The 42,707-nt window shown below is 68.9% G+C and carries 46 protein-coding genes; 13 read left to right on the top strand and 33 right to left on the bottom strand.

Going from position 1 to position 42,707, the window contains the following annotated elements; genetic code table 11:
- From QSG27_RS09120 to QSG27_RS09105, 4 genes are all read left to right on the top strand, one after another.
- The coding region (locus QSG27_RS09120) for an efflux RND transporter periplasmic adaptor subunit (RefSeq protein ID WP_306705333.1) at positions 1-1,171 on the top strand (1,171 nt) is incomplete at its 5' end.
- On the top strand, positions 1,168-3,105 hold the full coding sequence (locus QSG27_RS09115; protein WP_306705331.1) for a MacB family efflux pump subunit: 1,938 nt from the start codon (positions 1,168-1,170) through the stop codon (positions 3,103-3,105). The genes QSG27_RS09120 and QSG27_RS09115, both read left to right, overlap by 4 nt.
- A 318-nt stretch (positions 3,106-3,423) precedes the next feature.
- Entirely contained in the window at positions 3,424-3,684 is a 261-nt protein-coding gene (locus QSG27_RS09110; protein ID WP_306705330.1) for a type II toxin-antitoxin system VapB family antitoxin, read from the top strand.
- A 27-nt stretch (positions 3,685-3,711) separates the two neighbouring features.
- Complete coding sequence (locus QSG27_RS09105; RefSeq protein WP_306705329.1) at positions 3,712-4,107, top strand: type II toxin-antitoxin system VapC family toxin; 396 nt, start codon at positions 3,712-3,714, stop codon at positions 4,105-4,107.
- Between the two features lie 43 nt (positions 4,108-4,150).
- Here the strand turns inward: QSG27_RS09105 and QSG27_RS09100 are convergent, their stop codons facing one another.
- From QSG27_RS09100 to QSG27_RS09065, 8 genes are read right to left on the bottom strand one after another with little or no spacing between them, the layout of a single operon-like run.
- Positions 4,151-5,014: a metal ABC transporter substrate-binding protein gene (locus tag QSG27_RS09100; RefSeq protein ID WP_306705327.1), complete on the bottom strand. Its 864-nt coding sequence runs from the start codon at positions 5,012-5,014 to the stop codon at positions 4,151-4,153.
- Positions 5,011-5,901 (bottom strand): metal ABC transporter permease, encoded by an 891-nt coding sequence (locus QSG27_RS09095; protein WP_306705325.1) that lies wholly within the window; start codon positions 5,899-5,901, stop codon positions 5,011-5,013. The genes QSG27_RS09100 and QSG27_RS09095 overlap by 4 nt, the downstream gene beginning before the upstream one ends.
- Positions 5,898-6,641 (bottom strand): metal ABC transporter ATP-binding protein, encoded by a 744-nt coding sequence (locus tag QSG27_RS09090; RefSeq protein ID WP_306705324.1) that lies wholly within the window; start codon positions 6,639-6,641, stop codon positions 5,898-5,900. Before QSG27_RS09090 ends, QSG27_RS09095 begins: the two co-directional genes overlap by 4 nt.
- Entirely contained in the window at positions 6,638-7,570 is a 933-nt protein-coding gene (locus QSG27_RS09085) for a metal ABC transporter solute-binding protein, Zn/Mn family (protein ID WP_306705323.1), read from the bottom strand. Before QSG27_RS09085 ends, QSG27_RS09090 begins: the two co-directional genes overlap by 4 nt.
- Positions 7,567-8,118, bottom strand: coding sequence for a DUF6162 family protein (locus QSG27_RS09080; RefSeq protein ID WP_306705322.1), 552 nt, complete (start codon positions 8,116-8,118; stop codon positions 7,567-7,569). Before QSG27_RS09080 ends, QSG27_RS09085 begins: the two co-directional genes overlap by 4 nt.
- A 10-nt stretch (positions 8,119-8,128) precedes the next feature.
- Positions 8,129-8,446 carry a hypothetical protein gene (locus QSG27_RS09075; protein WP_306705321.1) on the bottom strand — a complete coding sequence of 106 codons (318 nt, stop codon included), beginning with the start codon at positions 8,444-8,446 and terminating at the stop codon, positions 8,129-8,131.
- Positions 8,443-8,901, bottom strand: a complete 459-nt coding sequence (locus tag QSG27_RS09070) for a hypothetical protein (protein ID WP_306705320.1) — start codon at positions 8,899-8,901, stop codon at positions 8,443-8,445. Before QSG27_RS09070 ends, QSG27_RS09075 begins: the two co-directional genes overlap by 4 nt.
- On the bottom strand, positions 8,894-10,045 hold the full coding sequence (locus tag QSG27_RS09065) for a PepSY-associated TM helix domain-containing protein (protein WP_306705319.1): 1,152 nt from the start codon (positions 10,043-10,045) through the stop codon (positions 8,894-8,896). The genes QSG27_RS09070 and QSG27_RS09065 overlap by 8 nt, the downstream gene beginning before the upstream one ends.
- A gap of 257 nt (positions 10,046-10,302) precedes the next feature.
- On the opposite strand from QSG27_RS09065, the gene QSG27_RS09060 reads away from it, so the two are divergent.
- On the top strand, positions 10,303-10,506 hold the full coding sequence (locus tag QSG27_RS09060; protein ID WP_306705317.1) for a hypothetical protein: 204 nt from the start codon (positions 10,303-10,305) through the stop codon (positions 10,504-10,506).
- Positions 10,507-10,511: 5 nt separating this feature from the next.
- On the opposite strand, the gene maiA is transcribed toward QSG27_RS09060, so the two are convergent.
- The 9 genes from maiA to QSG27_RS09015 all read right to left on the bottom strand — a co-directional run bounded on the left by maiA (position 10,512) and on the right by QSG27_RS09015 (position 18,296).
- Entirely contained in the window at positions 10,512-11,150 is a 639-nt protein-coding gene (gene maiA, locus QSG27_RS09055) for a maleylacetoacetate isomerase (protein WP_306705315.1), read from the bottom strand.
- Between the two features lie 56 nt (positions 11,151-11,206).
- Positions 11,207-12,157 carry an MBL fold metallo-hydrolase gene (locus tag QSG27_RS09050; protein WP_306705313.1) on the bottom strand — a complete coding sequence of 317 codons (951 nt, stop codon included), beginning with the start codon at positions 12,155-12,157 and terminating at the stop codon, positions 11,207-11,209.
- 27 nt (positions 12,158-12,184) lie between these two features.
- The gene (locus tag QSG27_RS09045) at positions 12,185-12,886 is read right to left on the bottom strand and encodes an ABC transporter ATP-binding protein (RefSeq protein ID WP_306705311.1); all 702 of its coding nucleotides are present in this window, start codon (positions 12,884-12,886) and stop codon (positions 12,185-12,187) included.
- Between the two features lie 12 nt (positions 12,887-12,898).
- The gene (locus tag QSG27_RS09040) at positions 12,899-13,729 is read right to left on the bottom strand and encodes an ABC transporter ATP-binding protein (protein WP_306705310.1); all 831 of its coding nucleotides are present in this window, start codon (positions 13,727-13,729) and stop codon (positions 12,899-12,901) included.
- Positions 13,726-14,703, bottom strand: a complete 978-nt coding sequence (locus tag QSG27_RS09035; protein ID WP_306705308.1) for a branched-chain amino acid ABC transporter permease — start codon at positions 14,701-14,703, stop codon at positions 13,726-13,728. The genes QSG27_RS09040 and QSG27_RS09035 overlap by 4 nt, the downstream gene beginning before the upstream one ends.
- A 16-nt stretch (positions 14,704-14,719) precedes the next feature.
- Positions 14,720-15,595, bottom strand: a complete 876-nt coding sequence (locus tag QSG27_RS09030; RefSeq protein WP_306705306.1) for a branched-chain amino acid ABC transporter permease — start codon at positions 15,593-15,595, stop codon at positions 14,720-14,722.
- 68 nt (positions 15,596-15,663) lie between these two features.
- A complete protein-coding gene (locus QSG27_RS09025) occupies positions 15,664-16,845 on the bottom strand; it encodes an ABC transporter substrate-binding protein (RefSeq protein ID WP_407653193.1) in 1,182 nt (393 codons plus the stop codon).
- Between the two features lie 136 nt (positions 16,846-16,981).
- Positions 16,982-17,392 (bottom strand): hypothetical protein, encoded by a 411-nt coding sequence (locus QSG27_RS09020; RefSeq protein ID WP_306705304.1) that lies wholly within the window; start codon positions 17,390-17,392, stop codon positions 16,982-16,984.
- Positions 17,393-17,477: 85 nt separating this feature from the next.
- On the bottom strand, positions 17,478-18,296 hold the full coding sequence (locus QSG27_RS09015) for a Phenylacetic acid catabolic protein (RefSeq protein WP_306705302.1): 819 nt from the start codon (positions 18,294-18,296) through the stop codon (positions 17,478-17,480).
- A gap of 323 nt (positions 18,297-18,619) precedes the next feature.
- Between QSG27_RS09015 and paaX the strand changes: the two genes are divergently transcribed.
- From paaX to QSG27_RS09000, 3 genes are all read left to right on the top strand, one after another.
- Entirely contained in the window at positions 18,620-19,600 is a 981-nt protein-coding gene (gene paaX / locus QSG27_RS09010; RefSeq protein WP_306705300.1) for a phenylacetic acid degradation operon negative regulatory protein PaaX, read from the top strand.
- A 272-nt stretch (positions 19,601-19,872) separates the two neighbouring features.
- The gene (locus tag QSG27_RS09005; RefSeq protein WP_306705298.1) at positions 19,873-20,901 is read left to right on the top strand and encodes a hypothetical protein; all 1,029 of its coding nucleotides are present in this window, start codon (positions 19,873-19,875) and stop codon (positions 20,899-20,901) included.
- 108 nt (positions 20,902-21,009) lie between these two features.
- On the top strand, positions 21,010-22,074 hold the full coding sequence (locus tag QSG27_RS09000) for a 2Fe-2S iron-sulfur cluster-binding protein (protein ID WP_306705296.1): 1,065 nt from the start codon (positions 21,010-21,012) through the stop codon (positions 22,072-22,074).
- Between the two features lie 96 nt (positions 22,075-22,170).
- Here QSG27_RS09000 and QSG27_RS08995 read toward each other — a convergent pair whose 3' ends face one another.
- From QSG27_RS08995 to QSG27_RS08985, 3 genes are all read right to left on the bottom strand, one after another.
- Entirely contained in the window at positions 22,171-22,749 is a 579-nt protein-coding gene (locus QSG27_RS08995; RefSeq protein WP_306705294.1) for a hemerythrin domain-containing protein, read from the bottom strand.
- Entirely contained in the window at positions 22,749-23,768 is a 1,020-nt protein-coding gene (locus QSG27_RS08990; RefSeq protein WP_306705291.1) for a fumarylacetoacetate hydrolase family protein, read from the bottom strand. Before QSG27_RS08990 ends, QSG27_RS08995 begins: the two co-directional genes overlap by 1 nt.
- 70 nt (positions 23,769-23,838) lie before the next feature.
- The gene (locus QSG27_RS08985) at positions 23,839-24,963 is read right to left on the bottom strand and encodes a homogentisate 1,2-dioxygenase (RefSeq protein WP_306705289.1); all 1,125 of its coding nucleotides are present in this window, start codon (positions 24,961-24,963) and stop codon (positions 23,839-23,841) included.
- Positions 24,964-25,103: 140 nt separating this feature from the next.
- On the opposite strand from QSG27_RS08985, the gene QSG27_RS08980 reads away from it, so the two are divergent.
- Positions 25,104-25,616, top strand: coding sequence for a MarR family winged helix-turn-helix transcriptional regulator (locus QSG27_RS08980; RefSeq protein ID WP_306705288.1), 513 nt, complete (start codon positions 25,104-25,106; stop codon positions 25,614-25,616).
- Between the two features lie 11 nt (positions 25,617-25,627).
- Here QSG27_RS08980 and QSG27_RS08975 read toward each other — a convergent pair whose 3' ends face one another.
- From QSG27_RS08975 to paaG, 7 genes are all read right to left on the bottom strand, one after another.
- On the bottom strand, positions 25,628-25,822 hold the full coding sequence (locus tag QSG27_RS08975; RefSeq protein WP_306705285.1) for a DUF2783 domain-containing protein: 195 nt from the start codon (positions 25,820-25,822) through the stop codon (positions 25,628-25,630).
- A gap of 35 nt (positions 25,823-25,857) precedes the next feature.
- Entirely contained in the window at positions 25,858-27,516 is a 1,659-nt protein-coding gene (locus QSG27_RS08970) for an FAD-dependent oxidoreductase (protein ID WP_306705283.1), read from the bottom strand.
- Between the two features lie 143 nt (positions 27,517-27,659).
- Complete coding sequence (paaK, locus tag QSG27_RS08965) at positions 27,660-28,970, bottom strand: phenylacetate--CoA ligase PaaK (RefSeq protein WP_306705282.1); 1,311 nt, start codon at positions 28,968-28,970, stop codon at positions 27,660-27,662.
- Positions 28,971-29,045: 75 nt separating this feature from the next.
- Entirely contained in the window at positions 29,046-30,254 is a 1,209-nt protein-coding gene (gene pcaF, locus QSG27_RS08960; protein ID WP_306705280.1) for a 3-oxoadipyl-CoA thiolase, read from the bottom strand.
- A gap of 78 nt (positions 30,255-30,332) precedes the next feature.
- Positions 30,333-30,770 carry a hydroxyphenylacetyl-CoA thioesterase PaaI gene (paaI, locus tag QSG27_RS08955; protein WP_306705278.1) on the bottom strand — a complete coding sequence of 146 codons (438 nt, stop codon included), beginning with the start codon at positions 30,768-30,770 and terminating at the stop codon, positions 30,333-30,335.
- The gene (gene paaH / locus QSG27_RS08950; RefSeq protein WP_306705276.1) at positions 30,763-32,313 is read right to left on the bottom strand and encodes a 3-hydroxyacyl-CoA dehydrogenase PaaH; all 1,551 of its coding nucleotides are present in this window, start codon (positions 32,311-32,313) and stop codon (positions 30,763-30,765) included. The genes paaI and paaH overlap by 8 nt, the downstream gene beginning before the upstream one ends.
- Positions 32,313-33,104, bottom strand: coding sequence for a 2-(1,2-epoxy-1,2-dihydrophenyl)acetyl-CoA isomerase PaaG (gene paaG / locus QSG27_RS08945; RefSeq protein ID WP_306705274.1), 792 nt, complete (start codon positions 33,102-33,104; stop codon positions 32,313-32,315). The genes paaH and paaG overlap by 1 nt, the downstream gene beginning before the upstream one ends.
- Before the next feature lie 263 nt (positions 33,105-33,367).
- Between paaG and QSG27_RS08940 the strand changes: the two genes are divergently transcribed.
- The 3 genes from QSG27_RS08940 to QSG27_RS08930 are packed head-to-tail and all read left to right on the top strand — an operon-like array spanning position 33,368 to position 36,167.
- A complete protein-coding gene (locus QSG27_RS08940; RefSeq protein WP_306705272.1) occupies positions 33,368-33,883 on the top strand; it encodes a flavodoxin domain-containing protein in 516 nt (171 codons plus the stop codon).
- On the top strand, positions 33,880-35,556 hold the full coding sequence (paaN, locus tag QSG27_RS08935) for a phenylacetic acid degradation protein PaaN (protein WP_306705270.1): 1,677 nt from the start codon (positions 33,880-33,882) through the stop codon (positions 35,554-35,556). The genes QSG27_RS08940 and paaN overlap by 4 nt, the downstream gene beginning before the upstream one ends.
- Positions 35,553-36,167: a phenylacetic acid degradation protein PaaY gene (locus QSG27_RS08930; RefSeq protein ID WP_306705268.1), complete on the top strand. Its 615-nt coding sequence runs from the start codon at positions 35,553-35,555 to the stop codon at positions 36,165-36,167. Before paaN ends, QSG27_RS08930 begins: the two co-directional genes overlap by 4 nt.
- A gap of 109 nt (positions 36,168-36,276) precedes the next feature.
- Here QSG27_RS08930 and QSG27_RS08925 read toward each other — a convergent pair whose 3' ends face one another.
- The 5 genes from QSG27_RS08925 to QSG27_RS08905 all read right to left on the bottom strand — a co-directional run bounded on the left by QSG27_RS08925 (position 36,277) and on the right by QSG27_RS08905 (position 41,186).
- Complete coding sequence (locus tag QSG27_RS08925; RefSeq protein ID WP_306705266.1) at positions 36,277-37,290, bottom strand: proline racemase family protein; 1,014 nt, start codon at positions 37,288-37,290, stop codon at positions 36,277-36,279.
- A 71-nt stretch (positions 37,291-37,361) separates the two neighbouring features.
- A complete protein-coding gene (locus tag QSG27_RS08920; protein WP_306705265.1) occupies positions 37,362-38,150 on the bottom strand; it encodes an ABC transporter permease in 789 nt (262 codons plus the stop codon).
- A complete protein-coding gene (locus QSG27_RS08915) occupies positions 38,147-38,998 on the bottom strand; it encodes an ABC transporter permease (RefSeq protein ID WP_306705263.1) in 852 nt (283 codons plus the stop codon). The genes QSG27_RS08920 and QSG27_RS08915 overlap by 4 nt, the downstream gene beginning before the upstream one ends.
- An 8-nt stretch (positions 38,999-39,006) precedes the next feature.
- Positions 39,007-40,089: an ABC transporter ATP-binding protein gene (locus tag QSG27_RS08910; RefSeq protein WP_306705262.1), complete on the bottom strand. Its 1,083-nt coding sequence runs from the start codon at positions 40,087-40,089 to the stop codon at positions 39,007-39,009.
- Between the two features lie 26 nt (positions 40,090-40,115).
- Positions 40,116-41,186, bottom strand: coding sequence for an ABC transporter substrate-binding protein (locus tag QSG27_RS08905; RefSeq protein WP_306705260.1), 1,071 nt, complete (start codon positions 41,184-41,186; stop codon positions 40,116-40,118).
- 119 nt (positions 41,187-41,305) lie between these two features.
- Between QSG27_RS08905 and QSG27_RS08900 the strand changes: the two genes are divergently transcribed.
- The gene (locus QSG27_RS08900) at positions 41,306-42,373 is read left to right on the top strand and encodes a GlxA family transcriptional regulator (RefSeq protein ID WP_306705258.1); all 1,068 of its coding nucleotides are present in this window, start codon (positions 41,306-41,308) and stop codon (positions 42,371-42,373) included.
- A gap of 30 nt (positions 42,374-42,403) precedes the next feature.
- Here the strand turns inward: QSG27_RS08900 and QSG27_RS08895 are convergent.
- A partial coding sequence (locus QSG27_RS08895) for a TonB family protein (RefSeq protein WP_306705256.1) occupies positions 42,404-42,707 on the bottom strand: 304 nt, incomplete at its 5' end.

Below are 42,707 nucleotides of genomic sequence, written 5' to 3'. Positions count from 1 at the left end.
CGCCGCCGCGGTGGTGCTGGCCGGGCTGGGCTCCGCCGCCCTGCTGCGGCCGAACGATCCCGCCGCCTCGGCGGAGGTGGCGGTGGTCGGGCGCGGCACGGTCGAGGACACGGTGACCGCGCTCGGCAGAATCCAGCCGCGCGCCTATGTCGATGTCGGCGCCCAGGTGTCCGGCCAGTTGACGCGGCTGCACGTGACGGTCGGGCAGATGGTCCGCGAGGGCGACCTGCTGGCCGAGATCGACCCCGCGCTGCAACAGGCCAAGGTCGAGGCCGGGCGTGCCGAGCGCGCCCGCCTGACCGCCCTGCTGACCGAGCAAAGGGCCCGCGCCGACTTCGCCGAGGCCCAGCTGTCCCGTCAGGCCGCGCTGCGGCGGACCGGCGCGGGCCGTGGCGAAGCCCACGATCAGGCCCGCATGGAGGCGCGCATCGCCGCCGCCCAGGTGGAGGCCACGCTGGCCCAGATCCGCCAGACGGAATCGACCCTCCAGGCCGACGAGGCGCAGCTCGGCTACACCCGCATCTACGCCCCGATGAGCGGCACGCTGATCGCCGTGGACGCCCGCCAGGGCCAGACCATCAATTCGGCCTACGAGGCGCCCGTCCTGATGCGGATCGCCGACCTGTCGGCCATGACCGTGTGGACCCAGGTGTCGGAGGCCGACGTGACGCGCCTGAAGGACGGCATGCCGCTCTACTTCACCACGCTCGGCCATCCCGGACGGCGCTGGACGGCGCGGTTGCAGCAGATCCTGCCCGCCCCGCCGAAACCGCCGGCGTCCGGGAGCGGCGGCGGATCGTCCCCGTCCGGCGGCGGCGGTTTCGGCGGGGCGGGCAACAGCGTCGTCCTCTACACGGCCCTGTTCGAGGTCGCCAACGACCGGGGGGAACTGCGCCCCGACATGACCGCCCAGGTCTTCTTCGTGGCCGCCGCGGCGCAGGACGCCGTCACCGTTCCGGTCGCCGCCCTGACTCCCGTCGACGAACCGGCGGGGCTGCACAGCGTCGCGCTGATCGGCGTCGGCGGGACGGTGGAGACGCGCGAAATCCGCGTCGGGGTGCGCGACCGCTTCAACGCCGAGGTGCGGCACGGGCTGGCCGGGGGCGAGCGGATCGTGGTGGGCTGGCGGACCGCCGACGGACGCCCGCCCAAGATCGGATTCCGGCTGTGAGCGGGCCGCTTCTGGTCCTGGAGGGCATCCGCAAGACCTACACCAGCGGCGGCGGCGTGGCCGTGGAGGTGTTGCGCGGCGTTTCCCTGACCGTCGCGGCGGGGGAGTTCGTCGCCATCGTCGGCAGTTCCGGGTCCGGCAAATCGACGCTGATGAACATCCTCGGCGGGCTCGACCGCCCGACCTCCGGGCGCTACCGCGTCGGCGGGCGGGACGTGACGGCGCTGGAGGGCGACGAGCGGGCGGCGCTGCGGCGGGACGGCTTCGGCTTCGTCTTCCAGCACTACCACCTGATCCCCGGCACGACGGCGCAGGAGAATGTCGAGATGCCGGGCCGCTACGCCGGCCTGCCCGCCGCGCTGCGCGAAAGCCGCGCCGCGGAGTTGCTGGGCCGCCTGGGGCTGGAGGAGCGGCGCCATCACCGCCCCAACCAGCTTTCGGGCGGCCAGCAGCAACGGGTGTCCATCGCGCGGGCGCTGATGAACGACGCCCCGGTGATCCTGGCCGACGAACCGACCGGCGCGCTGGACAGCGCCAGCGGGGCCGAAGTGGTGGCTCTGCTGCGCGAACTGTCCGCCGCCGGGCGCACGGTGATCCTCATCACCCACGACCGGACGGTCGCCGAGGCCGCCGACCGGGTGGTCGAGATGCGCGACGGACGGATCGTCGCCGACGATGGCCGCCCCGCCCCGCCGCCGGGACTCCCGCCCGCCGCCCTTCGGGAGACGGTTGCCCCCGGCGCCTCGCTGGTGACCGGCGCGGGGGAGGCGCTGTCGGCGGCGCTGCGGTCGCTGGGGGCCAACGGCTTCCGGACGGCGCTGACCCTGCTCGGCATCGTCATCGGCGTGGCCTCGGTCATCGCCCTGCTCGCCATCGGCGAGGGCGCCAAGCAGGCGGTCATGGCGCGGGTCGGCGCGCTGGGGGTGAATCTGGTCTTCGTGCTGGCCGGCAGCGGTGACCCCCGCCTGCCCGTCACGCCGCTGACCGAGGCGGACGGCGAGGCCATCCTGCAATTGCCCAACGTCGAGAGCGTGATGCCCTACCTCGACACGCCGGTGATGGTCCGCCACGGCAACATCGACCACCGGACCAGCGGGCTGGCGACCTCCGCGTCGCTGCCGCTGACCCACCGCTGGCCGGTCGCCCGCGGCTCCTTCTTCACCCGCGCCGACGAGCAGGCCGGGGCGGCGGTCGCCGTCCTCGGGCACGGCGTCGCCGAACGGCTGTTCCCGCGCGGTGAATCGCCGCTGGGCAAGCATGTGCTGGTGAACAACATCCCCTTTCTGGTCACCGGCGTGATGGCGAAGAAGGGGGACCTGACCGGCAACCAGAACACCGACGACTGGGTGTTCGTGCCGCTGTCCACCGGCGTGCAGCGCCTGATCGGCAAGCCGGACCTGCAACTGATCCTGGTCTCGGTGCACGATGTGGGACGGATCAAGCAGACCCGCGACGCGATCCACGCCCTGCTCTCCGAACGCCATGGCCAGGAGGATTTCCAGATCCGCGACGTGACCGCGCGCATCCAGGCGGCGGCGGAGACCCAGGACACCATGACGCTGCTGCTCGGCTGCGCCGCGGTCATCACCCTGCTGGTCGGCGGCATCGGGGTCATGAACATCATGCTGGTCAGCGTGACCGAGCGGACCCGCGAGATCGGCATCCGCATGGCCGTCGGCGCCCGCGCCGCCGACATCGAGCGGCAATTCCTGATGGAAGCGGCCCTGGTGGCGGGGCTGGGCGGTCTGGTGGGGGTGGCGCTCGGGCTGCTGGGCGGGGCGGTGATCGGGCTGCTCGCCCTGCCGGTGGTGTTCACGGCGACCGCCATGGGCGGGGCGGTGACGTCCGCGGTGGTCACCGGCATGGTCTTCGGCCTGCTCCCCGCCCGCCGGGCGGCGCGGCTCGATCCGGTGGCGGCGCTGTCGAGTGAATGAGGGGCGATCCCGGCTCACCGGCCATTGGATCTTCTCCCGGGGCCGTTGCCCATGGGCTGAGGCTGGACGACGGGTGTTTCGCCGATCCGCAATCGCCCTTGGCACGCCACCGCGACCATCCGGGGGCCGGCCTGCGCGGTGCCGGTCAGCTGCCTCTACACCGAACGAGACGTGCGGTCGCTGATCCGCCTGGAGCGACCGCGCCGGTCTCGCCTTCCGGGCCGGAGGCGTGCCGTTCGGCAGGGCTGTTCTTGCCATCGGGAGCAGGACCGCCTAGAATATGCAGAAACGCCTTCCTTTTTCTGCAGGATCCGGCCCGTGTCGATCAACATCAAGAACCGCGAGGCCGACGCCCTGCTGGCCGAGCTGAAGGCGGCCACCGGCAAGGGCGCCTCGCAGCTCGTCCTGGAGCTGCTGCGCCGCGAGGCGCAGCGCCTGCGCGCCCGCCGGGTGCGCAGCGCCGACGACGCCGAGGCCCGCATGGCCCAGCTGCACCGCGAACTCGCCGCCCAACCCGTGCTCGACCCACGGTCGCCGGACGCGATCCTCGGTTACGACGACACTGGGCTGCCCCGCTGATGGCCCATTGCTGATGGCCCATTCCTGATGGTCGTCGACACCTCCGCCATCATGGCGATCCTGCTCGCCGAGCCCGACGCCGCGCGCTACGCCCGCGCCATCGGCGCCGCCGACGTCCGGCTGATCTCGGCCGCCACCGTGCTGGAATGCTCCATCGTGGCGATCGCCCGCTTCGGCAACGACGCCACCCTGGCGGCCTGGATGGCCGACCATGCCTTCGAGGTCGTGGCGGTCGATGCCACCCAGGCCGGACTCGCCCGCGACGCCTTCCTGCGCTTCGGCAAGGGGCGGCATCCCGCCGGCCTCAACTACGGCGACTGCTTCTCCTACGCCCTGGCCAAGACGACCAACGAACCCCTGCTGTTCAAAGGCAACGACTTTCCTCTGACCGATCTCACCCCGGCCCTGGGAGCGCTGCAATAGCCGGCCCTGAGGCGGGCCCGCCGCCGGCTCCAAGGAAACGCCGTCAGCGCAACCCAGCCTCCACCTGCTCCGCGATCCGCGAAAGCGCTGCGTCCATCGCCGCCGGCGGACCGCTCTCCAGGCTGTCCAGCACGACCAGACGGGCACCGCCATCGGCCACCGCCCTGGCGATCTCCGGCGCCGGCTGGCGGTGATGCAGCACCACCGGAATGTGCTCGGCCTTGAGGGCGGCGGTCAACTCGGCCAGACGCTCGGGCGTCCAGTCGCGGTCGTCGCGGGCCTGGACCATCCGCAGATCGAGCCCGAGGTCGGCGGCCAACGTGGCGAAGCGGTCGGACAGCGCCGCCGCCGATGGATCGGGCAGCGCCGCGAAGGACCGGGCGGACCGGGACGACAGCGTCAGCAGCCCGCGCTTCAGCGCGGCGAGGTTCCCGTCGATGGCGGCGGCGGAATCGGGATAGAGGCGCCGCAGGTCGGCGGCCAGGATGTCGGCCATCCGCCCGGCGTTGGCGATGCCCAGCCAGGGGAAGGCCGCGCCGTTGCCAAGCGCGATGCCCGGCAGCGCGCCGTCCACGGGCCGGGCGGCGTCGATCTCGACCAGCCGGATGTTGGCGCGCCGCGCCAGCGGGTAGAGCGGGTCCTCCCCCCAGGCGGAGCGCAGCGTCAGCACCGCGTCGGCCTTGCGGGCGGCCTCCGCCAGCTTCGCTTCGCCGCGCCCGCTCAGAAAGGCGTGCTGGCGCCCCATGGGAATGGCCGGCGGCACCACCGTTTCCACCGCCACCGGCGTGCCCTTGGTCAGAGCCTGGGCCAGCCCGGCGGTGACCGGATGCCCGGCCAGCACCGTTTCGGCGGAGGCGCCCGCCACCGTGGACAGCAGCAGGAGCGCCGCGAGCGTGACGCGCTTCATCCCTCGTCCCCCTTCATGAACAGACGCGCCAGCAGCGCCCCCAGAAACAGCAGCCCCGCCGCCAGGATGATGGCGCCGCCCGAGGGCACCGGCAGGGCGAGTTGCACGGGCAGCAGGATTCCGGCCACCGCCGCCACGCTGGCGAAGGCGACCGACAGCAGGAAGAAGCCGCGCAGCGACGAGGCGACGACCCGCGCCGCCGCCGCGGGAATGACCAGCAGCGCCCCCACCAGGATCGCGCCGATGATCTTGACCGAGGCGACGGTGACGACCGTCACCAGAACGATGAACAGATAGTCCAGCCCCTTCACCGGCACGCCGCGCACCCGCGCCAATGCCGGGTTGAAACTGGCCAGCAGCAGCCGGTTGAACAGCGGCAGCATCAGCGCGGTCACCCCGGTGGCCACCGCCAGGAGGACGGTCAGGTCGCGGTCGTCCACCGTCAGCACCGAGCCGAACAGCACGTTCTCCAGGATGTGGATGTTGACCCGGCTCGCCAGGATCAGCAGCAGGCTGGCGCCCAGCGCCAGCGACACCGACAGGAAGACGCCGATCAGCGTGTCGGCGGTCAGGTTGCTGCGGTTGCGCGTGTAATTCACCAGCAGCGCGAACAGCAGGCAGTAGCCGAACAGGCTGGCGTAGGGGCCGGTGTAGGGTTCCCCCACCAGGATGCCGATGGCGACCCCGGTCAGGGCCGCGTGGCCGACCGCTTCGGAGAAGAAGGCCAGCCGCTTGGTCACCACCAGCGTGCCCAGCCCGCCCAGAACCGGGCCGATGACCAGCCCGGACAGCAGCGCGTTGACCAGGAAGCCGTGGGTCAGGCCGGCGGGCAGCAGCCCGGCCCCGGCCCAGCCCTGGACCAGGGCGCGCAACGCCTCGAAGCTCATGACGCGATTCTCTCCGTGGCGGCGCGGCGGGGAACGGACGAAAACAGGTCGAACACCCTTTCCGGCGACAGCATTTCCAGAGGATGGCCGTCGAACAGCACATGCTTGTTCAGGCCGGTCACCCGCGTCGCCAGCCGGCGCACCTGGGCCAGATCGTGCTCCACCCACAGGACCGTGGTCCCGGCGGCGGCGAGGTCGGCCAGCAGGGAGTCGAAGATGGCGATTCCGGCCTCGTCCAGCGCGGTCATCGGCTCGTCCAGGACGATCAGGTCGGGCGCCGGGATCAGCGCCTGGGCGAGCAGGACGCGCTGCCGCTCGCCGCCCGACAGGGCGCCGAAGCGGCGGCGCTCCTTGCCGGCCATGCCGACGCGGGCCAGCGCCTCGCCATAGCCCATGCGGCGGTCCGGCCCCAGGAAGGCGGGGCGCCGCTGGCACAGGACGGCCAGGAAATCCTCGACGGTCAGCGGCAGGCCGCGGTCGAACTCGACCGATTGCGGCACATAGGCGACCGTGCCCGGCCCGTCTCCCGGCCAGTCGAGCCGGATGATGCCGCGGTGCGGCGCCTGCCCGAGCAGGGCGCGGATCAGCGAGGATTTGCCGCCGCCGTTGGGGCCGACCACCGCGTGCACCGTGCCCGCCGCGACATGCAGGGACACGCCCTCCAGGATCGCGGTGCGCCCCAGCGTCAGGTCCACCCGGTCGAACAGGATGGCCGGGCCGTGGATGCCGCGACCCGTCACGGCGCGGCCTCCGCCATGGCGAGAACCAGCGTGTCGAGGTTCCACGCCATCTCGCGCTCGAACAGGTCGGGCGCGTAGTCGCCGTGCGAAATGTGGGAGAAGGCGTAGAGCCGGATGCCGGTCTCCCGCCGGATGGTCTCGACGTAGGCGCTGGGGAAGTTCAGCTCCGAGAAGATCACCTGCACGTCGAGCTTGCGCATCGTCGCAATGGTCTCCGCAAGCTGGGCCGGGCTGGGCTCGATGCCGTGGGCCGGCTCCACGACGGCGGAGACCTCCAGCCCGAATTCCCGCAGCAGGTAGTCGTAGGCGCCGTGGATGGTGGCGACGCGCAGGCTGGCGTTCCCCGCCGTCGCCAGCTTGGCCAGCGCGTCCGCCCGCAATTGCCGCAGGCGGCGGGAATAGGCGCGGGCGTTGGCCGTGTAGGCCGCGGCATTGTCCGGGTCCAGCCGCCCCAGCTCGCGGGCGATGGTGGAGACCTGGAGCACCGAGTTGGTGATCGACAGGAAGCTGTGCGGGTTGACCACCTTTCCCGACGCCCGCGCCGCCGTCCCGGCGGCGGGCAGCAGGGGCACGTCGGTGTTGGCCTCGACCACCGGCAGGCCGGGCTTGGAGGACGCGGCGATCATCCGCCCGGCGAAGTCGTCGTGTCCGATGCCGTTCAACACGATGGCGTCCAGCCCGCCGATGCGCTGGATGTCCTCCGGTCGCGGTTCGTAGGCGTGCGGGTTGAAGCCGGCGGGAATGATCGGCACCACCTCCGCCGCATCGCCGACGATGTTGGCGACGTAGGAATAGTAGGGGTGCAGGGTGACGCCGAAGCGGCGGCGCCCGCCATTTCCTCCGGGAGGGGCCGCAAGGGCGCGGGCGGGAACGGCGGCGGCGGACAGCGCGGCGGCAAGGACCCGGCGGCGGGTCAGGAACTGCGTCATCGGGTCACCCCGGCGGTGAAGGTGGAGACGATCCGCTTCCAGCCGGCGGCGGACAGCGCCGCCTCCCCGGATGGCACGGGCGGGGCTTCGGCGGCGCGTTTCAGCCAGATTTCGGCACCATGCCCGTCCATCCGCAGAATCAGGGAGCCGGCCTGTTCCGGCGCGGCGGAGACACCGGCATAGGCGACTCCATGGCCGGTTTCGGCCAGGGTCCAGGCATGGCCGCCGCGCGCCGCGGCGCTGGGATCGGCGGCGAAGGGCGGCAGGGCCTGGGCGGCCAGCTCTTCCGGCGTCGGCGCCCGGCCCTCCGTCCTCTGCAAGGCGGCGATCTCCTCCCCCGCCGCCTTCAGGTCGGCGTAGAGCCCCTGTTCGGCGGCGGTCAGGCCGGTCCGGGAATCGATGAGGTGCGCGGCCAGCGGCGCTTCCGCCTCCGGCGCGGTGCGCAGCCCGATGGCCAGGGTGGCGGAGGCGAGAATGGCGCCCGCGGCCAGCAGGACCCATAGGGTCTCGCGCTCGGCGCCCGCGCGGCGAACGATCTGGTGGTGCATGAACCCCGCCCTACTTGATCGCCGTATGCTCGATCTCGACCGTGTGGCCGGGGCCGGCGTCGAACAGGACGTAGAAGTCCTGCGCGGGCCGCGCGAAGGACAGGGTGGAATCCGGCCCCAGCTTGCCCTTGACCAGCACCTGCTCGTCGTAGGCGATGACGTCCAGCACGACGCCGGGCGCCTTCGACCCGTCGGAGAAGCCGCCGGTGCATTGCACCGTCTCGCCATCGACCATCCGGCAGTCGCAGATCGGGTAATGGGCCTGTGCCGTGCCGGCGGCGCACAGGGCGGACAGCGCCGCCAAGGCGAACACGCGCGGGGTCTTCATCGCTTACCTCCGAAAATATCCGCCAGGGGCAGGGACGCCTGATGCACCCCGCCGCTCCAGTCCTCCACCGTCACCCACAGTTCCTCGGTTCCGGCCAGCTCGTCGGGAACGGTCACGTCGGCCTCCCGCTCATAGGGGTTGCCGAAGGCGAGCGCACCGGCGGCGCGCAGGCTGCGCGGCTTGCCGACGCGCAGGAAGACGCCGCGCACGCGGTCGATGTCGGTGGGGCGGAGGTGGACGTGATACTCCTTCATCCGCTCTCCCGTCGGCATGCGGCGGGGCGCCTGATCGTAGGTGACCAGCGTGACCGGGAAGGGGCCGGCGGCGACGTCCCGCCGGATCTCGGGCGGGACGAAGATCGGTTTCGGGCTGAAGTAGTCGGGCAGGAAGGGAAGCGGCACCAGCATCATCAGCGCGCTGAGATGGAACTTGCCGCGCTGCCAGAACTTACGCATTGGACGAGCCCTCCGCCATCCCGGCCCCGCCGCGCCTGACGCCCCGCACCGCCTCGACCGTGGCGCGGGCGGTCCGCTTCATCCAGATCAGCATGCCGCTGAACACCAGCGTGGTCATCAGCAGACCGAAGGCGAACCAGATCAGCTTGACCGGCAAGCCGCCGAAATCGCCCGTGTGCAGGGCGCGCATGATGGTGCGGGTCAGCTCGATGCCCGACGCCGCGTCCATCCCGCCTTCGATGACGATCACCTCGGCGGTGAAGGGGTTCACCCGGACATAGTCGGGAAGCAGCGGCACCTGCCCGCTGGAGCCGCTCACCGTCGCCGGGTCGTAGGCGGTGCCGGGCAGCCACAGGTAACGCAGCCGCATGTCCGGCAGGGCCGCCGTGGCGGCTCTCACGACGGCGTCGGCGTCCACCTTCGGCGCGGTCGCGGCAACCGGGATCTGGTCGCGCGCGATGAGTACCGGCAGCTTCCCGCCGCCCAGCCCCATCCCGAGATGGAACAGCATCATGTAGATCAGGAACCACAGGCTGGTGACCGCGATGACCGCGATGAACCAGATCGACCATGTGCCGGCGACGCGGTGCAGGTCGCCCCACATCACGCGCGGCGCCTGACTCCAGCGGATGCGCGGCTGGTAGAAGGACTTCCAGAATCGTTTGTAGACCACCAGTCCGGTGATCAACGACCCGACGAGCGGAATCGCCAGCAGGGTCACCGCGTACCACCCCACGGGGAAGGTCATCAGCCAGCCGTGCAGCGCGCGGAAGAAGTTGCGGAACGAATTGCCGGTGGACATGCCCTGCACCGTCCCGCTGACCGGGTTGACCCAGGCGGTGGTGGAGGTGCCGTCGGGCATCGCCATCCGGGCGCCCACCGCCATGTGGGACCCGCCCCAGCTCAGCGAACTCACCCGCCCGCCCGGCGCCGCCGCTTCGGCGGCGGCGATCAGCGCGCTGGGCGGCAGGGGCTCTCCAGCGCCGGAGGCCCGCATGGCCGGATTGACCAGCCACATGATCTCGGTGCTGACCACGGCGATGGTCCCGGTCAGGCAGACGAAAAACAGGAACGCCCAGATGGGCATCGCCAGCCAGGAATGCCACAGGAACCACAGCCGCGTGCGCGACTTGCCAACGCTCATCTCGTCCTCTCAGAAGGAACCACCGGTCCTTCTGTTCAGACGAACGGGCGGGCCCCCCGCCTCACGACGAAATGCGAAGAATTCTCATTTTCGTTCGGAAGCGCGCCGCCGAAGCCCCCCGCACGAAGCGTGCGCTTGACATCACGCTAAAACCCTATTTATCTATATTGAATATGGACTATTTGCACGGCTGCAAGCTGTGATTATCGGCGCTGCAGCCGTCCGGACCATGCTCCCTCCCGGACAGGAGACCCGCCATGAAGGCCCCGGACGATTTCCACTGGATGCTGATCGCGTCGCTCAACCCGTCCTGCGCCGTGCCCCTGCCGCTGCCGCCGGAAGCTCCGGCGGACGCACCGGACCAGGACCGCGCGTGCGATCCGCCGCTCAACCACCTGATGGTGCTGGGGGCCGGCATCGCGATGGCCGCCCTTCCGGCGCTGCTGGCGGTGCTGGCCTGATCCTTCTACGCCTCGGCATCCGGCTGGCGCTCCGGCAGCGCGTCGGCGAAAGCCGGAATGGCGAGGCAGGCTTCCTCGATCCGCCGCAGCGTCGGATAACCGCTCAGGTCGCAGTCGAAGCGCCGCGCGTTGGCCATCTGCGGCACCAGACAGATGTCGGCGAGGCCGGCGGCATCGCCGTGGCAGAAGCGCCCGGTCTGCGGATCGCCGGCCAGTTGCACCTCCAGCCCTTCCAGCCCGACCGCGATCCAGTGCCGGTACCAGTCGTCCACCTCCGCCTGCGGATGCCCCATCGCCTTCAGACGCTGGAGGACCCGCAGGTTGTTCAGCGGATGGATGTCGCAGGCCACCGCCAGCGCCAGCGAACGCACCCGCGCCCGCGCCAGCGGCTCCCTGGGCAGGAGCGGCGGTTCGGGGTGCGTCTCGTCGAGATACTCGATGATGGCGAGCGACTGGGTCAGCACCCGGCCGTCCATCTCCAGCGCCGGCACCAGCTTGTGCGGGTTCAGATCGACGAAGGGTGCGGCCTTCTGCTCCCCCTTGCGCAGGTGGACGAAGACCTGTTCGGCCTCGATGCCCTTCAGGTTCAGCGCGATGCGCACCCGGAAGGCGGCGGAGGAGCGGAAGTAGCCGTGCAGTTTCATGACGATCCCCAAAGGCCCCTCGCCAACCCTGCCGGGCGGGGGGAGGTCAAGCGCGATCAGCCCTGCAAGGCTTCCCACATCTCGCGGTCGCGGTCGGCGGTCCAGATCTTCGGATCGCGCAGGCCGCCGGCCTCGTCATAGGCGCGCGACACGTCGAAGGGCAGGCAGTGCTCGAAGATCACCCAGCCGCCAAACTGCGGCTCCAGCGCGTTGCGCGCTTCGGCGAAGGCGTCCCGGAGCGACGCACCCTTGCTCCGCGCCTGCTTCACCGTCTGGTACATCAACGCGACGAAGGCGCGGGTCTCGTTGATGGCCTTGCCGCACAGCTCCGGCGTCATCAGAGCGTCGCCGCGCCCCGGCACCAGCCGCGCCGGGTTCAGCGCCGCCAGCCGGTAGAGCGTCTGCGGCCAATCCTCCAGATAGGCATCTCCGGTGTAGGGCGTGGCGCCGTACTCCACGAGGTCGCCGGAATAGAGCACGCGGTCCTCCGGCAGCCAGACGACCGTGTCGCCCTTGGTGTGCCCGCGGCCCAGTTGCATGATCTCCACGCGCTTCCTGCCCATGAAGACGGTCAGCTTGTTCTCGAACACGATGGTCGGCCATGTCAGGCCGGGGATGCTCTCCGAGCCCTGGAACAGGCGCGGGAAGCGGCCCAGCTCGGACTCGTAGTCCTGCTGCCCGCGCTCCACGATCAGGTCGTAGGTGTCGCGGCTGGCGATGATCTGTTCGGCGTTGTAGCCGCTCGCCCCCAGCACCCGCACCGCGTGATAGTGGGTCAGCAGCACGTATTTGATCGGCTTGTCGGTGACCGTGCGGATGTGGGCGATGACGTCCTCGGCCATGCGCGGCGTGGCCTGGGCGTCGATCACCATCACGCCGTCGTCGCCGACGATGACGCCGGTGTTGGGATCGCCCTCGGCGGTGTAGGCGTAGGCGCCGGGCGCCAGTTCGGCGAAGGTGACCTTTTTCTGCTCAAGGTCGCCGGTGGACGCGAAGGCTTTCGACATGGATCGCTTCCTCTCCTCGTTCTTCTTTCAAAGGCCCAGATAGGCCTGCTTGACGCGCTCGTTCGCCAACAGGGCGGCGCCGCTGTCGTGCAGCGTGATCTCGCCGGTTTCGATGACGTAACCCCGGTCGGCGATGGCCAGCGCGGCGTAGGCGTTCTGTTCGACCAGCAGGATGGTGGTGCCCTGCTCCTTCAGCCGCTCCACCGCATTGAAGATCTCGCCGACCAGCAGCGGGGCAAGCCCCATGCTGGGCTCGTCCAGCAGCAGCACGCGGGGCTTCGCCATCAGCGCGCGGCCGATGGCGACCATCTGCTGCTGACCGCCCGACAGGGTGCCCGCCGGCTGGTTGCGCTTCACCTTCAGGACCGGGAACATCGCGTAGAGGTCCTCCAGATCCCGCTCCGGGTTGCCGCCGCGCCGGTAGGCGCCGAGCCGGAGATTGTCCTCCACCGACTGCGGCCCGAAAAGCTGCCGGCCCTCCGGCACCTGGATCAGCCCTTCCGCCACACGCTGGTGCGCGGGCATGCGGGTGATGTCGCGGCCCTCGAACTTGATGGTTCCGCTGGTCGCCGGATGCACGCCGGACAGGGTGCGCAGCAGCGTCGTCTTGCCGGCCCCGTTGGCGCCGACCAGCGCCACCAGCTCGCCCTCGCCCACGGTCAGGCTGGCCGACTTCAGGGCATGGATGCGTCCGTAATGCGCGTTGAGGCCCTCGATTTCCAGAAGCATGGCTCAGGCCCCTCAATCCATGGTGCCGAGATAGGCCGCGACCACGTCGGGGTTCGCGGCGACCTCGCCGGGCGTGCCCTCGGCCAGCTTGCGGCCGTAATTCAGCGCGGTGATCCGGTCGGAAATGCCCATGACCATCTTCATGTCGTGCTCGACCAGGATGACGGTGACGCCCGACGCCGCGACCGTCTTGATCACCTCGTCGATCTCGCGGCTTTCCGTGGCGTTCAGGCCGGCGGCGGGCTCGTCCAGCAGCAGCAGCTTCGGCTCCGACGCCAGCGCGCGGGCGATCTCCAGCCGCTTCAGCGCGCCGTAGGGCATGGAGGAGGCGTGCGCGTCCACATATTTCGCCAGACCGACCGACGTCATCAGCTCCGCCGCGCGCTCCTTCGCCTCCCGGTCCTTCCGCACCAGCGACGGCAGACGGAACAACGACGGCAGCAGCCTGCCGTTCAGGTGCAGGTGCCGCCCGACCATCACGTTCTCGATGGCCGTCATGTTGAAGAAAATCTGCAAATTCTGGAACGTGCGCGACATGCCGCGCGCCGCCAGCTTGTAGGGCGGAAGGCCGGACACCGTCGCCCCGTCGAAGAGCACCGTGCCGCGGGACGGCTTGTAGACGCCGGTGATCAGGTTGAACAGCGTGGTCTTGCCGGCCCCGTTCGGCCCGATGATCGAATGGATGTCGCCCTGCGAGACGGTGAAGCTCAGATTCTCGATGGCGAGCACGCCGCCGAACTCGCGGCTCAGATTCTCCACGCCCAACAGCGCCTTCGACGGTGCGGCCACGGGAGTCACGGCGTTCTCCCCGTGCGGGATGGGGGCGTTGGCGAGCATGGTCATGCCCGCCTCCGCTGGGCGATCAGCCCCTCGATCGTGGGCAGCAGGCCCTTGGGCATGAAGACCATGGTGAACATCAGGATCGCCCCCAGCACGATCTGCGAGTAGTCCTGGAACACGGTCAGCGCCTGCGGCAGCACCGTCAGCAGGACGGCGCCGATCACCGCCCCGAAGGTCGAGGCCATGCCGCCGAACACCACCATGGTGACCAGCTCGATGGACTTGAAGAAATCGGCCTTGGCCGGGGTGATCAACCCCGTGTAGTGGGCGAACAGGCTGCCCGCCACGCTGGCGAACACCGCCGAAACGACGAAGGCCATGACCTTGTAACGGGCGGTGTCCACCCCGACGACCTCGGCGGCCACCTCCGACCCGTGCACCGCGCGCAGCGCGCGGCCGACCGGGCTGTCGATCAGGTTCAGGCTCAGCCACACGGCGATGAACAGCACCACGCCAACGACCCAGTACCAGGTCTTCTCGCCGTACAGTTCCAGCCCGAAGATCTTGAAGCTGTCCACCATCATGCCGTCCGGCCCGCCGGTCAGGCCGGTCTCGGTGCGCAGCACGATGGACACGATGATGCCGATGCCCAGCGTCGCCATCGCCAGATAGTGGCCCTTCAGCCGAAGGATCGGCTTGGCGAGCAGAAAGGACAGGACGCCCACGGACACGGCGCCGGCCAGCAGCGCCGCGATGGGGGGCCAGCCGTAGGTCGTGACCAGGATGCCCGACGCATAGGCTCCGATGCCGAAGAAGCCCGCATGCCCCAGGCTGATCTGCCCGGCATAGCCGATCAGCAGGTTCAAGCCCACGCAGACGATGGCGTTGAAGCCGGCCAGGATGGCGATGTCGAGATGGAAGTTGTTGGTCAGCGCAAGCGGCAGCGTGGCGATGACGGCGGCCAGCGCCGCAAGGCTGAGCAGCCGCGTGTTGATCGGCGGCGATGCGGTGGTGCGCGTGGCGGCGATTTGGACCATGGCGGTGTACGTCTCCTCACACGCGCTCGGTGCCGCGCTTGCCGAACAGTCCGCTCGGCATGAACAGCAGCACCAGAAGGATGATGACGAAGGCGACGGCGTCCTTGTAGGCCGACGAGATGTATCCGGCGCCCAGCGCCTCGGCGATGCCGACGATCAGGCCGCCCGCGACCGCGCCCGGCCCGTTGCCGAGGCCGCCCAGCACCGCCGCCGTGAAGCCCTTCAGCCCCAGCATGATGCCCATCTCCGTGTAGGAGAAGGTGATCGGCGCCACGACCGAACCGCCGATGGCGCCCAGCGCCGCCGACAACGCGAAGGAAATCAGCACGACCCGCTTCACGTTGATGCCGACCAGCTGCGCGGCCAGCCGGTTGTGCGAGGTGGCGAGCATCGCCTTGCCGGCCAGCGTCCGGTTGAAGAAGACGCCGATGGCGACGATCAGCACGGCGGCGCAGCCGATGACCCACAGCGACTGCGGCTGCATCGACGCGCCCAGGACGTTGATCGGCGTCTCGCCCGAGAAGGCTTCCAGCCGCTTGAAGTCCTTGCCCCAGACCAGCTCCGCGACGCCGCGCAGAAAGATGGAGGCGCCGATGGTGATGATGATGAGCGTCACGACCGAGGCGTTGCGCGCCCGCTCCACCGTGAACTTGGCGACCAGCACGCCGACGAGCATCGCCCCGCCGCAGCCCATCAGAATGGCGAGCGGCAGGGGCACGCCCGAGGCGGTCAGGGTCGCGGCGGCCATGCCGCCGATCATGATGAACTCGCCCTGGGCGAAGTTGATAACGTGGCTTGCGTTGTAAATGATCGAGAAACCGAGCCCGGCCAGCGCGTAAATCGCGCCAATCGTCAGCCCCGACAGCAGATACTGCAGGAATTCGGCGAACATTCTTCTGGTTTCCTCCCGTGCCGCCTTCGTCCCCTCCCCCGCCTGGGGCGGGAGAGGGGAGAACGGTCTTATTTCACCAGCGTCCAGTCGCCCTGCTTGATCTCCACCATGTGGAAGGCGTCGAGGCCCAGGCCCATGTGGTCCTTCGCGCTCATGTTCACGACGCCGCCGGTGCCGACATAGCCCTTGGTCTGCTCGATGGCGTCGCGCAGCTTGGCCTTGTCGGTGCCGCCCGCGCGCTTCACCGCGTCCAGCGCAATCATCAGGCCGTCGTAGGCGTGACCGGCGAAGGTCGAGACCTCCGACTTGAAGTTGTCCTCGTAGACCTTGGTGAACTCGGTCACGACCTTCTTCTGCGGGTCGCTGTCGGGCAACTGGCTGGCGACGACCAGACCGGCCGCCGGCAGACGCACGCCCTCGGCGGCGCCACCGGCGAGACGGATGTACTCCTTCGACGCGACGCCGTGCGACTGGTAGAGCGGCAGGTTGATGCCAAGCTGGCGGTAGTTCTTGGTCACCACCGCCGGTCCCTGGCCGAGGCCGAAGACCAGCACGGCCTGGGCGTTCGGGTTGTTCTTGATCTTGGTGAGCTGCGCGGTGACGTCGGTGTCCTTGGCGCCGTAGGTCTCGTCGGCGACGACCTCGATCCCGCTCTCCTTGGCGGCCTTCAGCGCCTCGTCACGGCCGGACTTGCCGAAGCCGGAATCCTCCGACACCAGCGCCAGCTTGGTCAGCTTGCGCTTCTTCATGTCCTCCATGACCTTGTCGGCGGCCATGCGGTCGGTGTGCGGGGTCTTGAACACCCATTTCTTCACCGGCTCCACGATCACGACCGCGCCGGCCAGCGAAATGAAGGGCACTTCGCCGCGCTCCACCAGCGGGACGGCGGCCATGGTCGCAGCGGTGGTGGTGCCGCCGACGATCACGTCCACCTTGTCGCTTTCGATCAGGCGCTTGGTGAAGGACGCCGCCTTGTCCGCCGCACCGCCGTCGTCGTAGAGGACCAGCTGCACCGGGCGCCCATCGACGCCGCCGGCCTTGTTGATCCGATCGACATACAGCTCCAGCACGCGCTTTTCCGGTTCGCCCAGGAAGGAGGCCGGGCCGGTCGCCGACAGGATGGAACCGACCTTGACCGGCTCGGCGGCGACAGCCGTACCGGCTATCACGCCGCCGGCCATCACGCCGAAGGTGACGGTCCCGATGACCGTGGCCGCGGCGGCGGCCGCGTGCAGCAAGCGCTTTCCCATGCGTTTCTCTCCCGTTTGGATCGCCTGTTCCGTCGGCGGTTGGATACCCATAATGTTTCAAACGAAATTATTTCACCAGCAATAATTGAGACAAGCGGCATCGGACCGCACCCCGCCGCGGCCCGACCCGTGCGTCTCAGTGCTGAATGAGCAGTCCGGCCAACCGCAAGCGGGCGGCGCCGAAGGCTTCCACGCTGTCCTCGTAGGCGTCGCGGGCGACGGCGTACGCCTCCACCCCAACGGTGCGGATGCCGCGCGCGAAGAGGTCGCGGTGCAGATCCTCGCACCGGCCCAGCGTCACGTCGCTGATCAACCGCTGGCGGATGTAAGCCCGCGCCGCCTCCCGCGCCGCCGGGGGCAGGTCGTCGAAGGCCGGCACGTGGGGCAGCGCCTGCGTGGCGAAATCGCCGCGCAGTTCGTCCCACAGAGCCACCCAGTTGATGAATTCGTCGGCGGGAACGTGGTCGAGCGTCCTGGACCCGAAACGGGCCAGCACCCGCCGGCCGGCGGACAGCAGGCGGTCAGGCGTCGCGTGCGTGTGGGCCATGGTTTCCTCCCCCATGCGTACCAGAGCTGGACCCAAAGCGCGAAAGCCGGCGCGCGGATTTTTCCGTCGCGCCGGGCGGGCACCGTCAAGCCACGGCGTGAACCGGGGCGTCGGCGGCCTCGTAACTGACGCGCATATCATAATCCGGTTCGACGCCAGTGGGCATCGGAATCCCGACCTCCTTCAGCCGCTCCTCAAGCAGTTGCAGGTATTCCGCCTGCAATTCCTCCGGCCTCTTCACCTTCAGCCCGTACTCGTGGTGCAGGTCGAAATTCGCGGAGCGCACCTCGCCGAACGACGGACGGCCGAAGAAACCCAGGCCCATGCGCATGAATTTCGGAACGCGGGCCGCCATGTCCTCCCGCGCGGCGTCGCCGCCGAACTCCAGCACGCGCTTGGCCGCCCAGACGCCGAAGGCGAGGTGGCCGAACTCCTCCTTGTGGATGCGGGCGTTGACCCGCGCCCACGGCAGGTAGGAACAGTCGCGGTACTGGCCGAGGAAGGCGACGGCGGCGGGCGTCACCACCGTGGAGAACAGCGCCACGTCGGTCCAGCCATCGAAGAACCGCTCCCAGTTCTGCCGGCGGAAGCCGTTGATGACGTTGACCTTGGCGGGGTCGGGATTGTCCGGATGGGCGACCAGCTCCTGCAGCCGCGCGTCCACGTCCACGCCCAGATCCTGCATCAGGTTCCAGACATAGTAGGCGTGGCCCATCTCCTCCATGACCTTCTTGGAAAGGCGGTAGGCTTCCTCCGGCCGGGGGGCGAAGCGCATGTTCTCCGCCACGCGCTGGGCGCCGGCGTATTCGGAATCCCCCTGGAACGACATCAGATGCAGCAACGCCTTCCGATAGTCGTCGGGAAGCGGATCCCCCTTGTCGTAGGTCTTCCACGTCCTGGGCATGTTTCCTCCGTCCTCGCCGGTTCACCCCATCGGCGGCCGCATTTTCGGGCTCGCGGGGGTGTCGACGTTATGACACAAACTGTGTTATTGATTGGACGGTAGTGTATCGCATTTATGCTTGTCAAACGGAAATTCAGCCTTCCCTAATGTCAATGGCGGCGAAAGAGAAACGGAATTTTCGTTTTTTCCCATTGGCTTAGAATTGGCTGCCGAAGAACCGCCGCGGTGTGACCGGTATAGCCAGACAGGACGCATATCATCTATAAAGTTGGTATCATACCGATGCGCTTAGCCCCGCCCGCCAATCGGAAGAGTTCCCCAGCATGCCCCGTCCGCGCCGCCCCGAAGACTTGGTCGCCCCGCTGATCGAGACCATCGCCCCGCGCGCCAAGTCGCTCATCATCACGGTCTACGGCGATGCGATCCTACCGCACGGCGGTTCCGCCTGGCTGGGCAGCCTGATCGACCTGATGGCGCATTTCGGGCTCAGCGAGCGCATCGTCCGCACCTCGGTCTTCCGGCTGTGCAAGGACGATTGGCTGATCAACACCCAGATCGGACGGCGCAGCTTCTACCGCGTCACCGAAAGCGGGCACGAGCGTTTCGCCGCGGCGGAACGGCGCATCTACGCGCCGCTGGTGCGCGGCTGGGACCGCGGCTGGCACCTGCTGCTGGTGGCACCCAACGCGCTCGACGTCGAAACGCGCGAGAAGCTGCGGCGGGAGCTGGTCTGGCAGGGGTTCGGCGCCGCCGCCAACAACGTCTTCGCCCACCCCAACTGCGACGAGGCGGCGATGCACCGCCTGCTCGCCGAACTGGGCATCGCCGACAAGGTGGTGCACATGAAGGCGACACACGACCGGACGTCCGGCTACGGCCCCTTGCGCGACCTGGTGCGCGGCTTCTGGGACGTGGATCAGCTGGAGCGCGACTACACCGGCTTCCTGGACCGCTTCCGCCCGGTGTGGCAGGCGCTGGATTCCGCCGATTCGCCCGACCCGCGCCTGTGCTTCGTGCTGCGCACGCTGATGATCCACGACTACCGCCGCATCCTGCTGCGCGACCCGATGCTGCCGCCCGACCTGCTGCCGCCCGACTGGCCGGGGCAGGAGTCGCGCATGCTGACGCGCAACATCTACCGCTTCGTCCGCCAGACGGCGGAATCCTTCCTGATGTCCGCCCTGACCACCGCCAACGGCCCCCTGCCCGAGGCGCAGCCCGCCTTCAACGCCCGCTTCGGCGGGCTGCTGGACGGCGAGTCGGACAACATCCGCGAACTGCTCCAGCGCGGCGGGGTCGGGTAACCCCCGAAAAAGCGATACATCGAAGACAGATTATCGAGTTTTTTCGCGTCTCTCCACGGCGCAAAGCGGTCACGCACGCCAAAAACTCATTCAACAACAGCAAATTAGAATAATCCCTAGCGATCATCAAAGCGATACACATTCCTGTTGCCGATCCAAACATACTGTGTCACGTTAATGAGCATACGGCGCGCCGCTGCCGCCCCGTGCGCATGAACCGGGCACACAACAACGAACGGCCCGGCCCGCAAAATCTCAGGAGGAAATGCCGGATGGCCAAGGATTACACCCCGATCGCGAACACCATGGAGTTTCCGCCCGACACGCCGCAGCCCAACGTCTATCCCCTGTCCTGGGAATCCCACACCAAGAAGCTGGAAGAGGTGTGGACCGCGGCGCAGCGCGAGAACTGGGACCCGGCCAAACTGCCGTGGGACAGCTTCGACGTGTCGAAGTATTCGTGGGAGGAGCGCGAGGCGATCGCCTACTGGTGGACGATCCTGTCGGTGTTCGACGCGTCGGCCCCGCCGGTCTTCGCCCACGCCCTGATCAAGACCTACGAGGTCCACGAGGAAGACCCCGTCCGCCGCTGCTTCTTCTCCGTCACCCGTGACGAGCAGAATCACGAGCAGATGTGCGGCATGGCCATCACCAAGCTGCTGGAGGCCACCAGCCCGCTGACCTACGTGCCGAAGACCGAACTCGGCAAGCGGTTGCAGCGCAACGCCCATTGGCTCTACTACAACGGCGGCCGCTATTGGGACGGCTACAAGAAGGCGGTGCCGAAATACTCGCTGGCCGTCCTTTTCAGCTCCTTCCTGATGGGCGAGATCGCGGCGGCGACCATCTTCCACCAGATGGCGGCGGGCTGCACCGAGCCGGTCTTCAAGGAGGCGTTCCGCAACATCGGCCGCGACGAAGGCCGCCACATGGCGATTTGCATGTCGGTGATGGAGCGCGACTATCCGCATCTGGAGGTCGAGGACCGCGCCATCATCACCAAGCAGATCCGCGCCGGCTACCTGTTCCTGTCGGCCGTGCTGTTCGAGCCGCCGCCGCAGTTCTGGGACCTGCCGGACGATTTCATCGCCACCCAGCGCGAGGCCGAGGAGATCGCCCGCAAGGCCGGCTTCCACATCCCGGCCTACGAGGCGAAGAAGGAGAACTGGCGCAACGCCATGCTGAACCTGAAGGGCGTTCTCGACCGCTACAACATTCCCTTCCCGGCGATCCCCGAGGTCGGCATCACCGGCGAGGAAATCCGCGACGTCGATATGGACGAGATCATTCCCGTCTTCTGAGCGTTCTCAACGCATCGGCACGAACTGACGTACGGCCGGCAGGGCTCCGCTCTCGCCGGCCGTCTCTTCCGAACAAGAATCCACCAAGAGTCTAGGGAGGACTCGTCCGTGAGCCGCATCCGCCTCCATCCCTCGGGCCGCGAAGTCGAGTGCCGCGAGGGCGAGACCGTGCTTTCGGCGCTGGAGCAGGCCGGTTACGCCCTGCCCAACAACTGCCGCGCCGGGGCCTGCGGGGAATGCAAGGTCAAGGTGCTGAGCGGCCAATTCGACCAGGGCATGGTGCTGGACATGGCGCTGTCCCAGGCCGAGCGGAAGGACGGCTACGGCCTGATGTGCATGGCCAAGCCCATCTCCGCGGAGCTGGTCATCGAGTACGGCACCGCCGACGCGCAGCCCAAGCTGTTCCCTCCGCGCGAAAACGTGCTGTTCATCGTCACCGACCGCATCCAGCGCACGCCGCGCATCGTGGAGCTTCTGCTGCGCCCGCTGGGACAGCCGCTGCGCTATTGGCCCGGCCAATACGTGATGCTGGGCGACGAGTCCGCCGGCATCCCGCCGCGCTGCTACTCCATCGCCAACGCGCCGCGCGCCGACGGGGAGATCGTCCTGCAGATCACCCGCGCCGAGGGTGGGGTGACCAGCCTGTGGGTTCACGACACGCTGAAAAGCGGGGACATGGTGAAGCTGTCCGGCCCCTACGGCACCTTCATCGGCGATCCGTCGGTGGACACGCCGGTGCTGTGCATGGCGGCCGGCTCCGGCCTCGCGCCCATCCTGGCGCTGGCCGACGCAGCGCTTCGGCGTGGCTACCGCCAGCCGGTGACGCTGCTGTTCTCCGCCTGCACCGACGACGACGTCTACGCCCGCGGCCTGATGGCCTATTGGCAGGCCAAGCACCGGAACTTCAAGTTCCTGACCACGCTGACCCGCGACCGGCAGGACGGGTCCGGCAAAGGGGGGCTGAGCGGGCGCATCCCGGTCGTCCTGCCCACGCTGTTCCAGGATCTGTCGGCGCACAGCGTGTTCATCGCCGGCAGCCCCGCCTTCGTCGAAGATTGCGCCCACGCCGCCAAGGCGCTGGGTGCGCGGGACGAGCTGATCCACAGGGAAGGCTACGTCTCGCAAGCCATCCCGGAGGCCCCGCCAGCCGAGCGGCTCGTGGCCAACGGGTGAAGGGGCGTCCCCTCACTTGGACGCGATAGACCCCACTGAACGCCCGGACCGCGAGGTCCGGGCGCTTTTTTCCGCGTCGCTTCAAGACCCGGCGGCTCAGGACTCCCGCGTGTGCGCATCGGCCAGCCCGTAGGGCGCCGGCGCCAGATTCACCACGCGGGAATAGAGCGCCCGCACGCTCTCCGCGGCGTCGCCGCTGAACAGCGGGTCCTTGTTGTCGGCGAAGGCGGCGTTGATCTCCACCCAGTCCCCGGGACGGAGCGCCTGCTTCGCCATGGGCATGACCACGCCCTCTTCCTTCTGCAGATGCCGCAGCTGAAGCCGCCGGTAATCCTCGGCCACCGCACGGAATGCCGCCCCGCTCCCCGGCGCGCCCGCCCGATAGGCGTCCAGCGCGGCGCGCAACCCGTTCGTGGCCTTCAGGCACAGGTCGTGCTCGGCCTCCAGCTCGTCCAGGATGCCCGCCGCGTCCGGGTCGCGCGCGCGCAGCGCCGTGAACAGGAAGCGGTCCTCCTTGGGATGATGGTACGTGTCCGGAAACTGCTGAAGATAATCCACGATGGCCGTGAGCAGCGGGAAGTCGGGCTCGGCCTCCCGCAGCACGATGTCGAAGATGTTGACCACCCGCATCAGGTTGCGGTGTTCGGTCTTGATGACGTTCAGCGCGTCGGTCATCAGTTTTGCCCCCGGTGTTGCACCACCGGCTGGTCGATGGCGCCGAAGACGCTGTCGCCGGCCCCGTCGAACATCTCGATCCGCACCCGGTCGCCGAAGCGCATGAAGGGGGTCTGCGGCTTGCCCGTCTCGATGGTCTCGATCGTGCGGATTTCGGCAAGGCAGGAATAGCCCACGCCTCCCTGCCCCACCGGCTTGCCCGGCCCGCCGTCCAGCTTGTTGGACACGGTGCCCGACCCGATGATCGACCCCGCCGCCAGGACGCGCGTCTTCGCCGCGTGCGCCACCAGCGTCGGGAAGTCGAAGGTCATGTCCACCCCGGCGTCGGGCCTGCCGAACAGCGCGCCGTTCAGGTGGGTGACCAGCGGCAGGTTGACCTTGCCGCCGTCCCAGGCGCCGCCCAGCTCGTCGGGCGTCACCGCCACGGGGGAGAAGCTGGACGCGGGCTTCGACTGGAAAAAGCCGAAGCCCTTCGCCAGTTCCGCCGGGATCAGGTTGCGCAAGGACACGTCGTTGACCAGCATCAGCAGCCGGATGTGCCCGCGCGCCGCGTCCGCCGAGACGCCCATGGGCACGTCGCCGGTGATGACGGCGATCTCGGATTCGAAGTCGATGCCGAACGCCTCGTCCGCCACCGGGATCGGGTCGCACGGCCCCAGGAAGGCGTCGGAGCAGCCCTGGTACATCAGCGGGTCGGTCCAGAAGCTCGGCGGCATGTCCGCCCCGCGCGCCTTCCGCACCAGTTCCACATGGTTCACGTAGGCCGAACCGTCTGCCCACTGATAGGCGCGCGGCAGCGGCGAGGCGGCCTGGGCCGGGTCGAACGGCTCGCCCGACGCTGCGTCCGCGTTCAACGCGCGGCTGACCGCCTCCAGCTTCGGCGCGACCTCCGTCCAGCCGTCGAGCGCCTGCTGCAAAGTCGGCGCGATGCCGGGGACCGCCCGGCACCGCGTCAGGTCCTTCGACACCACCACGAGCGTGCCGTCACGACCGCCCGCTTTCAGAGTTGCCAGCTTCATGCCGGGTCCTTCCTCCCAGAATCCATTTTCAAGACTCTATTTTCTCGCCAAGGCACCAGGACCCCACGCCTTACTTGGCCTTCCAGCTGTCGGCATAGCCCGGCCACTCGGTCGCGGCCATGCCCTCGTAGACGTCAAGCGGGTCGCGGGTGTCGAGCATCACGGCGACCTCGTCGGTTTCCTTGCGCTCGAACTTCTGGGCGACCTCGTAGGCCTTCGGGTGCGGCCCGTGCGGGAAGCCCGAGGGATGATAGGTCACCATCCCCGGATGGATGTTGTCGCGTGAGAAGAACTGGCCGCGGTGATAGAACAGCACCTCGTCGTAGTCCTCGTTCGAATGATAATAGGGCAGCTTCAGCGCCTCCGGATCGGACTCGATCGGACGCGGCACGAAGGTGCAGATCACGAACCGCGCCGAGACCCAGGTGCAGTGCGCGCTGGGCGGCAGGTGGTAGCGGTGGCTCATCAAAGGCCGGATGTCGCGCCAGTTGATGCGCACCGGCGCCAGATCGCCGTGCCAGCCCACCGCGTCCAGTGGGTTGAACGGGTAGACCATGGCGTTGACCCGCCCCCGCTTCTTCACGCGCACGACCGTCTCGCGTTCGTTCTTCTGGCCCTGGAAGGCGTCGTCCAGCGCCGGCACGTCCAGCACCGCCGGGTCGAAGATCGCGTGCGTCCCGACCAGCCCCTTGTGCGGCAACTGGTAAGCGTCGTTGGTCGCCTCGATCATCAGCGCGGTGACCGGCCCATCGCTCTCCAGCCGCCAGGCGGTGTTGCGCGGCAGCACGACATAGTCGCCCTCGCGCACCTCAAGATGACCGTAGTCGCAGAACAGGTGCCCGCCGCCCTGGTGGAAGAACAGCAGGTCGTCGCCGTCGGCGTTGCGGACCAGATGCTCCATCTTCCCCTGGAAGCGCCACATCCGGACCTGCGTCGCCCCGTTGCCCATCAGCCGCACGGCGCTCAGCGGGCAGTCGGCAAGCTCTTCGGACCGGTTCAGGTCGAAGGCGCGCGGGCGCAGGTCGCCGTCGAAGCTGGTCCAACCGGTCGGAGGATGGGCGTGGTGCATCTGGGTCGCCGGGCCGAAAAAGCCCTCGCGCCCCATTTCGCGCTCATAGGTCCCAGCCGGCAGACGGACGTGGGCCTGACGGGTCGCGGTGCCCTCCACCCGCGGAAACGAGATCCAGTTCTTCATGGCGATCCTCCCAGATCGTGGTGGCCAGACGATTCATGGCGCGTGTCGGCCGACCACAGTTTAGTTTCATATGAAACAGTTGCAACAAGAAAATTTGCGCGCAGGATGGACGGACTTAACCGCTGGAACGGCGACGACTCATGCCCCAAGCCCGCCGCAAGCGTTCGGAGACCGCTCCCGGCGCTGCCACGCTGCACCTGACCCGCTTCCTGCCCTATCGGCTGTCGGTGCTGTCCAACACGGTCAGCCACACGGTGGCGAAGCTGTATGAGAAGCGCTTCGGCATCACGATCCCGGAATGGCGGATCATCGCCGTTCTGGGCGGCAGGGAGACGCTGAGCGCCGGGGAGATCGCCCAGCGCACCGCCATGGACAAGGTGCAGGTCAGCCGCGCCATCAGCCGGATGCTGGACTCCGCCCTGATCCTGCGTGAAGCGGGCGACACCGACCGCCGCAAGGCGCTGCTGACCCTGACGCCCAAGGCGCTGGACATCTACACGCAGATCGTGCCCCTGGCGCTCGCCTACGAGGATCAACTGACCCACGCCCTGACGGAGGAGGAAGCGGCCCTGCTCGACCGCCTCCTGACCAGGATGCAGGCCCAGGCCGACCAGCTTGCCTCCGCCCCGGAGCAGCGGCTGCCGAAGACCTGAACCGTCCGCTTTCACACCCCCTTGCGGGCGACGCGCAGCGCCTCCTTCAGCACCTCCATGTCGCCGATGTGGTTCGCCAGCAGCAAAACCAGCTTGGCGTTGACCATGTTGCTCTGCTCGGCGCTCAGGTCGCGATGCGTGTCGATCAGCGCCTCGTAGAAATCGTCCGGTTTCGCAATCCGGTTCTCGGTCACGAGCGTGGCCATGACTGTATCCTCCCAATCGTCTCTTACAGGCCGATTTACAGGCCGACGGCGCGGTTCAGCGCCGCGGCCAGCTTGTCCGCATCGAACGTCCGCCAGCGCCCGGCCACATGCTGGTCGGGGCGGATCAGGTAGAGCGTGCCCGGCGTGGCGTCGTACCGCTCCTCGAAGCGGCCGTTCACATCCAACAGTTCATTCGGCAGAGCCTCGCGGCGGCGGTTGGTGACGGCACGCCATGCGAACGGCACCGCCCCCTTGGCCAGAGCGTCCAGGCGCTCCGCCACCTCCGCCGGCACCGCGTCTCCCCCGGCGTAATAGAGCGCGACGAAGCCGCCGCCCAGCTTGTCCATCAGCCAGCCGGCCTGCCCCTGCGCTTCGACCGGAGCGTCCGTCGCCGGTGCGCCCGGTACCATGTTGCCCGCGAAACGGTCGCTGTCCGGCGTGTTCAACCGGCTGTCCACATAGGTCGTCGGCGTGGACAGACGGCCCGAGTTCACGAGCGACCGCGCGAAGGGGTGCTCCCCCGCCAGATTCAGCACGGCGTCCCGGAAGGTTCGGCTGACCTCGCTCTTGGGCGTGATGAAATCCGTGGAGCGCGTGGAGTTCAGCAGGTTCTCCTTGGCCGCCGCGACCCGCTCGTCCGAATAGGTGTCCAGCAGGCTGTCCGGCGCCACGCCGTCCATCACCAGCTTCAGCTTCCACACCAGATTGTCGGCGTCCGGCACGCCGGAGTTGGCGCCCCGCGCGCCGAAGGGCGAGACCTGATGCGCGCTGTCGCCCGCGAAGAAGACCCGGCCCTTGCGGAAATTCTCCAGCCGCCGGCATTGGAAGGTGTAGACGGAGACCCACTCCAGATCGAACGCCGTGTCCTCGCCCAGCATGGCCTTCAGGCGGGGGATGACGCGCTCGGGTTTCTTCTCCTCCTCCGGATCGGCCCCCCAGCCCAGTTGGAAGTCGATGCGCCAGACGTTGTCGGCCTGCATGTGCAGCAGGGTGGATTGCTTCTGGTGGAAGGGCGGGTCGAACCAGAACCAGCGCTCCGCCGGGAAATCCGCCTTCATCACCACGTCGGCGATCAGGAAGCGGTCCTGGAACACCTCGCCCACGAAATCGAGGTCCAGCATCTTGCGGATCGAGGACTTGGCCCCGTCGCAGGCGATCACCCAATCGGCCTCCAGCGCGTAGACGCCGTCCGGGGTCTCCACCTGCAACACCACATGGTCGCTCATCGGCTTCACGGACAGCACGCGCGACTTCCAGCGCAGATCGACCCGCTCGGTCTTCTTCGCGTCGGTGATCAGGTATTCTTCCAGATAATATTGCTGGAGGTTGATGAAGGCCGGGTTCTTGTGGTCCGGTTCCGGCAGCAGGTCGAACTGGTAGACCTGCTTGTCGCCGTGGAAAACCTTGCCGATCTTCCAGATCACGCCCTTGTCGATCATCCGCTGCGCGGAGCCCAGCCGGTCCCACACCTCCAGCGCCCGCTTGGCGTAGCAGACCGCGCGGCTGCCGATGCTGACCGTGTCGTCGTCGTCCAGCACGACCACCGGCACGCCTTTCTGGGCGAGGTCGATGGCGGCGGTCATGCCGACCGGCCCGGCCCCGACCACCACGACGGGATGGCGCTTGACGGTCCCGGTGCGCTGCTCCTCCGATGGTGTGTAGGCGAATTTCGGGTAGCTGTAGGTCGAGTGCATGGTGCGTTTCCCCCGATGTATCCTTATTTGTTTCTGATGATACTGTTTCAAATGATACTTTTCAAACGGAAAGACCCGCGCGCCGGAGGGTTATTGCCCCCTCCCTCCCCGGTGGAACGGAAAGGGAGGGGACACCCGCAACCTTACCCCTTCGGCCGCAGATCCCGTACGCGCTTCGCCTTGCCCTGCGAGCGCTCGATGGCGCCGGGATCGACCACCTCGACCGCCGTGGTGATGCCGATCAGCGACTTGATCCGGTGTTGCAGGTGCTTAGCATACGCCTTGCGGTCGCCGCCGGCGTGGTGCGGCTCCGTCTCGACCCGGACCGCCAGATTGTCCATATGCCCGTCGCGCGACACGACCAGCTCGTAATGGGGCGCGAACATCGGTTCCTTGCAGATCAGCTCCTCGATCTGCGTCGGGAAGACGTTCACGCCGCGGATGATGAGCATGTCGTCCGACCGCCCGGTGATCTTGTCGATGCGCCGCATGCTGCGCGAGGTCGGCGGCAGCAGCCGCGTCAGGTCGCGCGTGCGGTAGCGGATCATCGGCAGACCTTCCTTGGTCAGCGTCGTGAAGACCAGCTCGCCATATTCGCCGTCCGGCAGGACCTCGCCCGTCTCCGGGTTGATGATCTCCGGATAGAAATGGTCTTCCCAGATGACCGGACCGTCCTTGGTCTCCACGCACTCGCTGGCGACGCCCGGCCCCATGATCTCCGACAGGCCGTAGATGTCCACGGCGTCGATGCCGAACTTCTGCTCGATCTCCGCCCGCATGGCGTTGGTCCAGGGTTCGGCGCCGAAGATTCCGACCCGCAGGGCGGTCTGCCAAGTCTTCATGCCCTGGCGTTCCATCTCCTCCGCGATGTTCAGCATGTAGGAGGGGGTGACCATGATGACGTTGGGCTCGAAATCCCGGATGAGCTGGACCTGCCGTTCCGTCTGGCCGCCGCCCATGGGGATGACGGTGCAGCCCAGCCGCTCCGCCCCGTAATGGGCGCCGAGCCCGCCGGTGAACAGCCCGTAGCCGTAGGACACATGCACCCGGTCGCCACGCCGCCCGCCCGCCGCGCGGATGGAACGCGCCACCAGATCGGCCCAGTTGTGGATGTCGGCGTCGGTGTAGCCGACCACCGTCGGCTTGCCCGTGGTGCCGCTGGAGGCGTGCAGGCGCACCAGCTCGGTCATCGGCACGGCGAACAGGCCGAACGGATAGGTCTGGCGCAGATCCTCCTTCACCGTGAAGGGGAACAGCGACAGGTCCTTCAACTCCTTGAAGTCGGCGGGGGTGACGCCCTTCTTCTGGCATTTGGCCCGGAAATGCGCGACGTTGGCGTAGGTGTGCTGCAGCGACCATTTCAGCCGCGAAATCTGCATCGCGGTGATCTCGTCCCGGCTGGCCGTCTCGTAATGGTCGAGCTCGTGCTGCAGCGGTGTGTTCAGCATCAACATGGCGTTTCTCTCCCGAGGCTGCGTTCCTGGCCGGTTTTTGTTTTGTTGGCCCTGCGAATTTATATGGGGGTGCGGTCAGTCGCGCTCCAGCATCAACGCGATGCCCTGCCCCACCCCGATGCACATGGTACAGAGCGCGCGGCGCGCCTTGCGAGCCTCCAGTTCGACCAGGGCCGTTCCGGCCAGCCGGGCGCCCGACGCCCCCAGCGGGTGGCCGAGCGCGATGGCCCCGCCGTTGGGGTTCACATGCTCCGCGTCGTCCGGCAGCCCGAGCATCCGCAGCACCGCCAGCGCCTGCGCCGCGAAGGCTTCGTTCAGCTCGATCACGTCGACGCCGCCGACCGGCACGCCCAGCCGCTCCAGAAGCTTCCGCGTCGCCGGAGCCGGCCCGATGCCCATGACGCGCGGCGGCACCCCCGCCGTGGCGAGCCCCGTCACCCGCGCACGCGGCGTCAGGCCATAGCGGCGCACCGCCGCCTCCGACGCCACCAGCAGCGCCCCCGCCCCGTCGTTGACGCCTGAGGCGTTGCCGGCGGTCACCGTCCCGCCCTCCTTCCGGAACGGCGTCCCCAGCTTCGCCAGAGCCTCCAGCGTCGTGTCGGGGCGCAGATGCTCGTCCCTGTCGATAACTTTGGGGTCGCCCTTCCGCTGCGGGATCAGCACCGGCACGATCTCCCGCGCGAACCGCCCGGTTTCCTGCGCCCGCGCCGCCCGCTGCTGGCTGCGCAGCGCGAAGGCGTCCTGATCCTGCCGGTTCACGCCGTAATCGGTGGCCACGTTCTCCGCCGTCTCCGGCATCGAATCGATCCCGTAGGCCGCCTTCATCCTCGGGTTCACGAAGCGCCAGCCGATGGTGGTGTCGAACATCTGCGCCTCGCGGGAAAAGGCGCCGTCGGCCTTGCCCATGACGAAGGGCGCGCGGGTCATGCTTTCCACCCCGCCCGCGATGACGAGGTCCGCCTCGCCGGCCTTGACGGCGCGCGCCGCCATGCCCAGCGCGTCCAGCCCCGACCCGCACAGCCGGTTCACGGTCGTCCCCGGCACCTCCACGGGAAGGCCCGCCAGCAGCGCGGCCATGCGGGCGACGTTGCGGTTGTCCTCGCCCGCCTGGTTGGCGCAGCCGAGGATCACGTCGTCCACGGCGGCCCAGTCCACGCCCGCGTTGCGCTCCATCAGAGCCCTGATCGGCACGGCGGCCAGATCGTCCGCCCGCACCGGCGCGAGCCCCCCGCCATAGCGCCCGAACGGCGTGCGAACCGCGTCGCAGAGGTAGGCTTCGGTCATGTGTTCCCTCCCAACATTCTTCCTTGTTGCCCCCCATCCCTCCCCCGCTTCGCGGGGGAGGGATGGGGGGGCACCCGCTTACACCGCCACGACCTCGCCCTGGATGCGCATGGACTGGCCGCGGAAGACGCCGATGACGGCGCCCTCCTGGTTGGTCACGGTCGTGTCGTAGACGCCGGCCCGGCCGCGCTTGTGCACCTCGCGGCATTCCGCCGTCAGCACGTCGCCCAGCTTCGCCGGGGCCGGGAACACGATGTTGCAGGCGGCGGCCACGGTGACCTCGTTGCCGGCGTTGCAGGCGTAGGCGAAGGCCGTGTCGGCCAGCGTGAAGGTCATGCCGCCGTGGCAGATGTCGTGACCGTTCACCATGTCCTTGCGCACGGTCATGGTCATGCGGGCGTAGCCCGGCGCGATCGCCACCAGTTCGATCCCATGGGCGATGGCGCAATGGTCGCGCTCGTACATGCCCCGTCCGACCGCCTCGGCGATGGCCTGCGCCCTGTTCGTCTCAGTCATGAAAGAAGGTTCCTCCCCATACTTTGCGGCGCAGCAGCGCCGAGGCGCGGTAGCGGTCCTCGCCATAGGTCCGGTTGAGCGCGTCCAGCACGTCCACCACGAGGTCGAGCCCGATGCTCTCGGCCCAGGCCAGCGGCCCCAGCGGGTAATTCACGCCCTTGGTCATCGCGGTGTCGACGTCGGCGGCGCTGGCGACCCCCTGAAGCACCGCGTCCGCCGCCTCGTTCGCCAGCATGGCGACGGTGCGCATGACCAGAAGGCCCGGCAGGTCGTCCAGAACGGACACGCGCTTGCCCAGCGCCTGGAACAGCCCCGCCGCCGTCGCGACGGACCCGCGCGCCGCCCCATCCGCCGCCGCGATGGCGATGCGGGAGGCCCCCGCATAGTCCCGCGCCAGATCGAACAGGACCACGTCCTTCCGCCCGATGTCCGCCGCGTGCCGGGTGGCGCTGCGCCCGTCGGTCAGGGTCAGCGTCACCCCGTCCACCACCAGCCGCCCGATGGGGTGCCCCGGTCCGGGCTCCGGCAGTTCCTCCACCGCGATGCCCGCCTCGCGGATCATCGCCAACAGCCCGTGCGCCGGCCCGAGATGCCCTTCCACCGACACCCGCGACGGCCTGGGAGCCTCCGGCGCGTCCTTCGCCCGCGCCGTCTCCGCCCCCGCTCCGTACTGGTAGAATCCGCGCCCGGTCTTGCGGCCCAGCCGCCCCGCCTCCACCAGCTCCTGCTGGATCAGCGAGGGTTGGAAGCGCGGATCGCCGAAATAGGCCGCGTGCACCGACCGCGTGACCGCGAAGTTCACGTCATGGCCGATCAGGTCCATCAACTCGAACGGCCCCATGCGGAAGCCGCCGCAGTCGCGCATCACGGCGTCGAGCGTCGCCGGGTCCCCCGCCTGCTCCTGCAAGGCCCGCAAGCCTTCGGCGTAGAAGGGCCGCGCCACCCGGTTGACGATGAATCCCGGCGTGGAGCGGGCAAACACCGGGCTTTTCCCCCAGTCCTTCGCCGTGGCGAACAGCGTCTCCGCCACCGCCCGGTCCGTCGCCAGCCCGCTGACGATCTCGACGAGGGCCATCAGCGGCGCGGGATTGAAGAAGTGCAGGCCCGCGAACCGCTCCGGCCGTTTCAGCGGCGCGGCAATCGCCGTCACCGGCAGGGACGAGGTGTTGGTGGCGAGGATCGCCTCCTCCCCCACGATCCCCTCCAGGTCCCGGAACAGCCCGCGCTTGACCTCCAGATCCTCGACGACGGCCTCGACGACCAGCGCCGCGGGAGCCAGCGCCGCCAGCCGCTCCACCGGCTCCAGCCGCCCGAGCAGGGCGACCCGGTCCTCCTCGCGCATCCGGTCCTTGGCGACCAGTTTGGCGAGCGCGTCGGCGATGCCGTCCATCGCCCTGGCCGCCGCCCCCTCCCGCGCGTCGAACAGCAGCACCCTATGCCCGGCGGTTGCCGCCACCTGCGCGATGCCGGCCCCCATGGCGCCGCAGCCGACCACGGCCACGGTCGCCGAACGGTCCAGCGCCTTGGAATTTTCCCGGGGCATCACTTGCCCTCGAATCGGGGCGCCCGCTTCTCCAGGAAGGCGGCGACGCCCTCGCGGTAATCGGCGGTGCGGCCGGCGGCGCGCTGAAGGTCGCGCTCCAGGTCCAACTGCTCGTCCAACGTGTTGGTGGTGGAGGCGTGGATGGCCTTCTTGATGAGGGCCAAACCCCTGGTCGGCTGGGCCGCCAGCGTCCGGGCCAGCGCCGTCGCGGCCGGCATCAGCTCCGCGTCATCCACCGCCTTGTGGATCATACCGAGCCGCTCGGCCTCCTCCGCCGTCACCTTTTCTCCCAGCATCGCCAGGGCCATCGCCCGCTGCGTGCCGACCAGCCGGGGCAGGAACCATGTTCCGCCCGAATCGGGGACCAGCCCCAGCTTGCAGAAGGCCTGGATGAAGCTCGCCGACCGTCCCGCCAGCACGAGGTCGCAGGCGAAGGCGATGTTCGCTCCCGCCCCCGCCGCCACGCCGTTGACCGCCGCGACGACCGGCATCTCCAGCGCGCGCAGCGTGCGGACCAGCGGGTTGTAGTTCGCCTCGATGGATTGGCCAAGGTCCGGCATCTCCTGCCCCGGCGCGACCGCCCGGTCGGACAGGTCCTGCCCCGCGCAGAAGCCGCGCCCCGCGCCGGTCAGCAGCAGGCAGCGCACGGATTCGTCGTCCTTCACGCGGGACAGCGCGTCGCGCACCTCCGCGTGCATGGCGCTGGTGAAGCTGTTGAGCTTGTCCGGGCGGTTCAGCGTCAGCGTCGCCACGCCGTCCGCCACCTCGAACAGGATGCTGGCGTAGCTCATCGGCGGACTCCCGCCGTGAAGAGGTGCGTTTCCATTCCCTAATCGTCCCTTCGTTGGGGCCGTTCTTGCCGTATCGATATGATACAGTTTTATGCGCACTGTGCGCTTGGTTGTAATATGTCATCGGCGGCGCGGTATGGGCAAGCGGGAAGACGCTTTTCCAGCATCCCCACCCGTTAGGGCCGGGACGAAGGGATACAGAACAACAGTCATACTCCAAAAATCGGTATCACTACCCGGCGGCCTTGGTTTAAGGTCCGGCCATGGCTGAGATCCTGATCGTCGTCGGCTCGGAGTCCGGAAACGCCCACCTCGTCGCCGAATGCGTGCGCGACGCGCTGGCGCGCGCCGGCCACGGCGCCACGCTTTCCACCGGCCAGGGCTGCGCCGACCTGCGGTTGCCCGACCGTGGGGTGCTGTTGGTCTGCACCTCGACCCACGGCCATGGCGACTGGCCGGACAACATCGCCCCCTTCGTCCGCAGCCTGGACGAGACCCGCCCGGACCTCTCGCGCCTGCGCTATGGCGTCATCGCGCTCGGCGACCGCACCTATCGCGACACCTTCTGCCTCGCCGGCCGCCGCCTGGACGAGGCGTTGCGCCGCCTGAGCGCCACCCGTCTCGGCGAGCGCCTGGAGATCGACGCCTGCCAGCAGCCGCTGCCGGACGAGGACGCGCTGGCGTGGCTCGAAAGCTGGACCGCCTTGCTGAACGCCCCGGCGGCCCACCACAACGAAAACAACCAACACGAAGAAACCCGGAGGAGATGCCCGTCATGACCACCCCGCAGGAGCTGTTCGAGCGCCACCGCGCCACCCTGGATCAGGCCGTCGCCGCCTCGCGCCAGCGCGGCTATTGGTCGCCCTTCGCCGAGATGCCGAGCCCCCGCGTCTATGGCGAGACCGCCGCCGCGGACGGCGAGACCGCCTTCAAGGCACGCCTGAACAAGCTGTTCCATCTGGACCAGCCCGCCGCCGGCGGCTTCATCGGCGCCGAACGCTCGCCCTTCGGCTTCGACCTCGGCGTGACCTATCCGAAGCCCGACCTGGACGCCCTGCTCGCCGCTGCGAAGACCGCCATGCCCGGCTGGCGCAAGGCCGGCCCGGACGGACGGGCGGGGGTCTGCGTGGAAATCCTGACTCGCCTGAACGCGCGCAGCTTCGAGATCGCCAACGCCGTCCAGCACACCACCGGCCAGGCCTTCATGATGGCCTTTCAGGCCGGCGGCCCGCACGCCCAGGACCGCGGCCTCGAAGCCGTCACCTACGGCTGGAAGGCGATGACCGATCAGGTCCCCTCCGCCCGCTGGGAGAAGCCGCAGGGCAAGAATCCGCCGCTGGTCATGGACAAGGTCTTCGAGGTGGTCCCGCGCGGGGTGGCCGTGATGATCGGCTGCGCCACCTTCCCGACCTGGAACGGCTATCCGGGCCTGTTCGCCAGCCTCGTCACCGGCAACGCCGTGATCGTGAAGCCGCACCCGGCGGCCATCCTGCCGCTCGCCATCACGGTGGAGATCTGCCGCGCGGTCCTCGGCGAAGCCGGCCTCGACCCCAACCTCGTCACCCTCGCCGCGGACAGCGCCGACGCGCCCATCGCCAAGGACCTCGCCACCCGGCCCGAGGTCGCGCTGATCGACTTCACCGGCTCCAGCGAGTTCGGCAACTGGCTGGAGCAGAACGCCCGGCAGGCCCAGGTCTTCACCGAGAAGGCCGGCGTCAACACGGTCGTCATCGACTCGACCGACGACCCGAAGGGCATGGCGCGCAACCTCGCCTTCTCGCTGTCGCTCTATTCCGGCCAGATGTGCACGACCCCGCAGGTGATCTTCGTGCCGAAGGACGGCATCAGGGCCGGCGGCGAACCGCTGTCCTTCGATCAGGTCGTCCAGGCCATCGCCGGCGCCACCGACAAGTTCCTGTCCGACGCCGAGCGCGCCGTCGAGGTGCTGGGCGCCATCCAGTCCGACGCCACCCTGAAACGCCTTCAGGACGCCCACGGCCTCGGCGCCGTCGCCCTGGCCTCCCGCAAGCTGGACCACCCGAAGTTCGCCGACGCCCGCGTCCACACGCCGCTCATCCTCGTCCTCGACGCCAAGGACGAGGAGGCGTACGGCCAGGAACTCTTCGGCCCCATCTCCATGATCGTGAAGGTGGACGGCACCGAAGACGCCCTGGCCCGCGCGACCACCCTCGCCCGCGGCAAGGGCGCGCTGACCGCCGCGCTCTACAGCACCGACCGGAACACCATCGCCGCGGCCCAGGACGCCTTCACCGAGGCGGGTGTCGCCCTGTCCGTCAACCTGACCGGCGGCGTGTTCGTCAACCAGTCGGCGGCCTTCAGCGACTTCCACGGCACCGGCGCCAACCCGGCCTGCAACGCCGCGCTGTGCGACCTCGCCTTCGTGGCGGGCCGCTTCCGCGTCGTCCAGACCCGCGTTCCGGCCGCCGCATGACGGGCCTGCGTCCGAAGGTTTACGCCATCGACGGCGTGGTGCCGGTGGTCCACCCGACCGCCTTCGTGCACCCCTCCGCCGTTCTGATCGGCGACGTGATCGTGGGGGCCGGCTGCTACGTCGGCCCCTGCGCATCCCTGCGTGGCGACTTCGGCCGCATCATCCTGGAGGACGGCAGCAACGTGCAGGACAATTGCACGCTCCACGCTTTCCCCGGCCATGACGCGGTGGTGGAGGTGGACGGGCATGTCGGCCACGGGGCGGTCCTGCACGGCTGCGTCGTGAAGCGCGGCGCGCTGGTCGGCATGAATGTGGTGGTCATGGACGGCGCGGTGATCGGCGAGCAGTCCATCGTCGCCGCCATGGCCTTCGTGAAGGCTGGATTCGCGGTGCCCCCGCGCACCCTGGTCGCCGGCCTCCCCGCCAAGGTGATCCGCGATTTGCGCGAGGACGAGATCGCCTGGAAGGCGGAGGGAACGACGGAGTACCAGCGCCTGACCGCCCGCTCCCTCGCCACCATGGTCGAGTGCGATCCCCTGACCGAGGAGGAACCCAACCGCCCGCGCGTCGAGGGCGGGGACACCCAGCCGCTGCACAAGGTGAAGGCGTAGGTTCCGGAGCCCCGCGCGGAAGGCGCGGGGCTGGATGGAAGGCGACCCCGGCGGCGCCTCCCGGTCAGGCGCCTCCCGGTCAGGCGCCTCCCGGTCGGATACCTCCCGGTCAGGCGACCAGGAAGCCGGCGCCCACCGGGTCGTTGCGGTCGATGACCCAGCGCGCGGTGCCGAGGATGCTGGCGGTGCCCTTCACGGTCGGGCGCACGGCGCGGACGCCGTTCAGGCGGGTCTCGCCGAGCAGGCTGCCCTCGAAGGTGCCCGTGCCGAGCAGCCCCTCGGAGCGGATGGTATCGCCGATCGCCATCTTTCCGCGCGCCTCGAACATCGCCATCATCGCGCTGGTGCCGGTGCCGCCCGGCGAGCGGTCGAGCTGGCCGGCGCTGAACACGTGGACGTTCTTGTAGAAGGCGCCCTCGATGGTCGGCTCGTGCCAGAAGGTCACGAAGTTGAAGTTGTTGATGTGGGCCGACGCCGGGTGCTGGATCGCCACCTTGCGGCGGAGCTGCTCGCGCGCCAGGATGCCGTAATGCGACAGGGCGGTGCCGTTCTCCGCCCCGATGCGCAGCGACGTGCCGGTCAGGTCGATGATGCCGAAGTAGTTGCCGCCCCACACGATGTCGGCCTTCAGCGGGCCGATCTCCGGCAGTTCGAACTCCACGTCCTGCGCGGCGACGTAGGCCGGGACGTTCTCGAAGCGGGTCCACAGCACCCGGTCGCCCTCATGCGCCACCTCGGCAACGACGAGGCCGGCGGTGGTCTCGAAGCGGATGGTGGTGCGCCCGTTCTCGCCGCGGCGGACGAGGCCGTTGGCGACCATCGCCATGGCGACGGCGATGGTTCCGTGGCCGCACATGTGGGAATACTGGGTGCCGTCGATGTAGATCAGGCCGGCGTCGCAGTCCGGGCCGGACGGCGGGGTCAGGAAGACGCCGAACATGTCCTTGTGGCCGCGCGGCTCGCGCATCAGGGCTTCGCGCAGCCAGTCGTAATGGGTCTCCAGGAACTGGCGCTTCTCCAGGATGCTGGAGCCCGGCGGATAGGGGATGCCGCTGTGGATGATGCAGAGCGGCTCGCCCTCGGTGTGGGTGTACAGGACATCGAATGCGTCTTGCATGCGCATGGAAGGACCCTTTCGTGGATCGGATTCAGAGATTGATCGGGGGATGAAGCGGGGGGTGCCGGGACCGGCGGTCAGCGCCGGTCCGACAGAAGGTGCAGCCCGACGGTGAGGTCGAGGATGACGATCGCCAGAGCCGCCACGCCGATGGTGATGGAGGACACCGCGGCGATGACCGGGTCGATCGTGTACTGGACGTAGTTGAACAGCTTGACCGGGATGGTCGTCATCTCCGCCGTGGTGTTGAAGATGCTCAGCTCGACGTTGATCCAGGAGGAGATGAAGGCGAAGATCGCGCCGCTCGCCAGCCCGCTGCGGATCTGCGGCAGCGTGACGAGGAAGAAGGTTTCCATCGGGCGGGCGCCGAGGTCCGCCGACGCCTCCTCCAGCGCCCGCTGCTCCGGCGTCAATTGCGGCAGGACGGAGCGCAGGACGAAGGGCATGACGATCACGATGTGCCCGACCAGCAGCGCCGTGAAGCTGCGCATCAGGCCCAGCGCCGCGCAGTATTGCAGCAGGGCCGCACCCAGAACGACATGCGGCAGGACCAGCGGCGACATCAGCAGCGACAGCAGGAACCGCTTGCCGGGAAACTCGCAGCGGGCGATGGCCAGCGCCGCCGGCACGCCGAGCAGCAGGGCCGCCGCCGTGGCGACCAGGGCCAGCAGGGTGCTGGTGCCGAAGGCCGCCAGATAGGAGGTGTCGGCGAGCATCCGCCCGTACCAGTCGAGCGTCAGCCCCTGCGGCGGGAAGGCGAGGTAGCTGGTGGCCGTGAAGGAGGAGCCGACGATGACGAGGAGCGGCAGGATCAGGTAGGCCATGACCGACCAGGAGACGACCCGCAGGAGAAGCCGTGCGATCATCGGGCGGCCCTCCCCTTCGCGTCGGCCCCGGCGTTGCCGATCCAGCCGGCCAGACCGACCAGGACCAGCGTCATGACCAGCAGCGTCATGCTGAGCGCGCCGCCGTAGTTCACGTCGAAGACGGTGCTGTATTGTTGGAAGATCAGCATGGGAAAGACCGTGATCTTGCCGCCGCTCAGCAGAGCCGGCGTGACGTAGGCGCTGACGGCCAGGGTGAAGACCATGACGATCCCCGACATCAGCCCCGGCAGGCAGAGCGGAAAGGTGACCGTCCGGAAGGTGTCGAAGGGCGTGGCGCCGAGGTCGGAGGAGGCGTCTTCCAGCGCCGGGTCCACCGCCGCCAGCGCGTTGCCGACCGCCAGCACGATGAAGGGCAGCAGGATGTAGACCAGCCCGATCACGATGCCCAGTTCGGTGCCGAGAAAGCGCATCGGGCGGTCCAGGATGCCGGCCCCGACCAGCGCGTCGTTGACGAGGCCGTTGCGCCCCAGCAGGACCATCCAGCCGAAGGAGCGGACAATGTTGCTGGTGAACAGCGGCAGCACCAGCAGGATGACGCAGGTCCGCCGCAGCGCCCGCGACTTGACCACCCGCACCAGATAATAGGCCAGCGGGTAGCCGAGCAGCGCGCAGGCCGCCGTGGTCAGCCCGGCGATGCGGAAGGTCGCCGCCAGCACGTCCCAGTGATACTGGTCGAGCAGCACCCGCGCGTAGTTGCCGAGCGACGGCACGCCGCCGGCCATCAGGCTGGACGACACGACGACGATCATGGGAACGGCGAAGAAGGCCACGAAGAAGGCGACCGGGGCCGCCAGCAGGGGCAGGGCTCGGTTCATGGCTGCGCTCATGGTCGTGCTCATGGTCCGGACCGGTGCGGGGCCGGCTCGGCGATGAGGTGGACGTGCCCCGGACGGAAGCCGACGAAGACCGGCGCCCCCGGATTCAGCCCCTTCCCCGCCATGCCCAGCCGGCGGCTGGCCAGCAGATGCTCGCCGACGCGCACCGTCACGACGGTCTGCCCCCCGGTGTCGATGACGTCCTCGACGAAGCCCTGGTCGGTGATGAGACCCGGCGCCTCCGGCTGGTCCAGCAGTTCGACATGCTCGGGCCGCAGAACCGCGGTGTAGCGTTGCCGCGCGTCGGCGCCGAGATGGGGCAGAAGCGCCGCCCCCACCCCCAGCCGCACCCCGGCGTCGCCTTCCGCCGTTCCCGGCAGCAGGTTGGCCTCACCGATGAAATCGGCGACGAAGCGGCTGGCCGGGCTGGTGTAGATGGTCCGCCCGTCGCCCACCTGCTCGATCACGCCACGGTTCATGACGACGATGCGGTTGGCCATGCTCATCGCCTCCTCCTGGTCGTGGGTCACGAACACGAAGGCGATGCCCAGCTTCTCCTGGAGATGCTTCAGCTCGATCTGCATCCGCTTGCGCAGCTTCAGGTCGAGCGCGCTCAGCGGCTCGTCGAGCAGGAGGAGCTTCGGGCGGTTGACGAAGGCCCGCGCCAGGGCGACGCGCTGCTGCTGGCCGCCCGACAGCTCCCGCGGGAAGCGCCCCGCCGCGGAGTCCAGCCCGACCAGCTCCAGCGCCTCGCGGGCGCGCTCCAGCGCCTCGCCCCGCGCCACCCCGTGACGGCGCGGCCCGTAGGCCACGTTGTCGAGGATGCTCATGTGCGGGAACAGGGCGTAGTGCTGGAACACCGTGTTCAGCGGGCGCCGGTGCGGCGGCAACCGCGTCACGTCCTCCCCGCCGATCCGGATGGTTCCGGAATCGGGGGAGAGGAAACCGGCGATGCAGCGCAGCAGGGTCGTCTTGCCGCAGCCGCTCGGCCCCAGCAGGGCGACGAACTCGCCGTGGGCCACGTCCAGCGACACGTCCCTCAGCGCGTGGTAGGCGCCGAAATGCTTGTCGATGGAACGGATGGAGAGCAGGGCGTCGGACATGGAAAGGCTCCCCGGCTGAGTGTCGGTCACTGGCGGGCGAGTTCGCGGTTCCAGGCGTCGGTGATCGCCGCGCGGTCCCGGTTGATGTCCGCCCAGTTGAAGAGCTGGAGATTCTTGACCGATCCGCCGACGCCCCAGGGCAGCTTGCGCTCCACCTCCGGCGACACGGACACGCCCTGCACCGCCGGACCGAGATAGAGCTTCTCCGCCAGACAGGCCGACGCCTGCGGGGTCAGGGCGGTGTCGATGAAGCGCTGGGCGTCGGCCTTGTGCGGGGCGTTCTTCACCAGATGCAGGCGGGCGTCGGTCGCCCACACGCCTTCCTTCGGCACGGTGAAGCCGATGGGCAGGCCCTTGTCCGCCAGATCCCAGGCGCCGACGTTGAAGTGCGCGCCGATGAGCGCCTCGCCGCTCTGGTAGGCGTTGCTGGCCGCGCCCGAGCTGTCGAAATAGAGCGCGGTCTTCAGCGTCTTCAGCTTCGCGAAGGTCTTGGACAGGTCGCCCGGCGGGTTGCCCCACATGCGGTTCAGGAACATGACGAAGGGCACGCCGGAGGAGTTGGCCGGCGACGGGATGGTCACCGCCTCCTCGAACTCCGGCTTCCACAGGTCGTTCCACGAGGTCGGCGGGGTCTTGACCTCCTTGGTGTTGTAGGTCAGGCCCAGCGAGTAGTAGCCGGAACCGACGGCGAAGATCGACCCGTCCGCCTTGTAGACCGCCTCCGGCTGCGCCTTCGACAGGTTCGGCACACCCGCCGGGTCGATGGCGTCCAGAACGCCCGCCGCCTGGGCCAGCTCGCTGATGCCGCCGTCCATGTAGGCGACGTCGAGCGTCGGCGCGTCCTTCTGCTGCTGCAGCTTGGCGAGCGTCACGGTCGAGGTGCCGATCTCCGGCACGACGCGGACGCCGGTCGCCTTGGTGAAGGGCTCGGCGACGCAGGTGCGGAAGGCATCGCCCCAGTTGCCGCCGTACCAGGCGACGCGGATCTCGCTCTGGGCCGCAGCCGGCAGGGCGAAAAAGGAAACGCCCGCCGCCAGGACGGCGGACAGGGCGGCAAAGCGGGTGGCGTTTCGGTTGGCGGCGCGCGGATGGGTCATGACCGGTTCCTTCGTGGTGTCGGTCCAGCGGGCGTCAGAGCCATGGTTCGTTCGAAAGCTAATTGTTCCAACGTATTTTCCGATAGAAGAATGCTGCCGAATCCTTGAATATTTCCGACATGCCGACCCCTCGACCCGACACGCCCGACGCTCCCGGACACGACGCCGTCCCCCTTTCCGACTCCGGGACCGCCCCCCGGTTGCGCATCGGTTTCGTCCTTCTCGACCAATTCACGCTGACCGCCTTTTCCGGCCTGATCGACGCGGTGCGGCTGGCGGCCGACCTCGGGGGACGCAGCCGGCAGATCGACGCGAGCTGGACGGTGATGAGCGTCGGCGGGCAGCCCCGGCGGTCGAGCTGCGGCGTGCTGGTCTCCCCCAACAGCGACCTGCTGGCCCCGGCCCCCTTCGATTACGTGGCGGTGTGCGGCGGCAACGACTACCGTAACGAGGTTCCGGGGCCGCTCACCGCCTATCTGCGGACGGTGGCGGCCCAGCGGGTGCGTCTTCTGGGCATCTGCACGGGCACCTTCGCCATCGCCCGCGCCGGCCTTGTCGGCACCCGCCGCGTCTGCGTGCACTGGAACGTGCTGGACACCTTCCGCGAGCGCTTCCCGACCGTCAACGCCTCGGTGGATCACCTGTTCATCGACGAGGGCGACCTGATCACCTGCGCCGGATCGACGGCGGCCATCGACCTCGGCCTCTACCTCGTGGGCCGGCACTGCGGCGGGCAGAAGGCGCGGCAGGCCGTCCGCCACATGATGCTTCAGGACATCCGCCCCGGCGCGCTGCCGCAGGCGCATTTCTACGCGAACCTGAACGGCGTGACCGACGCCCGCGTCCGTCAGGCGTCCCACTTCATCGAGCAGCGGCTGGACTCCCCGCCCTCCGTCGAGGCCATCGCCCGTTACGTCGGCGTCAGCGCCCGGCAGCTCGAACGCTCCTTCCAGGCGGCGCTGGGCGTCTCGCCGTCGGCCTTCCAGCGCCGGCTGCGCCTGGATTATGGCCGCTGGCTGCTGGAGCACACGCGCCGGACGATCACCGAGATCGCCTTCGACTGCGGCTTCGCCGACGCCGCCCATTTCTCGCGGGACTTCAAGACCCAGTTCGGCGAGATGCCCAGCCGGGCGCGCAAGGGAAAGTGCGAGGGCGACAAGCGCGAGGACGCCCCGCAGGCGCCGTGACGGCGGCACGACGGCCTTGCTGCGCGCGGATCAGCGGACGGCGAACAGCACCGGCACGTCGATGGTGGCCGGCTTGGGCGGGGGTGGGAACGGGGCGGCACGGGCCACCGTCTCCACCGCCGACCGCTCCAGCACCGCGATGCCGTTGCCGGACACCGCGGCGATGGTCTCCCCCGGAACGCTGCCGTCACGCCGCACCGTGAAGCGCACCTGCACCGTGCCGCCCAAACGGAGCCGCCGTGCCTCCGCCGGCACCGCAAGCCGGGCCTGAAGGCGCCTCCGCACCTCCTCCAGATAAGCCTGCATGGCGTCCGCCCCGTCGCCGCCCGCGTCG

Origin of the sequence: Azospirillum isscasi (assembly GCF_030849505.1) — a bacterium.
GTDB lineage: Bacteria > Pseudomonadota > Alphaproteobacteria > Azospirillales > Azospirillaceae > Azospirillum > Azospirillum isscasi.
This window is presented reverse-complemented; position numbering and strand designations above follow the sequence as displayed.

Coding starts and splice junctions, on each gene's coding strand:
- QSG27_RS09100 (WP_306705327.1), bottom strand. CDS start 5,014: ATGAAGCGCGTCACGCTCGCGGCGCTCCTGCTGCTGTCCACGGTGGCG.
- QSG27_RS08980 (WP_306705288.1), top strand. CDS start 25,104: ATGCCCCAAGCCCGCCGCAAGCGTTCGGAGACCGCTCCCGGCGCTGCC.
- QSG27_RS09095 (WP_306705325.1), bottom strand. CDS start 5,901: ATGAGCTTCGAGGCGTTGCGCGCCCTGGTCCAGGGCTGGGCCGGGGCC.
- QSG27_RS09065 (WP_306705319.1), bottom strand. CDS start 10,045: ATGAGCGTTGGCAAGTCGCGCACGCGGCTGTGGTTCCTGTGGCATTCC.
- paaI (WP_306705278.1), bottom strand. CDS start 30,770: ATGACTGAGACGAACAGGGCGCAGGCCATCGCCGAGGCGGTCGGACGG.
- QSG27_RS09025 (WP_407653193.1), bottom strand. CDS start 16,845: ATGGGAAAGCGCTTGCTGCACGCGGCCGCCGCCGCGGCCACGGTCATC.
- paaX (WP_306705300.1), top strand. CDS start 18,620: ATGCCCCGTCCGCGCCGCCCCGAAGACTTGGTCGCCCCGCTGATCGAG.
- QSG27_RS08900 (WP_306705258.1), top strand. CDS start 41,306: ATGCCGACCCCTCGACCCGACACGCCCGACGCTCCCGGACACGACGCC.
- QSG27_RS08930 (WP_306705268.1), top strand. CDS start 35,553: ATGACGGGCCTGCGTCCGAAGGTTTACGCCATCGACGGCGTGGTGCCG.
- QSG27_RS08940 (WP_306705272.1), top strand. CDS start 33,368: ATGGCTGAGATCCTGATCGTCGTCGGCTCGGAGTCCGGAAACGCCCAC.
- paaK (WP_306705282.1), bottom strand. CDS start 28,970: ATGTTGATGCTGAACACACCGCTGCAGCACGAGCTCGACCATTACGAG.
- QSG27_RS09015 (WP_306705302.1), bottom strand. CDS start 18,296: ATGCCCAGGACGTGGAAGACCTACGACAAGGGGGATCCGCTTCCCGAC.
- QSG27_RS09030 (WP_306705306.1), bottom strand. CDS start 15,595: ATGTTCGCCGAATTCCTGCAGTATCTGCTGTCGGGGCTGACGATTGGC.
- QSG27_RS09105 (WP_306705329.1), top strand. CDS start 3,712: ATGGTCGTCGACACCTCCGCCATCATGGCGATCCTGCTCGCCGAGCCC.
- QSG27_RS08910 (WP_306705262.1), bottom strand. CDS start 40,089: ATGTCCGACGCCCTGCTCTCCATCCGTTCCATCGACAAGCATTTCGGC.
- QSG27_RS08990 (WP_306705291.1), bottom strand. CDS start 23,768: ATGAAGCTGGCAACTCTGAAAGCGGGCGGTCGTGACGGCACGCTCGTG.
- QSG27_RS09020 (WP_306705304.1), bottom strand. CDS start 17,392: ATGGCCCACACGCACGCGACGCCTGACCGCCTGCTGTCCGCCGGCCGG.
- QSG27_RS09060 (WP_306705317.1), top strand. CDS start 10,303: ATGAAGGCCCCGGACGATTTCCACTGGATGCTGATCGCGTCGCTCAAC.
- QSG27_RS08985 (WP_306705289.1), bottom strand. CDS start 24,963: ATGAAGAACTGGATCTCGTTTCCGCGGGTGGAGGGCACCGCGACCCGT.
- QSG27_RS09075 (WP_306705321.1), bottom strand. CDS start 8,446: ATGAAGACCCCGCGCGTGTTCGCCTTGGCGGCGCTGTCCGCCCTGTGC.
- paaN (WP_306705270.1), top strand. CDS start 33,880: ATGACCACCCCGCAGGAGCTGTTCGAGCGCCACCGCGCCACCCTGGAT.
- paaG (WP_306705274.1), bottom strand. CDS start 33,104: ATGAGCTACGCCAGCATCCTGTTCGAGGTGGCGGACGGCGTGGCGACG.
- QSG27_RS09005 (WP_306705298.1), top strand. CDS start 19,873: ATGGCCAAGGATTACACCCCGATCGCGAACACCATGGAGTTTCCGCCC.
- QSG27_RS08915 (WP_306705263.1), bottom strand. CDS start 38,998: ATGAGCGCAGCCATGAACCGAGCCCTGCCCCTGCTGGCGGCCCCGGTC.
- QSG27_RS09070 (WP_306705320.1), bottom strand. CDS start 8,901: ATGCGTAAGTTCTGGCAGCGCGGCAAGTTCCATCTCAGCGCGCTGATG.
- QSG27_RS09050 (WP_306705313.1), bottom strand. CDS start 12,157: ATGTCGAAAGCCTTCGCGTCCACCGGCGACCTTGAGCAGAAAAAGGTC.
- QSG27_RS08970 (WP_306705283.1), bottom strand. CDS start 27,516: ATGCACTCGACCTACAGCTACCCGAAATTCGCCTACACACCATCGGAG.
- QSG27_RS08995 (WP_306705294.1), bottom strand. CDS start 22,749: ATGACCGACGCGCTGAACGTCATCAAGACCGAACACCGCAACCTGATG.
- maiA (WP_306705315.1), bottom strand. CDS start 11,150: ATGAAACTGCACGGCTACTTCCGCTCCTCCGCCGCCTTCCGGGTGCGC.
- pcaF (WP_306705280.1), bottom strand. CDS start 30,254: ATGACCGAAGCCTACCTCTGCGACGCGGTTCGCACGCCGTTCGGGCGC.
- paaH (WP_306705276.1), bottom strand. CDS start 32,313: ATGCCCCGGGAAAATTCCAAGGCGCTGGACCGTTCGGCGACCGTGGCC.
- QSG27_RS09035 (WP_306705308.1), bottom strand. CDS start 14,703: ATGGTCCAAATCGCCGCCACGCGCACCACCGCATCGCCGCCGATCAAC.
- QSG27_RS08975 (WP_306705285.1), bottom strand. CDS start 25,822: ATGGCCACGCTCGTGACCGAGAACCGGATTGCGAAACCGGACGATTTC.
- QSG27_RS08905 (WP_306705260.1), bottom strand. CDS start 41,186: ATGACCCATCCGCGCGCCGCCAACCGAAACGCCACCCGCTTTGCCGCC.
- QSG27_RS09085 (WP_306705323.1), bottom strand. CDS start 7,570: ATGACGCAGTTCCTGACCCGCCGCCGGGTCCTTGCCGCCGCGCTGTCC.
- QSG27_RS08925 (WP_306705266.1), bottom strand. CDS start 37,290: ATGCGCATGCAAGACGCATTCGATGTCCTGTACACCCACACCGAGGGC.
- QSG27_RS09040 (WP_306705310.1), bottom strand. CDS start 13,729: ATGACCATGCTCGCCAACGCCCCCATCCCGCACGGGGAGAACGCCGTG.
- QSG27_RS08920 (WP_306705265.1), bottom strand. CDS start 38,150: ATGATCGCACGGCTTCTCCTGCGGGTCGTCTCCTGGTCGGTCATGGCC.
- QSG27_RS09080 (WP_306705322.1), bottom strand. CDS start 8,118: ATGCACCACCAGATCGTTCGCCGCGCGGGCGCCGAGCGCGAGACCCTA.
- QSG27_RS09045 (WP_306705311.1), bottom strand. CDS start 12,886: ATGCTTCTGGAAATCGAGGGCCTCAACGCGCATTACGGACGCATCCAT.